The 55,098-nt window shown below is 62.2% G+C and carries 59 protein-coding genes and 1 tRNA gene (1 of these 60 only partly in view); 20 read left to right on the forward strand and 40 right to left on the reverse strand.

Going from position 1 to position 55,098, the window contains the following annotated elements; genetic code table 11:
• Positions 1-157 precede the first annotated feature (157 nt).
• On the reverse strand, positions 158-1,264 hold the full coding sequence (locus NKI38_RS21120; protein ID WP_352660198.1) for an aldo/keto reductase: 1,107 nt from the start codon (positions 1,262-1,264) through the stop codon (positions 158-160).
• 26 nt (positions 1,265-1,290) lie between these two features.
• Positions 1,291-1,827 (reverse strand): nuclear transport factor 2 family protein, encoded by a 537-nt coding sequence (locus NKI38_RS21125; RefSeq protein ID WP_352660200.1) that lies wholly within the window; start codon positions 1,825-1,827, stop codon positions 1,291-1,293.
• A 113-nt stretch (positions 1,828-1,940) separates the two neighbouring features.
• Between NKI38_RS21125 and NKI38_RS21130 the strand changes: the two genes are divergently transcribed.
• Complete coding sequence (locus tag NKI38_RS21130) at positions 1,941-2,867, forward strand: LysR family transcriptional regulator (protein ID WP_352660202.1); 927 nt, start codon at positions 1,941-1,943, stop codon at positions 2,865-2,867.
• A 20-nt stretch (positions 2,868-2,887) separates the two neighbouring features.
• Here NKI38_RS21130 and tsf read toward each other — a convergent pair whose 3' ends face one another.
• From tsf to NKI38_RS21155, 5 genes are all read right to left on the reverse strand, one after another.
• Entirely contained in the window at positions 2,888-3,808 is a 921-nt protein-coding gene (tsf, locus tag NKI38_RS21135; RefSeq protein ID WP_352660205.1) for a translation elongation factor Ts, read from the reverse strand.
• 109 nt (positions 3,809-3,917) lie between these two features.
• Positions 3,918-4,706: a 30S ribosomal protein S2 gene (gene rpsB, locus NKI38_RS21140; protein WP_292177508.1), complete on the reverse strand. Its 789-nt coding sequence runs from the start codon at positions 4,704-4,706 to the stop codon at positions 3,918-3,920.
• A 203-nt stretch (positions 4,707-4,909) separates the two neighbouring features.
• Positions 4,910-5,188 carry a DUF4031 domain-containing protein gene (locus tag NKI38_RS21145; RefSeq protein ID WP_352660348.1) on the reverse strand — a complete coding sequence of 93 codons (279 nt, stop codon included), beginning with the start codon at positions 5,186-5,188 and terminating at the stop codon, positions 4,910-4,912.
• 59 nt (positions 5,189-5,247) lie between these two features.
• A complete protein-coding gene (locus NKI38_RS21150) occupies positions 5,248-6,546 on the reverse strand; it encodes a lysophospholipid acyltransferase family protein (RefSeq protein WP_352660207.1) in 1,299 nt (432 codons plus the stop codon).
• Between the two features lie 116 nt (positions 6,547-6,662).
• Positions 6,663-7,490 (reverse strand): cell envelope integrity EipB family protein, encoded by an 828-nt coding sequence (locus tag NKI38_RS21155; RefSeq protein ID WP_352660209.1) that lies wholly within the window; start codon positions 7,488-7,490, stop codon positions 6,663-6,665.
• Positions 7,491-7,628: 138 nt separating this feature from the next.
• On the opposite strand from NKI38_RS21155, the gene NKI38_RS21160 reads away from it, so the two are divergent.
• The 4 genes from NKI38_RS21160 to NKI38_RS21175 all read left to right on the forward strand — a co-directional run bounded on the left by NKI38_RS21160 (position 7,629) and on the right by NKI38_RS21175 (position 10,621).
• Complete coding sequence (locus tag NKI38_RS21160; protein WP_352660211.1) at positions 7,629-8,093, forward strand: RidA family protein; 465 nt, start codon at positions 7,629-7,631, stop codon at positions 8,091-8,093.
• Between the two features lie 14 nt (positions 8,094-8,107).
• Complete coding sequence (locus tag NKI38_RS21165; protein ID WP_352660213.1) at positions 8,108-8,836, forward strand: glycerophosphodiester phosphodiesterase; 729 nt, start codon at positions 8,108-8,110, stop codon at positions 8,834-8,836.
• Between the two features lie 50 nt (positions 8,837-8,886).
• The gene (locus tag NKI38_RS21170) at positions 8,887-10,101 is read left to right on the forward strand and encodes a GNAT family N-acetyltransferase (RefSeq protein WP_352660215.1); all 1,215 of its coding nucleotides are present in this window, start codon (positions 8,887-8,889) and stop codon (positions 10,099-10,101) included.
• 91 nt (positions 10,102-10,192) lie between these two features.
• Entirely contained in the window at positions 10,193-10,621 is a 429-nt protein-coding gene (locus NKI38_RS21175; RefSeq protein WP_352660216.1) for an HIT family protein, read from the forward strand.
• Positions 10,622-10,652: 31 nt separating this feature from the next.
• Here the strand turns inward: NKI38_RS21175 and NKI38_RS21180 are convergent, their stop codons facing one another.
• The 4 genes from NKI38_RS21180 to NKI38_RS21195 form a co-directional block, all read right to left on the reverse strand.
• On the reverse strand, positions 10,653-11,279 hold the full coding sequence (locus tag NKI38_RS21180; protein ID WP_352660218.1) for a chloramphenicol phosphotransferase CPT family protein: 627 nt from the start codon (positions 11,277-11,279) through the stop codon (positions 10,653-10,655).
• Between the two features lie 61 nt (positions 11,280-11,340).
• Positions 11,341-13,809, reverse strand: coding sequence for an ATP-dependent Clp protease ATP-binding subunit ClpA (clpA, locus tag NKI38_RS21185; protein ID WP_352660220.1), 2,469 nt, complete (start codon positions 13,807-13,809; stop codon positions 11,341-11,343).
• 6 nt (positions 13,810-13,815) lie between these two features.
• The gene (gene clpS, locus NKI38_RS21190; protein WP_010909565.1) at positions 13,816-14,145 is read right to left on the reverse strand and encodes an ATP-dependent Clp protease adapter ClpS; all 330 of its coding nucleotides are present in this window, start codon (positions 14,143-14,145) and stop codon (positions 13,816-13,818) included.
• 278 nt (positions 14,146-14,423) lie between these two features.
• Positions 14,424-14,753, reverse strand: coding sequence for a phasin family protein (locus NKI38_RS21195; RefSeq protein WP_352627802.1), 330 nt, complete (start codon positions 14,751-14,753; stop codon positions 14,424-14,426).
• A gap of 285 nt (positions 14,754-15,038) precedes the next feature.
• Between NKI38_RS21195 and NKI38_RS21200 the strand changes: the two genes are divergently transcribed.
• The gene (locus NKI38_RS21200; RefSeq protein ID WP_352660222.1) at positions 15,039-16,448 is read left to right on the forward strand and encodes an SPOR domain-containing protein; all 1,410 of its coding nucleotides are present in this window, start codon (positions 15,039-15,041) and stop codon (positions 16,446-16,448) included.
• 46 nt (positions 16,449-16,494) lie between these two features.
• On the opposite strand, the gene NKI38_RS21205 is transcribed toward NKI38_RS21200, so the two are convergent.
• The 4 genes from NKI38_RS21205 to NKI38_RS21220 form a co-directional block, all read right to left on the reverse strand.
• Complete coding sequence (locus NKI38_RS21205) at positions 16,495-17,193, reverse strand: DnaJ domain-containing protein (protein ID WP_352660224.1); 699 nt, start codon at positions 17,191-17,193, stop codon at positions 16,495-16,497.
• Positions 17,193-17,924: a VWA domain-containing protein gene (locus NKI38_RS21210; RefSeq protein WP_352660226.1), complete on the reverse strand. Its 732-nt coding sequence runs from the start codon at positions 17,922-17,924 to the stop codon at positions 17,193-17,195. The genes NKI38_RS21205 and NKI38_RS21210 overlap by 1 nt, the downstream gene beginning before the upstream one ends.
• A gap of 83 nt (positions 17,925-18,007) precedes the next feature.
• The gene (locus NKI38_RS21215) at positions 18,008-18,445 is read right to left on the reverse strand and encodes a DUF1489 family protein (protein ID WP_352660228.1); all 438 of its coding nucleotides are present in this window, start codon (positions 18,443-18,445) and stop codon (positions 18,008-18,010) included.
• A 77-nt stretch (positions 18,446-18,522) separates the two neighbouring features.
• Positions 18,523-19,926 carry an L-serine ammonia-lyase gene (locus tag NKI38_RS21220; protein ID WP_352660230.1) on the reverse strand — a complete coding sequence of 468 codons (1,404 nt, stop codon included), beginning with the start codon at positions 19,924-19,926 and terminating at the stop codon, positions 18,523-18,525.
• 179 nt (positions 19,927-20,105) lie between these two features.
• On the opposite strand from NKI38_RS21220, the gene NKI38_RS21225 reads away from it, so the two are divergent.
• Positions 20,106-20,825, forward strand: coding sequence for a DUF599 domain-containing protein (locus NKI38_RS21225; protein WP_352660232.1), 720 nt, complete (start codon positions 20,106-20,108; stop codon positions 20,823-20,825).
• On the opposite strand, the gene NKI38_RS21230 is transcribed toward NKI38_RS21225, so the two are convergent.
• The 6 genes from NKI38_RS21230 to NKI38_RS21255 form a co-directional block, all read right to left on the reverse strand.
• Entirely contained in the window at positions 20,798-21,595 is a 798-nt protein-coding gene (locus NKI38_RS21230; protein ID WP_352660234.1) for a YdcF family protein, read from the reverse strand. The two genes, NKI38_RS21225 and NKI38_RS21230, sit on opposite strands and share 28 nt — an antisense overlap.
• A gap of 29 nt (positions 21,596-21,624) precedes the next feature.
• Positions 21,625-23,190 (reverse strand): amidase, encoded by a 1,566-nt coding sequence (locus NKI38_RS21235; RefSeq protein ID WP_352660236.1) that lies wholly within the window; start codon positions 23,188-23,190, stop codon positions 21,625-21,627.
• Entirely contained in the window at positions 23,190-23,645 is a 456-nt protein-coding gene (locus tag NKI38_RS21240; RefSeq protein ID WP_352660238.1) for a GNAT family N-acetyltransferase, read from the reverse strand. Before NKI38_RS21240 ends, NKI38_RS21235 begins: the two co-directional genes overlap by 1 nt.
• 7 nt (positions 23,646-23,652) lie before the next feature.
• A complete protein-coding gene (gatC, locus tag NKI38_RS21245; protein ID WP_352660240.1) occupies positions 23,653-23,940 on the reverse strand; it encodes an Asp-tRNA(Asn)/Glu-tRNA(Gln) amidotransferase subunit GatC in 288 nt (95 codons plus the stop codon).
• 129 nt (positions 23,941-24,069) lie between these two features.
• Positions 24,070-24,486, reverse strand: a complete 417-nt coding sequence (locus tag NKI38_RS21250) for a hypothetical protein (RefSeq protein WP_352627813.1) — start codon at positions 24,484-24,486, stop codon at positions 24,070-24,072.
• A 24-nt stretch (positions 24,487-24,510) separates the two neighbouring features.
• A complete protein-coding gene (locus NKI38_RS21255; protein WP_352660242.1) occupies positions 24,511-25,218 on the reverse strand; it encodes a metal-dependent hydrolase in 708 nt (235 codons plus the stop codon).
• A gap of 123 nt (positions 25,219-25,341) precedes the next feature.
• Here NKI38_RS21255 and ruvX point away from each other — a divergent pair, with 123 nt between their 5' ends.
• Positions 25,342-25,848, forward strand: coding sequence for a Holliday junction resolvase RuvX (gene ruvX, locus NKI38_RS21260; protein WP_352660244.1), 507 nt, complete (start codon positions 25,342-25,344; stop codon positions 25,846-25,848).
• Here ruvX and NKI38_RS21265 read toward each other — a convergent pair.
• The 3 genes from NKI38_RS21265 to NKI38_RS21275 form a co-directional block, all read right to left on the reverse strand.
• A complete protein-coding gene (locus tag NKI38_RS21265; protein WP_352660246.1) occupies positions 25,766-26,107 on the reverse strand; it encodes a DUF6105 family protein in 342 nt (113 codons plus the stop codon). The two genes, ruvX and NKI38_RS21265, sit on opposite strands and share 83 nt — an antisense overlap.
• Positions 26,107-26,664, reverse strand: coding sequence for a hypothetical protein (locus NKI38_RS21270; RefSeq protein WP_352660248.1), 558 nt, complete (start codon positions 26,662-26,664; stop codon positions 26,107-26,109). The genes NKI38_RS21265 and NKI38_RS21270 overlap by 1 nt, the downstream gene beginning before the upstream one ends.
• Before the next feature lie 193 nt (positions 26,665-26,857).
• Entirely contained in the window at positions 26,858-28,486 is a 1,629-nt protein-coding gene (locus tag NKI38_RS21275; RefSeq protein ID WP_352660250.1) for a DNA alkylation response protein, read from the reverse strand.
• 211 nt (positions 28,487-28,697) lie between these two features.
• Here NKI38_RS21275 and NKI38_RS21280 point away from each other — a divergent pair, with 211 nt between their 5' ends.
• From NKI38_RS21280 to NKI38_RS21330, 11 genes are all read left to right on the forward strand, one after another.
• Positions 28,698-29,678 (forward strand): aspartate carbamoyltransferase catalytic subunit, encoded by a 981-nt coding sequence (locus tag NKI38_RS21280; protein ID WP_352660252.1) that lies wholly within the window; start codon positions 28,698-28,700, stop codon positions 29,676-29,678.
• Positions 29,675-30,961 carry a dihydroorotase gene (locus tag NKI38_RS21285; protein WP_352660254.1) on the forward strand — a complete coding sequence of 429 codons (1,287 nt, stop codon included), beginning with the start codon at positions 29,675-29,677 and terminating at the stop codon, positions 30,959-30,961. The genes NKI38_RS21280 and NKI38_RS21285 overlap by 4 nt, the downstream gene beginning before the upstream one ends.
• A 53-nt stretch (positions 30,962-31,014) precedes the next feature.
• Positions 31,015-31,602 (forward strand): glycerol-3-phosphate 1-O-acyltransferase PlsY, encoded by a 588-nt coding sequence (plsY, locus tag NKI38_RS21290; protein ID WP_352660256.1) that lies wholly within the window; start codon positions 31,015-31,017, stop codon positions 31,600-31,602.
• Positions 31,599-32,738: a DNA-processing protein DprA gene (gene dprA / locus NKI38_RS21295; RefSeq protein ID WP_352660258.1), complete on the forward strand. Its 1,140-nt coding sequence runs from the start codon at positions 31,599-31,601 to the stop codon at positions 32,736-32,738. Before plsY ends, dprA begins: the two co-directional genes overlap by 4 nt.
• Before the next feature lie 151 nt (positions 32,739-32,889).
• The gene (locus NKI38_RS21300) at positions 32,890-33,774 is read left to right on the forward strand and encodes a dihydrodipicolinate synthase family protein (protein ID WP_352660260.1); all 885 of its coding nucleotides are present in this window, start codon (positions 32,890-32,892) and stop codon (positions 33,772-33,774) included.
• A 23-nt stretch (positions 33,775-33,797) separates the two neighbouring features.
• Complete coding sequence (locus tag NKI38_RS21305) at positions 33,798-34,457, forward strand: GntR family transcriptional regulator (protein WP_352660262.1); 660 nt, start codon at positions 33,798-33,800, stop codon at positions 34,455-34,457.
• Between the two features lie 62 nt (positions 34,458-34,519).
• Complete coding sequence (locus NKI38_RS21310) at positions 34,520-35,857, forward strand: ABC transporter substrate-binding protein (protein ID WP_352606190.1); 1,338 nt, start codon at positions 34,520-34,522, stop codon at positions 35,855-35,857.
• Positions 35,857-36,795, forward strand: a complete 939-nt coding sequence (locus NKI38_RS21315) for a carbohydrate ABC transporter permease (protein WP_352660264.1) — start codon at positions 35,857-35,859, stop codon at positions 36,793-36,795. The genes NKI38_RS21310 and NKI38_RS21315 overlap by 1 nt, the downstream gene beginning before the upstream one ends.
• Positions 36,796-37,617 (forward strand): carbohydrate ABC transporter permease, encoded by an 822-nt coding sequence (locus tag NKI38_RS21320; protein WP_056587473.1) that lies wholly within the window; start codon positions 36,796-36,798, stop codon positions 37,615-37,617.
• A 37-nt stretch (positions 37,618-37,654) separates the two neighbouring features.
• Positions 37,655-38,716 (forward strand): ABC transporter ATP-binding protein, encoded by a 1,062-nt coding sequence (locus tag NKI38_RS21325; protein ID WP_352660266.1) that lies wholly within the window; start codon positions 37,655-37,657, stop codon positions 38,714-38,716.
• 130 nt (positions 38,717-38,846) lie between these two features.
• Positions 38,847-39,317 (forward strand): nucleoside deaminase, encoded by a 471-nt coding sequence (locus NKI38_RS21330; RefSeq protein ID WP_352660268.1) that lies wholly within the window; start codon positions 38,847-38,849, stop codon positions 39,315-39,317.
• Positions 39,318-39,438: 121 nt separating this feature from the next.
• Here the strand turns inward: NKI38_RS21330 and NKI38_RS21335 are convergent.
• Positions 39,439-39,514 (reverse strand) — tRNA-Lys (locus NKI38_RS21335).
• 251 nt (positions 39,515-39,765) lie between these two features.
• Between NKI38_RS21335 and NKI38_RS21340 the strand changes: the two genes are divergently transcribed.
• Positions 39,766-40,233, forward strand: a complete 468-nt coding sequence (locus tag NKI38_RS21340; protein ID WP_352660270.1) for a BA14K family protein — start codon at positions 39,766-39,768, stop codon at positions 40,231-40,233.
• A gap of 73 nt (positions 40,234-40,306) precedes the next feature.
• Here NKI38_RS21340 and NKI38_RS21345 read toward each other — a convergent pair whose 3' ends face one another.
• The 15 genes from NKI38_RS21345 to NKI38_RS21415 form a co-directional block, all read right to left on the reverse strand.
• A complete protein-coding gene (locus NKI38_RS21345) occupies positions 40,307-40,783 on the reverse strand; it encodes a DUF6882 domain-containing protein (protein WP_352660272.1) in 477 nt (158 codons plus the stop codon).
• Positions 40,784-40,820: 37 nt separating this feature from the next.
• Positions 40,821-42,311 carry a glycerol kinase GlpK gene (gene glpK, locus NKI38_RS21350; protein ID WP_352660274.1) on the reverse strand — a complete coding sequence of 497 codons (1,491 nt, stop codon included), beginning with the start codon at positions 42,309-42,311 and terminating at the stop codon, positions 40,821-40,823.
• Between the two features lie 91 nt (positions 42,312-42,402).
• Complete coding sequence (locus tag NKI38_RS21355; protein ID WP_352627831.1) at positions 42,403-44,130, reverse strand: ABC transporter substrate-binding protein; 1,728 nt, start codon at positions 44,128-44,130, stop codon at positions 42,403-42,405.
• Positions 44,131-44,211: 81 nt separating this feature from the next.
• Positions 44,212-44,499: a DUF2160 domain-containing protein gene (locus tag NKI38_RS21360; protein WP_352660277.1), complete on the reverse strand. Its 288-nt coding sequence runs from the start codon at positions 44,497-44,499 to the stop codon at positions 44,212-44,214.
• Complete coding sequence (locus NKI38_RS21365; protein WP_352660280.1) at positions 44,499-44,825, reverse strand: hypothetical protein; 327 nt, start codon at positions 44,823-44,825, stop codon at positions 44,499-44,501. The genes NKI38_RS21360 and NKI38_RS21365 overlap by 1 nt, the downstream gene beginning before the upstream one ends.
• Positions 44,825-45,748, reverse strand: a complete 924-nt coding sequence (locus NKI38_RS21370; protein WP_352660283.1) for a carbohydrate ABC transporter permease — start codon at positions 45,746-45,748, stop codon at positions 44,825-44,827. The genes NKI38_RS21365 and NKI38_RS21370 overlap by 1 nt, the downstream gene beginning before the upstream one ends.
• Position 45,749: 1 nt before the next feature.
• The gene (locus tag NKI38_RS21375) at positions 45,750-46,616 is read right to left on the reverse strand and encodes a carbohydrate ABC transporter permease (RefSeq protein WP_023759298.1); all 867 of its coding nucleotides are present in this window, start codon (positions 46,614-46,616) and stop codon (positions 45,750-45,752) included.
• Complete coding sequence (locus NKI38_RS21380) at positions 46,617-47,699, reverse strand: ABC transporter ATP-binding protein (protein WP_352660286.1); 1,083 nt, start codon at positions 47,697-47,699, stop codon at positions 46,617-46,619.
• Between the two features lie 9 nt (positions 47,700-47,708).
• The gene (locus tag NKI38_RS21385) at positions 47,709-48,788 is read right to left on the reverse strand and encodes an ABC transporter ATP-binding protein (RefSeq protein ID WP_352660289.1); all 1,080 of its coding nucleotides are present in this window, start codon (positions 48,786-48,788) and stop codon (positions 47,709-47,711) included.
• 42 nt (positions 48,789-48,830) lie between these two features.
• Positions 48,831-50,357 carry a glycerol-3-phosphate dehydrogenase gene (gene glpD / locus NKI38_RS21390; RefSeq protein WP_352660292.1) on the reverse strand — a complete coding sequence of 509 codons (1,527 nt, stop codon included), beginning with the start codon at positions 50,355-50,357 and terminating at the stop codon, positions 48,831-48,833.
• A 138-nt stretch (positions 50,358-50,495) separates the two neighbouring features.
• On the reverse strand, positions 50,496-51,263 hold the full coding sequence (locus NKI38_RS21395) for a DeoR/GlpR family DNA-binding transcription regulator (RefSeq protein ID WP_352660295.1): 768 nt from the start codon (positions 51,261-51,263) through the stop codon (positions 50,496-50,498).
• Positions 51,264-51,391: 128 nt separating this feature from the next.
• Positions 51,392-52,804 carry a pyridoxal phosphate-dependent decarboxylase family protein gene (locus NKI38_RS21400; RefSeq protein ID WP_352660297.1) on the reverse strand — a complete coding sequence of 471 codons (1,413 nt, stop codon included), beginning with the start codon at positions 52,802-52,804 and terminating at the stop codon, positions 51,392-51,394.
• Positions 52,805-52,905: 101 nt separating this feature from the next.
• Positions 52,906-53,637, reverse strand: a complete 732-nt coding sequence (locus NKI38_RS21405; RefSeq protein ID WP_352660300.1) for a proteasome-type protease — start codon at positions 53,635-53,637, stop codon at positions 52,906-52,908.
• A gap of 133 nt (positions 53,638-53,770) precedes the next feature.
• Positions 53,771-54,565 (reverse strand): transglutaminase family protein, encoded by a 795-nt coding sequence (locus tag NKI38_RS21410; protein WP_352660303.1) that lies wholly within the window; start codon positions 54,563-54,565, stop codon positions 53,771-53,773.
• A 52-nt stretch (positions 54,566-54,617) separates the two neighbouring features.
• On the reverse strand, positions 54,618-55,098 hold the 3' portion of the coding sequence (locus NKI38_RS21415; RefSeq protein WP_352660306.1) for an alpha-E domain-containing protein. 461 nt of this gene lie beyond the right edge of the window; only the last 481 of its 942 coding nucleotides appear in the window; its start codon lies off the right edge, out of view — the gene reads right to left on this strand; it ends in the stop codon at positions 54,618-54,620.

The raw sequence follows: 55,098 nt of genomic DNA on the forward strand, positions 1-55,098 counted from the left end.
CCCCCCCCCCCCCCCCCCCCCCCCCCCCCCCCCCCCCCCCCCCCCCCCCCCCCCCCCCCCCCCCCCCCCCCCCCCCCCCCCCCACCCCCCCCCCCACCCCCCCCCCCCCCCCCCCCCCCCCCCCCCCCCCCCCGACCCGGAATTCTCTCGCCTTTTGTCAACTCACGCCGGCAAACGCGCCTTCCATGAGCAGGTCCGGGAAGTAGCCCGCCGGCTTGTCGCCGACCGCCTGACCCCCGGTGAGGCCGCCCTGGATTTCCGGGCCGAAGAACGAGTACGGGAACGGCGTGACCGGCTGGCTGACCGCGTCGAGCCTTGCCAGAAGCTCCTTTGGAATCTCGAAATCGAGCGCGCCGAGATTGTCCTTGAGCTGATCGAGCCTCGTCGCACCGATAATCACCGAAGCGACACCGGGCCGTGTTGCCGCCCAGTTCAAGGCGACCTGCGCCATGCCGCGGCCAAGCTCGCCGGCAACAGTCTCCAGTTCGGCAACGATTGCCCAGTTGCGGTCGGTAAATTTCTGGAAACCGGGATTGGTCGAACCGCGCATCGTCTCCAGCCTGCCGCCGGCCTTGCTGATTGTATCTGAGCGATATTTGCCGCTCAGCAGGCCGCTGGCCAGCGGGCTCCAGACCATGATGCCGGCGCCGTAGCGCGTGCCGAACGGCACGAATTCATGCTCGATGTTGCGCTCGGCCAGCGAATATTCGAGCTGCAGCGCCGAAACCGGCTCATAGCCGCGCTGCTCGGCGACGGACTGCGCCCGGCTTGCGTACCAGGCGGGGACGTCGGAGAGGCCGACATGGCGGATCTTTCCGGCGCGCACCAGATCGTCCAGGGTTCGCATCACCTCTTCCGGAGATGTCAGCCTGTCCCAGGCATGCAGGATGTAGAGGTCGATGTAGTCGGTCCCGAGCCGTTTCAGCGAGCCCTCGACGGCGCGGATGATGTTCTTGCGGCCATTGCCGCCTGCATTCGGATTACCCTGCTCCAGATTCATGCTGAACTTGGTGCTGATCACCGCTTTGTCGCGCAGGCCGCGCTCGGCGATGAATTCGCCAAGCCAGGTCTCTGAGGTGCCGCCGGTATAGGCGTCGGCCGTATCGAAGAAATTGCCGCCTGCCTCGACATAGGCATCGACCAGGGCACGTGCCGTCTCCTTATCGGCACCCCAGCCCCACTCGGTGCCGAAGGTCATGGTGCCGAGCGCCAGCCGGGTGACGCGTAGCCCGCTGTTGCCGAGGGTGTAGTAGGCCATAGTCATGATGTCGTCCGATCCTGTTCCAAAATTCAATGCCGGTCCTGTCCGGGGGTCGTCTTGACCCACGGGTTGCCGCGCTCATGCGTCATGCGGAAGGTGAAGCCATCCACCATCCAACCGGCTCCTGAACGGGTCAGGTGGTGCTCGTAGGTGCCCCAGACTTCCCAGAGCGGGTCGCCATTGCCTTCCATGCGATTCCAGGCATAGCCGTTGGACAAGACGGTCGCGGCGCCGGCGTCGATGGTGACCTGGTGATTGGTGCGCAGATGCAGGCTGGTCTTGCTGCCCCTCAGATTCGCTGCCCAGGTCCCGATCAGGTCGTCCGAAGCGATGGTGGCCGCAGGCTGTCCGCTCAGGCTGCTGAAGTCGACGGTGACGCGGTCGGCGAAGTAACTGCGGGCGAGCCGCCAATCCTGGGCATCGACGGCGCGATCGATGGCATCGGCGATGCGGATAACGGCGCGCTCATCAGCGAGCGTCATTTCGCGGGACGGCTCGGCTCCGCCGGCATCGATCGGCGCCAGCGCCATACCCGCCGCGAGAGTGGCATACCTCAATGCATTCATGTCTCTTCTCCTTTGCGTCGGCCCGCCGCCGATCTGTTGGCCGCAATGTGGGCCAGCCCGGTGATATCGATAAGATTGCATTATTCGCATGGACTGTGCGATATCATGCATGAATGGATCGCGACCTGCTCAGCCACCTTCCTGTTATCGTCGCCGTGGCGCGGCGCGGCGGCTTTGCGTCCGCGGCGGCAGAGCTTGGCATGAGCCCTTCGGCGGTCAGCCATGCGGTCAGGCTCGTGGAGCAGCGCATCGGTCAACCACTGTTTGCGCGCACAACGCGCAGCGTGTCGCTGACCGAGGCCGGTCAGGCGCTTGTCGCGACGGCCGAGCCCGCGCTGCAGGACATCGCGGAACGGATGGAGCGCATTCGCGGCATCAAGGGTCGCCCGGCCGGCCTGCTCAGGATCAATGTTTCGCACATAGCGGTCCCGATGGCGGTGACGCCTGTCGTGACGGCCATGGCGGAGCGCTATCCGGATGTGACGGTGGAAATCTTTGCCAACGAAGGATTGGTCGATATCGTCGGCGAAGGCTTTGACGCCGGCATCAGGCTTGGCGAAATGATCGCGCAGGATATGATCGCGATCCGGATGACGCCGCCATTCCGGGTGGTCATCGTCGCTTCGCCGGCCTATATCGGCCGGCGTGGCCGCCCGCGCAGCCTGGCCGATCTCGCCGCCCACAATTGCATCGGCTACCGCCTGGTGCGATCCGGCGCGATCTATCGCTGGGATTTGACGGAGGACGGCAAGGATGTGGCCGTGGAAACGCGCGGCACCGCGGTTGTTACCGATTCCCTTGCGGCGATCGACCTGGCGCTGTCGGGGATGGGACTGGCCTATGTGTTCGAGCCGCTGGTGCGCGCCGACCTGGCCGCTGGTCGCCTCGTTCAGGTTCTGCCGCAGTCGGCAATCGAGGAGCCGGGCCTGTTTCTCTACTTTCCGCGCCGGGCGGCAATGGCACCGAAGCTGCGCGCCTTTGTCGACGTCGCACAAGAAATCGGCCGGACACCCTCGCGAGCGCCCGGCCGAGTTACCTGAGCCGAAAAGCGGCTGGCGGCTTACTTCTTGACCGCAGCCGCGACTTCCGCCGCGAAATCGGTCTCTTCCTTCTCGATGCCCTCGCCCAGCGCAAAGCGCAGGTAAGCCGTGATCTTGGCCGGCGCGCCGATGTCCTTCTCGGCATCCTTGAGTGCCTTCTCGACGGTGATGTCGGGATTGAGCACGAAGGCCTGCTTCAGCAGCACGACTTCTTCGTAGAACTTGCGCAGACGGCCTTCGACCATCTTCTCGATGATCGCTTCCGGCTTGCCGGACTGGCGTGCCTGGTCGGAGAAGATCGCCTTCTCGCGTTCGACCGCGGCCGGATCGATCTGCTCTGCTGTCAGCGCCAGCGGATTGGTGGCGGCAACATGCATGGCGACCTGACGAGCGAAAGCATGCGCTGCATGCTCATTGCCAGTCGTCTCGATGGCAACCAGAACACCAAGCTTGCCAAGGCCGTCGGCAACCGCGTTATGGACGTAGGTTGCGACGGCGCCGTGCGGAACGGTCAGCTTGGCAGAGCGGCGGAAGCCCATGTTTTCGCCAATGGTGCCGACAGCGTCCTTGATGGTGTCGGCAACCGACTTGTCCGAACCCGGATACTTTGCGGCAGCCACAGCCTCTGTCGTGCCATAGGCCAGAGCAACCTTGGCAATTTTGGCGACGATCTCCTGGAACGCGGCATTGCGGGCAACGAAGTCGGTCTCGGAATTGACTTCTACGACGGCCGCTTCGCGAACGCCGGAATCAACGCCGATCAGGCCTTCAGCCGCGGTGCGCCCGGCCTTCTTGTCGGCTTTGGAAATGCCCTTCTTGCGCAGCCAGTCGACGGCCTCTTCCATGTTGCCGTTGGTCTCGGTCAACGCCGCCTTGCAATCCATCATGCCCGCGCCGGTCAAGTCGCGGAGTTCTTTGACCTGTGCAGCCGAAATGCTCATTGTCGCCTCTTTGGTTTAAATGCACCGACGCACCATCGGTATTCGATGGTGCGTCTGTTTAGCGTGCCAAAATATGAGAAAGATGAAGGCCGCAACCGGCCTTCGCTTATCAAGCTTCGGGGGCTTCCGACGCCGGAGCCGGGGCCGGCTCGAGCGCCGGCTCGACCGGGGCTTCGACCGAAGCGCCGATGTCGACGCCGAGCGCGCCCTGCTGGCGAGCGATGCCGTCGATGGCAGCCTTGGCGATCAGGTCGCAATAGAGCTGGATGGCGCGGGCCGCGTCGTCATTGCCGGGGATCGGGAAGTCGATCTTGTCCGGATCGCAGTTCGAATCGATGATGGCGACGACCGGGATGCCGAGACGCTTGGCCTCGAGGATGGCGATCGCCTCCTTATTGGTGTCGATGACGAACATCAGGTCGGGCGTCGAGCCCATGTCCTTGATGCCGCCCAGCGCCTTGTCGAGCTTCTCGCGCTCGCGGTCGAGGTTGAGGCGCTCCTTCTTGGTGAGGCCCTGGGCCTCGCCGGCCAGCATCTCGTCGAGCTTGCGCAGGCGCTGGATCGAGTTCGAGATGGTCTTCCAGTTGGTCAGCATGCCGCCGAGCCAACGCGAATTGACATAGTACTGGGCCGAACGCTGTGCCGCATCGGCGACGATGTCGGACGCCTGGCGCTTGGTGCCGACGAACAGCACGCGGCCGCCCTTGGCGACGGTATCGGAAACCTGCTTCAGCGCCTGGTGCAGCAAAGGCACCGTCTGCGAGAGGTCGATGATGTGGATGTTGTTGCGGGCGCCGTAGATGTAGGGCGCCATCTTCGGGTTCCAGCGGTGGGTCTGGTGGCCGAAGTGAATGCCAGCTTCCAAAAGCTGGCGCATGCTGAAATCAGGCAGTGCCATTCAAAGTTCCTTTCCGGTTAGCCTCCACGGACACAGGCATTTTTGGACTTTGTCCTCGAACGCCACCGGAGGTTTCAGCCGGATTTCTCCCGGGCAGACACCAAAGTCCGTGTGTGGAATGAGCGCGGATATAGAGGGGATACGCGACAAACGCAAGCGCCACCGGATATGTGGTGCGGCGTGCGACGATCCGCGCCCTGCCGTCAGCGCTTGACCTTGCCGTTCGGCACTCGCACCCGCCGGAAGACCGCGACGATCTCCTCACGGCTGCATTCGATGGCGCCGAGCCGCACCGCACGGTCGCGCTCGAAGCCGGTTATGTCATAATGCGGCGCCGATGTCTTGGGCGGCCCCTGGTAGGATGAACGCTTGATCGCCAGCTTTGCGGCGAAGCGATGCAATTCGTCGGTGTCGTCAGCCAACAGATGGCACCAGCGATGGCCGGCCCAGTTCCAGATCGCTGCGTCGACATAGACTGCCATGAAGCTCGCTGTCTGCCTTCCATCCTTCACGACAGTCGGCCACATGGCCCGTCCGTCCGTCAGTGACGATAGAATGGATTCGGATAGAAAATGAAGCTGCCTTTGGCCGCAAGCTCGGTCACGGTGCTGGTGACGGTTTCCTGCATACGACGGTGCAGCTCGGCAACCGCTTCGTCGATCGAGCCCGTATATTCATGCAAGCTCAGTGGATCGGGCACCCGGATGTGGGCGCAACGCGGCCCGGCCGGCTGCGGAATGAATCGGTTCATCGTGTCACGCAGACCGCCCCGGCAATAGTCGTTGCGGATCCGCTTCAGATGTTCGGCGATCTCCTCCTGGGTGATGCGCGGGTTGGCCGAAGCCCAGGATCCAACGCGTTGCAGCCGCTGAATCGTACCGGCGAGCGCGCGGACCTGCTTTTGCCCTTCCGCGTCGCCGGTGTTTTCGCGCTGCCAGCGACGCGCCCGCCGAAGAAGCTCGATGGTGTCGGTGATGGCAGCGTCGGGTGAGATGCTTTCGCCGAGCCGGCGGCCGAGTTCTGTGACCAACGCCTTCTGGCGTTCGGCATATGTCGCGCCTTCGTCGGACGGCATGCCGCAGGCGGCTTCATCGCGGGTCAGCAGCGTCGAATAGATATGATGGATGCGCTGCGGCAGCGTGTCGGTCGCCTGGCGTTCTATTTTCAGGCTTTTCTCGACATAGGCGCATTCCTTCGCCAGCGCCGCTTCGACATTCCTGGTGAAGGCAAGCTTCCAGACGACTGGCGCGATCCAGACCTTGAAATCGGGGTCCGTGGCCCGACCCAGCCTGAGAGCCTCAAGCCCCATCTCGACAGCACCCGGCAGCAACGGCGCAACGACATTGGCGTGCCAGCCGACGCCGCCTTCGGGATGCAGCAGCACGCCATGGCCTTTCAAGGCCCAGGCGACGGAGTGTTCCTTGGCTGCCCCGCTGTTGCCGGGAATCTGGGCGATCAGATTATTGGCCAACCAGAATTTCTGCATCATTCTGCCAAGACCGTTGACGACGCCGTTCGTCGCCCAGGAGGCAGCGAGCGGGCTGACCTGCGACACGATCTCCTTGTCGATCATCCAGTCGGTGAAGAATTCGGGATGATTGGGCGTGACGAAAGTCGCCTTCCCCGCCCCGCAACTGGCCCTCAGCCGCTCAAGGTCGGTGTCGGGAAAGTCGATATGGCGGACATTCGCGACGCCGCGTAAACCGGCCAGGCGGTTGAACGGCAAGGTATCGCGAAATCCGGGAATGCCGCGCAGCATGACGATCCGGTTGACGGATGTCATGGCCCTGATCAGTACCGGGTTAGGCCTCGGCGCAACGAAGACATCGATCTTGCTCAAGCTGCTCCCCCATTGCGCCTGGACGCTGGGGACAAGGTTGAGAGACGATTGCGGCACGTTCAAGTCGTTCGCCACGACCACGGCGTGTCGTGGTTAATCGACCGGCCGGATAAGCCTTATTTGGCCGGGCAGGCTTTCGTCTGGTCGAACAGCGACAGATTGACCAGCTTGCCGGTCATCGAGAAGTCGCCATAGTCCATGGTGAGGTCGCGAGTGATGCCGTTGTCATGCAGCTTGAAGCTGATGCGGTATTCCGGCACCTCTTCGCCTGTCTTGCCGGTGTCGTCGAAATAGGCGATGTCGACCGGCCAGTATTTGTCGGCGGCGAGCTTCGCCAGTGCCGGAGCCTCCGGATCGGCCTTGTCGGTGTCGGTTTTCTTGCCGACGACGACGGTGGTGGTCATCACCTTGTTGGCGTCTTCGGAACCGTCGAACAGATTGGTTTCGTAAAAGTTTTCGCCTTTTTCGGCCTTGCCGATCAGTTCGACCAGATGCTGAGTCGGGAACTGGGTCGAGGCCAGTTCGACGCTGTTCTTTTCCGGCTTGTCGATATCGACCTTCAGGCCCTTCGTTCCTTTCGTAGCGATGCCCTTGACCTCCTTGTCGAGGTTCTGGTCGACAAAGGACTTCGTCACGAATGAAAAGGTCTTGCCTTCCGCATCCTCGAACGTGGTGGTCTGCTGATCGGTCAGCCTGGTGTTTTCGGCGGTCACGATCTGAGTGACGAAGCGGAATTTCACCGTATAGCCCTCGCAGGCCGAGCCGTTGAACTCATAGACCATGCGGCCGGATATGCCTGTGATGCCGGACTGATCGGAAGCCTTTTTCAGGGTAAGGTCGTAAACGGCGCGGTGGGCCTGCAGCGCCGGCGCAGCAAAGGCTGGGCCGATCGAGAAGATCCCCGACAGCAGAACGGCATGGAATGCAAGGCGCGCTGCGCGCATGAGGTACTCCGATCGTCGCGGCTGATGGCAAGCCGCAGGGAAAGATGGTCCAGCTTAAAAAAAGTCATGGCGGAAGCGAGGCAAAAATAGCAATTTCGGCCCGGCCGGCACGGCGTCACCAAGCAATAGGGAAATACCATGAGTGAAACAATCGAAAAGCGGCTAAGCGACCTGGGCGTGACGCTTCCCGTCGCGGCCGCGCCCGCCGCCAATTACGTGCCCTATTGCAGGACCGGCAATTTGCTGTTCACCGCCGGGCAATTGCCGCTCAAGGACGGCAAGCTGCAGGCGAGCGGGCTGCTCGGCCGCGACGTCGACACGGCAGGCGGCAAAGAGGCGGCAAAATACTGCGCGATCAACATCCTGGCGCAGGCCAAGGCAGCGCTCGGCGACCTCGAGAAGATCCACCGCTTGGTGAAGATCACCGTTTTCGTGGCTTCGACGCCTGAGTTTGTCGAGCAGCATCTGGTTGCCAACGGCGCCTCCGATTTCCTGGTCGCGGCGCTTGGCGAGCGCGGCAAGCATGCCCGTTCCGCCGTCGGCACGGCCTGCCTGCCGCTTAATGCCGCAGTGGAAATCGAAGCCATCTTCGAAGTCGAATGAGCCAGGGGACAGATATGACCGACCTATCCTGGCTGACCGCCCGGCCCGTCGCCCATCGCGGCTTCCATGACATGAACAAGACGCGCTGGGAAAACACGCTTTCCGCTTTCGCGGCGGCGGCCGAGCGCGGCTATGCCATCGAATGCGACGTGCACCTCTCGTCCGACCGCGTTCCAGTCATCATCCATGATGGCGATCTCAAGCGCCTGACCGGCCAGGACGGCTTCGTCTGGCAGCGCACAGCGGCGGAACTGGCGGCGCTCAAGATCGGCGGCACGGCGGACCATGTGCCGACGCTTCAGGAAGCACTCGACCTGATCGACGGCCGCGTGCCACTAGTCGCCGAGCTGAAGGGCATGCCCGGCTATGACGAAGGCCTGGTGGCAAGCGTCGGCAAGATGCTCAAGCGTTACAAGGGCAAGGCGGCGATCATGTCGTTCGACCACTGGCTGGTCCGCGATTTCCCGAAACATGCGCCGGGCATTCCGGGCGGACTGACCGCCTACGGCAAGGACGTCAGGCTGATCGAGGCGCATTTCGCCATGCTGGCGCACGAGATCGTCTTCACCTCCTATGCTGCCGGCGACCTGCCGAACGAGTTCGTCAGCTTCGTGCGTGAAAAGCTGAAAATGCCTGTCATCACCTGGACCGTGCATGACCAGCCGGCTGTCGACCTGACCTTCAGATATGCCGACCAGATGACATTCGAGGGGTTCGAACCCGATCTTGTCAAAGTCGCCTGAGTGCCTGAAACGTGACTTGTACCAAGCCGGACGGAGCTTAAATAAGCCTCATGGATCAAGGCGACGAGGGCGATGGCCGGACTGCAAATGCGGACTATTCGATCCGCGTCGCCGCTGGCATCGGCGCTTTCACCCCAGAGGAATGGAATAGCTTTGCCGGAACTGCGCGCGGCGATGCAGAAACCAATTACAATCCTTTGGTTTCCTTCGCTTTCCTGAGCGCGCTTGAGGATTCCGGATGCGCCGTGCGGCGCACCGGTTGGCAGGGCCATCACCTCAGGCTGGAGGATGGGCAAGGCAGATTGCTGGGCGCGGTGCCCTGCTATCTCAAATCGCACAGCCAGGGCGAATATGTGTTCGACCATGGCTGGTCGGATGCGTTCGAGCGCGCCGGTGGCCGCTATTATCCCAAACTGCAAAGTGCTGTGCCGTTTTCCCCGGTCACCGGCCCTCGCCTGCTGGTCACCAAGGGTGAGGACAGCGCCACGGTGAAGGCTGGTCTCGCGGCCGGTCTGAAGGCGGTCACGCAAAAACTCGGTGTCTCTTCCGCGCATGTCACCTTCGCGCAAGAGAGCGACGTGGAGGTGCTGGAAGCGGCAGGTTTCCTGCACCGCACCGACCAGCAATTCCATTTCTTCAACGAGGGCTTTTCGACCTATGACGACTTCCTCGCCACCCTTGCCTCACGCAAGCGAAAGGCGATGAAGAAGGAAAGGCGCGAAGCGCTTGCCGATGGCATTTCGATCGACCGGCTGACCGGCAAGGACATCACCGAGAAGGCCTGGGACGATTTTTACGCCTTCTACATGGACACCGGCAGCCGCAAATGGGGCCGGCCCTATCTCAACCGCCAGTTCTTCTCGCTGATCGGCGAACGCATGGCCGACGATATCCTGCTGGTGATGGCGAGGCGCAACGGGCGCTACATTGCCGGGGCCATCAATTTCATCGGCTCCGACGCACTCTATGGCCGCAACTGGGGCTGCATCGAGGACCATCCCTTCCTGCATTTCGAGGTCTGCTACCATCAGGCGATCGACTTCGCCATCGAACGCAAGCTGAAGGTGGTCGAGGCGGGAGCGCAGGGCGAGCACAAGCTGGCGCGCGGCTACCGGCCAGTGACCATGCATTCCGCGCACTACATCGCTCATCCCGGCCTGCGCAACGCCGTTGCCGATTATCTCAGGCGCGAACGCCACGAGGTGGAGCGGATGAGCGAATATCTCGAAGGGCACACCCCGTTCCGTAAGGATCTGGAAGAATAGCAACAGGTTGCCCTGATGGGCAGGGTCGACGATCGTCTTGCCGACTTTCGACAGCTTCGCTACACGAAAGGCACAATCCGGAGCGTCCGCCATGACTGAATCCTATGACACCGACAACATCTTCGCGAGGATCCTGCGCGGCGAAATTCCCTCGCACCGCGTCTACGAGGACGATGCGTTCATAGCTTTCATGGATGTGATGCCGCAGGGGCCGGGCCATACGCTCGTGGTGCCGAAGGTGCCGTCGCGCAACCTGCTCGACGCCGATCCGTCAATTTTCGGCCCGCTTTTCACGGTCGTTCAGAAAGTGGCGCAGGCAGTGAAAAAGGCCTTCGGCGCCGACGGCGTCACCGTCATGCAGTTCAATGAGCCGGCCTCGGGCCAGACCGTTTATCATCTCCATGTGCATGTCATCCCGCGCTTCGACGGCATCCCGCTGAAGCCACACACGGGCGCGATGGAAAAGCCGGAGGTGTTGGCCGAAAACGCCGAAAAGATACGAGCGGCACTGCAAGGCTGACGCCGCAATCGCCGACAAACTGGAAACAGGTTTAACCGGCCGAGGGTTGAGCCCGTTGCTCGATGGCACTCGGCCGAGCGACGCCTTGCTCCAGCCGCAGGCGGATCGCATCCGCGCATTGCACAGGGCTCAGAAGCGAGGTGTCGACTTCCAGATCGTATATGCCTGGCCGGTGCACCTCTTCTTGCCATAGACGCACGGGCAATGGCACGGGATCGTCGGGCGAACCGGTCACATATCCCTTGTCGGCCGCGCTGGCGGCGCGCCTTTCCATGATGATTTCGATCGGGCAGCGAACGCCGACAAGCAGCACCGGCAGCCCGGCGAGACGGCGGGCGCAATCGGCCAGGATGTGGAGCGGTTTCGAATAGGCATCGTGATGGCCGACATCCGCAACGACATTCAGTTCCAACCGGCTGTGGGCGGCTATCGATTCGTAGAGCGCGGCGTACAATCCGGGCACGAAGGCCTCAAGGTCCGGACGCTCGCCGCCAGGCCGCAATCCTATCCCAGGCCGATAGCGTGGCGGCGTGGCCTGCTCGTAGACGTCGACACCGAGATTGAGCCAGACGCCGTCGAAGCTCTCCTGAATAGCCCTCGCGATGCTTGATTTTCCCGATCGCGGCGCGCCGTTCAGGATAATGATCTGCCCGGCCATGCGTCCTCCCGCTCCAATGAAAAAAGCCCCGTTTCCGGGGCTTTTTCGACTTTCGTCAAGGTCAGTTCTTTCGGGGCAGTTGCGGCACGAGGCTGCGCTTGCCGCCGTCCTTGCCCTTGGCTTCGGGCTTCTGCGCCACCAGCTTCTTGGCCGCGGGCTTCTTCGCCACGGCCTTTCTGGGCTTCGGCGTTTCTTCCGGCTCTTCCTTCTTCGGCTTGACCGGCGCCTCGTCGGCGAGCGATTCAAGCTTCAGGCCGGTCTCGCCGGTTTCCTTCTTCTCGACGGTGACACGCACCGTGCCGCCCTTCTTGAGCTTGCCGAACAGCACCTCGTCGGCCAGCGGTTTCTTGATGTGCTCCTGGATGACACGGCCGAGCGGCCGCGCTCCCATGCGCTCGTCATAGCCCTTGTCGGCGAGCCAGGCGATCGCATCCGACGACAGGTCGAAGGTGACGCCACGCTCGGAAAGCTGGGCCTCGAGCTGCATGACGAACTTCTGCACCACCTGATGGATGACCGGCACCGGCAGCGAGCCAAACGGGATGATCGCATCGAGACGGTTGCGGAATTCCGGCGTGAACAGCCGGTTGATCGCCTCGACATCGTCGCCTTCGCGCTTGGTCGAGCCGAAGCCGATCGCCGCGCGCTGCGCATCCGACGCACCCGCATTGGTGGTCATGATCAGGATCACATTGCGGAAGTCGATCTGCTTGCCGTTATGGTCGGTCAGCTTGCCGTGGTCCATCACCTGCAACAGGATGTTGAACAGGTCCGGATGCGCCTTCTCGACTTCGTCCAGCAACAGCACACAATGCGGATGCTGGTCGACGCCGTCGGTCAAAAGACCGCCCTGGTCGAAGCCGACATAGCCGGGAGGAGCGCCGATCAGCCGCGAAACGGTGTGGCGTTCCATGTATTCCGACATGTCGAAGCGGATCAGCTCGACACCGAGCGAGGCGGCCAACTGCTTGGCCACTTCGGTCTTGCCGACGCCGGTCGGACCGGAGAACAGGTAGGAACCGATCGGCTTTTCCGGTTCACGCAGCCCCGCACGCGCCAGCTTGATGGCCGAGGTCAACGCGGTGATCGCGGTGTCCTGGCCATAGACGACGCGCTTCAGCTCGATATCGAGGCCTTGCAGCACCTTCTCGTCGTCGGCCGAAACCGTCTTCGGCGGGATGCGGGCCATGGTGGCGATCGTCGCTTCGATCTCCTTGATGCCGATGGTCTTCTTGCGCTTGCCTTCCGGCACCAGCATTTGCGAGGCACCGGTCTCGTCGATCACGTCGATCGCCTTGTCCGGCAGCTTGCGGTCGTTGATGTAGCGCGCTGAAAGCTCCACCGAGGCCTTGATCGCCTCGTTGGTGAACTTCACCTTGTGGAATTCCTCATAATAGGGCTTCAGGCCCTTCATGATCTCGATAGCGTCCTGGATGGTCGGCTCGTTGACGTCGATCTTCTGGAAGCGCCGCACCAAGGCACGGTCCTTCTCGAAGAACTGGCGGAATTCCTTGTAGGTGGTCGAGCCGATGCAACGGATCGCACCCGACGACAGAGCCGGCTTCAACAGGTTCGACGCATCCATGGCGCCGCCCGATGTGGCCCCGGCCCCGATCACCGTGTGGATCTCGTCGATGAACAGCACAGCACCTGGATAGTCCTCGAGTTCCTTGACGACCTGCTTCAGCCGTTCCTCGAAATCACCGCGATAGCGCGTGCCGGCAAGCAGCGTGCCCATGTCGAGCGCGAAGATGGTGGCATTGTGCAGCACTTCGGGAACGTCGCCCTCGACGATGCGCTTGGCCAAGCCTTCGGCGATCGCCGTCTTGCCAACGCCGGGATCGCCGACATAGAGCGGGTTGTTCTTGGAGCGGCGGCACAGCACCTGGATGGTGCGGTTGATCTCGGACTCGCGGCCGATCAGCGGGTCGATCTTGCCGGCCTTGGCCTTGTTGTTGAGGTTGACGCAATAAGCGGTCAGCGCATCCTGCTGCTGCTTCTTCTTGCCGCCTTCCTCCTGCGGCTCGGCGCCGTTCTGGCCGCCCTGCTCGTCATCGGCGCCGCGCGGCGAGCGTGTCTCCGACGCGCCCGGACGCTTGGCGATGCCGTGCGAGATGTAGTTGACCGCGTCGTAGCGGGTCATCTGCTGTTCCTGCAGGAAATAGGCGGCATGGCTCTCGCGCTCGGCGAAGATGGCGACGAGCACGTTGGCGCCCGACACTTCCTCGCGGCCCGATGACTGCACATGGATCACCGCGCGCTGGATGACGCGCTGGAAACCGGCCGTCGGCTTGGAGTCCTCGTCGTAGCCTGTGACGAGGTTGTCGAGTTCGGTGTCGATATAGGTGAGAACCGTGTGCTTAAGCTCATCGAGATCGACATTGCAGGCGCGCATGACGGCGGCGGCCTCGGTGTCGTCGACGAGCGCGAGCAGCAAATGTTCAAGGGTTGCGTATTCATGGTGCCGCTCATTGGCGAGCGTCAGCGCCTGGTGAAGCGCCTTTTCCAGGCCTTGGGAGAAAGCCGGCATGTTACCTCACTTCTTCTCCATCACGCATTGCAGCGGATGCTGATTCTGTCGGGCGAAATCCATGACCTGGGACACTTTGGTCTCGGCCACCTCGAATGTATAGACCCCGCACTCGCCCACTCCATGATTGTGAACATGAAGCATGATGCGTGTGGCGGCTTCGCGGTCCTTCTGGAAAAAACGCTCCAGCACGTGAACCACGAACTCCATGGGCGTGTAGTCGTCGTTGAGGATGAGGACCCGATAAAGGCTGGGCTTCTTGGTCTTGGTTTTGGTGCGCGTGATGACGGCCGTCCCGCGGCCGGCCTCATTGCCGTCGCCGCCGCCGTTTTGCATCCGCGCCACGTGTCTCGTGGCAGTCAAACCGATCGTCACGTATTCCTGCCTTTTTCGAATCCCCATGCGAGTTCGACATGTAGGTGTTCGATGTACGATTTTAAGCCCTTCTGTTTAGCTGACAATATGGCTAGGTGACCAAACTTGGACGATTTTCGCAATCGTGAAGGGGCGAGAGGCCCTTGATCGGGAATTGACATGAAAAAACCCGGCCGCGTTTCCGCAGCCGGGTTTTGTCACGGCCCAAAGGGCCGAATCCGGGTCGTGCCGGGACGAAGTTACTTCGCCTTGGCAACGATCGATTCGAAAGGCTTGTAAGCTTCCTTGGCGAGCTCGGCATAAAGATCGCCGATCTTGGTGGCCTCGGCGACGAACGCCTCGTAGGACTGCTTGGCGTAATCCGACTGGATCTCGATCGCTTTTTCCAGCGACTTGGCCGAAAACAGCTTCTCCACAGTGGCGCTGCCGGACTCAAAACTCTTCTTGGTATATTCGCCAGCCTCGGTGGCGATCGCCTGGGCGCCCTTGGAGAGCGACGCGAAACTCTTCAATCCGGTGTCGGCAAATTCTTTGCCGTATTTGCTGAAGTCCTCATAGGTCTGGGTCATTTCACGATTCCCTTGACGGTTGAGGCGTCCTTCTTCGGGGCGCCCTTGTGCAATGCACTACAATATATTGTGCGCCGCACAAAAGTCAATGTTTCGCCAGTGTGCGAGCCCGCCTGCGCAGCCAATGGCTAAAAATCGAATAAAGAGAGCTTCAAGCCCGAAGAAAATGGTGAACGCGGCGGTTACCATAAACGGATTGGTAACGCTGCCCCGGTAGCTTGGCCGGAAGCGAGGCAGGACCCTTTGCCGCCTCCAGCGCAACGAAGAAATCCAAGGGAAGTACCAGTGCGTAAGGCGTTGTTGGGCATCGTTTCCAAATCCACCTCCCCTCTCAAAACGATCATGATCATCGCGATGGCGATGGCGTTCGTTTGCGGCGACGTTGCCTCGTCGCTGGCGGCGAGGTCGGCGGCCATCGTCATCGACGCCAAGACCGGCAAGGTGCTGTATTCGGCGGACGCAGACGGCAGGCGCTATCCGGCATCGCTGACCAAGATGATGACGCTCTATCTGACCTTCGAAGCACTGGCGAAGGGCAAGATCAGCAGGAATTCGCAGGTCGTGTTCTCGGCCAATGCCGCGGCGGAGCCGCCGACGAAGCTCGGCGTCAAGGCAGGCGGTTCGGTTACGGTCGAAACCGCGATCCTGTCGATGGTCACCAAATCCGCAAACGACTCGGCAACCGCGCTCGGCGAAATGCTCGGCGGCAACGAAGCCACCTTCGCCCGCATGATGACCGCCAAGGCGCGTGCCTTGGGCATGAACGGCACCGTGTTCCGCAACGCCAACGGCCTGCCCAATCCCGGCCAGTTCACCACCGCGCGCGACATGGCGACGCTCGGCATCGCGCTGAGGGAGCATTTCCCGCAGTACTACGGCTATTTCGCGCAGCGTTCCTTTCTCTACGGGCGCCAGCGCATCAACGGCCACAACCGTCTGCTCGGGCGCATCAAGGGCGTCGACGGCATCAAGACGGGCTACACCCGCGCCTCCGGCTTCAACCTCGTCTCGTCGGTTTCCGACGGCAATCGCCGCATCGTCGGCGTCGTCATGGGCGGCACCTCCGGCGGCAGCCGCGACAATCAGATGGCGACGTTGATCAACACCTATTTGCCGAGGGCATCGACCCGCGGCGGCGGCGATCTGGTCGCCAAGGCCGGCGACAACAACCCGATCACCGCGCTTGCCAAGGTGCTCCTGCCCAAGCACGACGCGCCGACACCGGACGACAAGCCTGTTGTGGCGCAGGACGATGCAACCGTCGCCGAGGACGCTACGGTCGCGGAAGACGACACCGCGCAGGACGAAGAGGCAGCCCCGGTCGTCAAGGCCAGGAAGGTCAAGACCGTCATTGTATCGGCCCCTCAAATTGCCACTGCCCAGGTCGTCGCCGCCTATGCCGAGCCGACGCCGGCGGCTGTCGATCCGGTCAACACCGCATCGGTGCCGTCGGGCTGGGCCATTCAGGTCGCCTCTTCGCCAAAACAGTCCGAAGCCCAGGCGTTCCTCGACAAGACCACTAAGCAGGCGCCCAAGGTGCTGGCCGACGCGTCCGGCTTCACCGTCGCCTTCGACAAGGACGGGGTCACTTATTACCGCGCCCGCTTCGGTGGCTTTGGTTCGAAGACCGCCGCCTGGAAGGCTTGCACCGCTTTGAAGAAGAAGAACATCGAGTGCTACGCCGTCCAGCAGTAGGACTGCGTGGAAGTCATCTCCCGGAAAAATTCTGCGTCGAAGGAGACTAGTTGTGATTGGAGAGCAAGACGTCCTTGGCTTCATTAATCCGCGCCGCCAGGAAAGACGTGCCGCCGATATCGGGGTGCAGGCGCTGCATCAGGCGGCGGTGCGCCTTGCGGACATCCGCCGCGGCGGCCCCCGCTTCAAGACCAAGGACCTTGTAGGCCTCCTCCTTAGTCATGGCGCCCGAACCTGGCGCAACACCCAACCCTTCGCCACCGTTCGTCTCAGTGTTTTTGCGCCAGACGGGAAATCTGCCGTCAAGATACGTCTCTAGCAACTGCCGGCTCTCCGGATCGCCGGAGAGTTCCCGGTAGAGATGCTGCAATTCGGCCAGCCCCATCGCACCCAGCATCTTGCCTTCATGGCGGCCGGCCAGGACCAGTCCTTCGAGGCGGCCGGTAGCGTGATCAAGCTCCATTTCCAATGCCGCGGTACGCACCGTCGAACGCTTGCCCTGCACCGGTCTGGCCGTCTGGTGTTTCATTCGCACCGAACCGTACCAGGCAATTGCAGTGGCCAATATGATGCCGGCGATTCCTTCGCGCCCGACCACAAGCACAGCGACGCCGATCAGTGCCAAGAGAACCGGCCCGAGTGTGCGCATCCCGCTTGCCAGTTTTCCCGGATCGGCGCGCAGAAAGATGGTCACCGCGCCTAGAAGCACCAGAAGCAATGCAACAAATAAGATAACTGCGCCCATCAGTTCCCGCCGCCCCGCAGATGCTCGATCATCAGCCGGTCTTCCGGCCTGCCCCTGGCCTCGAGCGCCTTCAGCCCGCCGGTTGCAAACACCGCAACCGCCGAAAGCAGTCCTGCCAGGGTCGCGGCAGCCCGCCGATCAAATCGGAACCAAGCCCCTTTGGACAACCGCGTGATTTCCTTAAACGCTTTTTCTGCGCCGGAATCGTGACCTTCCTGGAAAATGAAGACAGGAACGCCATGCAGGCCAAGGCTGCCCGCCTTCTCGGCCAGATCGTCGATGTTTTCTTCCATCGCATCGCCGATATAGACCAGCGCATTGACCTTGGCCGTAGCCGTCTGTTTCAACGCATGCGCCAGCACCTTGCCGATCTGGGTGTGGCCGCTGCGGCATTGGATTCGCGTCATCAGCTGCTTCAAGGCATTGGTATCGGTGACGAAAGCGGACGAACGGCACTCGCCCAGGCCGCGAAAATAGACCAGTTGGACGCTGAGGGTTCCGGCCTTGCCGACGGCATCGAACATCTGGCCCTGCAGCTCACAAGCCAGATCCCAGGTCGGCTGGCGGCTCATCGTCGCGTCGAGCGAAAGGATCAGCCTGCCCGAACCCGTCGCCGACGCAGCCAGCATCCTTGCCTGCCGAAGAAAGGCTTCGATCTCGCCGGCATCGGATTGAGGTTTGACCGGCGCAGGATTGGCCCTTGCGGGCACGGGCTGCTTCTTGTCGTTCATGAAAAGAAGATGTGGCGTTGTTCCACCGCTTGCAAGCCCTGCCCAAGGCAACAATGAGGGCCAGAGGCCTGGATTCTCAGGGGTCAGAGCAGACCGAGATCGGCAAGCTCGCGCCTGAGTTTCGGCGGCATCTCGATCAGCCCGGCCTTGCCTTTGCCAAGATCGAGTGGCGCGTCCGCCGGCTTCAGATAGCGCCAGCCCTGAAAGGCCCGGCGCGGCTGCCAGTCGGTTCGAACAACCTCAGGGTCGAGTATCAAGTGGCAACGGCCGATGCCCTCATCGTCGGTGAACGGCCGGATCTCGGTGATCAGCTGGCGGCATTGCACATTGCCCTTGATCACCCAGTAGAGCGAACCGCCATCGGTAACTTCGGCGCCGCGCGTCGGCATCATGCGGGTAGTGTGGTATTGCTCGACCGGCTGACCGGCGCGCCGCCGCTCGTCGAGACGGAGGGCAATCCACTCTTCGAGATCCTCGACGCTGTCGCAGCCTACGCACAGTTTTATCAGATTGAGAGACATCCCTTAAGGTTTAGTCCGCCGCGCGGACGCGTCAACGGCATGACCGACTTCTCCACAGTAGCAGTTTAGGCCAGCCCTCAGCACTCCACGACATTGACGGCTAGCCCGCCAAGGCTGGTTTCCTTGTACTTCTCGTTCATGTCGAGGCCGGTCTGGCGCATGGTTTCGATCGCCGCATCGAGCGGTACGAAATGGATGCCGTCGCCCTTGATGGCAAGCGACGCAGCCGTCACCGCCTTGACGGCGCCCAGCGCATTGCGCTCGATGCACGGCACTTGCACCAGCCCGCCGACCGGATCGCAGGTCATGCCGAGATGGTGTTCGAGCGCGATCTCGGCGGCGTTTTCGACCTGTTCGGGCGTGCCGCCCATGACGGCACACAAGCCGGCCGCCGCCATCGCCGACGCCGACCCGACCTCGCCTTGGCAGCCGACCTCGGCGCCCGAAATCGAGGCGTTGGTCTTGATAATGCCGCCGACGGCGGCTGCCGTCAGCAGGAAGTCACGGATGCTCGGCTGGTCGGCCTCGGGATGGAAATGCAGCCAGTAGCGCAACACTGCCGGCAGCGTGCCTGCCGCGCCATTGGTCGGCGCGGTGACGACCCGGCCGCCAGCGGCATTCTCCTCATTGACCGCCATGGCGTAGATCGACAGCCAGTCATTGGCGAGCAGCGGATTGGGCTTGTTCTGCTGCCACTGCTCCTGCAGCTTGTCATGCAGCATACGCGCGCGGCGGCGCACCTTCAGCCCACCCGGCATGATGCCGTCCTGCGACAGGCCACGGTCGATGCAGCCCTTCATGGCGCTCCAGATGCCATCGAGGCCGGCGTCGAGCTCCTCACGCGACATCTGCGTCTCCTCGTTGACGCGCTTCATGTCGGCGATGGAAAGGCCGCTTTTGCCGGCCATGGCCAGCATCTCGACCGCATTCTTGAAGGGATAAGGCACTTTCTTGCCTTCTGTGGTCACCGAGCCCTTGGCCTTCATCCGCTGCAGCTCTTCTTCCGAAACCACGAAGCCGCCGCCGATCGAATAGTAGATGCGCTTGAGCAGCAGGCGGCCGCCTGAATCATAAGCGTAGAACGCCATGCCGTTGGCGTGGCCGGTGAGCGGCGTCTTGCGGTCCAGCACCAGATCTGTAGCCGGATCGAAGCGATAGGAGGGATGGCCGGGCGGCGAAATGCGCTTTTCGGCCGCGATGCGGCTGGCTATGCCATCGGCCTGATCGGGATCGACCGTCTGCGGCGTCAGACCGGCAAGGCCGAGGATGACGGCGCGATCACTGCCGTGGCCGATGCCGGTGTAGGCGAGCGAACCATGCAGGCTGGCGCCAAGCCGGTCGACCTTCACACCCGCCGGGCGCGGCCAGTCACTTCCCGCGACCTCGTCGAGAAACCGCGCCGCGGCGGTCATCGGCCCCATCGTGTGCGAACTCGAGGGTCCTATGCCGATCTTGAACAGGTCGAAAACCGAAAGGAACACGCGGCGTTGTCTCCTGGAGTCAGGTCGAGGACTACATATAGGAACTCCCAGGATATTTCCGCTCTTTTGGAAATCGCGGCGCTGCACCCGCCGACCTTGTTTGCTCCGGCAGCGACATTGGTGCCGATCGCTGGTCGCGGACATCGAAGCGACCGCACTGAATGTGATAAATTCAGTCCATGGGCGATTCTATCGATCTTCCGACAGCCGATCTCGGGGCGCTGGCCTTCTTCCTCCTCGCGTGGCTGCTGCACACGTTCGCCTCCGACGGCAAGCTGGTCAGCCGCGTATCGCTGACCACGGCGATGAATGCGCAGCGGCAAACCTGGATGCGGACCATGGCCGAACGCGAGATCCGCATCGTCGACACCGCCATCATGAGCGGCCTGCAGCAAGGCACTGCCTTTTTCGCGTCCAGCTCACTGATCGCGATCGGCGGCTGCTTTGCCTTGCTTGGCGCGTCGGACCGGGTTCTTGAAGTGCTCAGCGACCTGCCCCTGGGCGGCGCGCCGTCGCGCGCGGCTTTCCAGATTAAGGTCTTCGGACTGGTGCTGATCCTGGCATTTTCGTTCTTCAAATTCGGCTGGGCTTATCGGCTGTTCAACTACTGCACGATCCTCATCGGCGCCGTGCCGATCCCGCATGGCGAAGCCTCGCGCAACCCGGTTACCGAAACGGCGGTGTGGCGTGCGGCGCAGATGAACATGCTCGCGGGAAAGCACTTCAACTCCGGCCTGCGCGGCGTGTTCTTCTCGATCGGCTATCTCGGCTGGTTCGTCGACCCCATGGTGTTCGTGTTGTCGACGCTGCTGCTGCTGGCCGTGCTGGTGCGGCGCCAGTTCTTCTCGGCGGCCAGACAGGCGGTGATCGGTCAGCCGCCAGGCCCTGGAAAAGGCTGATCGATCCGGCCTGACAGCCAATAGGCAAAAAGCCCGATCCATTCGCGGATGGCGGTGGTGGTGGCCTGCAGCGAATCGGCCGGGTTGTCGCGAAACAGGCCGACGCCTTCCCGTCCCGAAGTGCGATAGTCGACCGGCCACGGAACGGTCGCAAAGCCGGCCTTGTCGAACAGCGCCTTGGCGCGCGGCATATGGAAGGCCGAGGTCACCAGCAACCAGGTCTCGCCGCGCTTCGGCGTCACCAGTTCCTTGGTGAAGACCGCATTCTCATAGGTATTGCGGGATTTGTTCTCCAGGATCAGGCGATCGGCCGTCACACCAAGCGCGGTGAGCAGACGGGGTGCCGTGGCGGCATCGCCCTCGCCATCGAGAAACAACTCGCCTGTGCCGCCGGAGACGACGATTTTGGCGGTGGGAAAGCGCCGGGCGAGGACAGCGGCCTCCACCATCCGATCGCCGCTGCCGTTAAGCTCGTAGCCGCCGCGCACCAGATTGATGGCGCCTTCAAAACCGCCGCCGAGCACGACGATGCCGTCGATCTTTTCCGGCAGCTTCGGGCGCGCAAAGCGCTCTTCCAGCGGGTTGAGCATCATGGCGCCAAGCGACGTCCAGGCCGACAGCGCAAGGATCAGGAAGGCCAGCACGCTGCCGGTGACCGCCAGCCGCCGGCGACCGATCATGGCCGCGAGCAGTCCCGCCAGCAGCAGGAAGATCGCCAGGTTAAGCGGCTGGATGAAGAACCAGAAGATCTTGGAAAGATAGAAGAACATCGCTCACCGCTCTCGGACGAGCGGCATGCTTACCACCACTTTTCCGGCTGGAATGTGCCGGCCGCCTGCTCGATGACGGCAGCAGTCTGGAACAGGGTTTCCTCGTCGAACGGCCGGCCGATCAGCTGCAGCCCAAGCGGCAGGCCCTTGGCGTCGAGCCCGGCGGGCACGGCGATGCCCGGCAGGCCGGCCATGTTCACCGTGACCGTAAAAATGTCGTTGAGGTACATCTTGACCGGATCGGCGGCCATGTCCTCGTCGGCGATGCCGAAGGCGGCGGACGGCGTTGCCGGGGTCAGGATGACATCGACGCCGGCGGCGAAAACAGTCTCGAAGTCGCGCTTGATCAGATTGCGCACCTTCTGCGCCTGTAGGTAGTAGGCGTCGTAATAGCCGGCCGACAGCACATAGGTGCCGATCATGATGCGGCGCTTGACCTCGCGGCCGAAACCGGCAGCACGTGTCTTCTCGTACATGTCGACGATGTCCTTGCCCGGCACGCGCAATCCGTAGCGGACGCCGTCATAGCGGGCGAGGTTGGACGAAGCCTCGGCGGGGGCCACGATGTAGTAAGCCGGCAGCGCGTATTTGGTGTGCGGCAGGGAAATATCGACGATCTCGGCGCCGGCCTCCTTCAGCCAGGCAATGCCCTTTTGCCACAGCGCCTCGATCTCTTCGGGCATGCCATCGACACGGTATTCCCTGGGAATGCCGACCTTCATGCCCTTGATCGGCTTGCCGATCACCGCCTCATAGTCCGGCACAGGCCGGTCGACCGACGTGGTGTCCTTCGGGTCGACGGACGCCATCGACTTCAACAGGATCGCGGCATCGCGCACGTCACGGGCGATCGGGCCAGCCTGGTCGAGCGACGAGGCGAAGGCGACGATGCCCCAGCGCGAGCAACGGCCATAGGTCGGCTTGATGCCGACCGTGCCGGTGAAGGCGGCCGGCTGGCGGATCGAGCCGCCGGTATCCGTCGCCGTCGCGCCGGCGCACAGAAAAGCCGAGACCGCGGTCGCCGAACCGCCTGAAGAACCACCCGGCACCAATTGCGCATTGTCCAGGCTGCGCGCGGTCCTGGTGCCGCCGGCCGAGACGAAGCCGCCGTCACCCTGATGCGTCGTCGGCATCACCACCGTGTCGACACGCGAACGCCGCCATGGGTTGATGACGGGACCATAATAGGACGTCTCGTTGGACGAGCCCATGGCGAACTCGTCCATGTTGAGCTTGCCGAGCATCACCGCGCCGTCGGCCCACAGATTTGATGTAACGGTCGATTCGTAGCGCGGCTCGAAGCCGTCGAGCACATGGCTGCAGGCCTGCGTATGGACGCCTTCCGTGCCGAACAGGTCCTTGATACCGAGCGGGATGCCTTCCAGCGCACCGCCCTCGCCCTTCGCCAGTTTTGCGTCGGAGGCCTTGGCCATGTCGCGCGCCTTGTCACCCGTCACCGCGACATAGGCATTGAGCGCCGGATTGGCGCGATCGATGGCCGCGAGATAGGCCCCGGTGAGTTCGGTCGCGGTGATCTCCTTGCCGCGCAACTTGGCGCGCGCCTGCGAAATCGTCAGCTGGGTCAGGTCGCTCATCAAAGGCTCTTTTCGTAAAACACCGACCACTCGGAATCGGGATAATCCAGCACCGGGCCGCAGCGCGAAAACCCGGCGCGTTCGTAGACGGTCCAGGCGGCGGGATGGCGATCGCCCGTCTCCAGCACCAGGCGCTTCAGCCCCTCAGTACGCGCCAGCGCTTCGACCTGCGCGACGATGCTGGCGCCGATCTTGCGGCCGCGATGCGAAGGCCGCGTGTACATGCGCTTGATCTCGCCGATGGCGCCGTCATGGCGCTTCAGCGCACCGCAGCCAATGGCGAGACCATCCTCGCGGGCGATGAAAACGGTCGTATCTTCGCCGGCCATCTGCTCGACCGTCAAATGGTAGCAATGCTCAGGCGGCGTCAATTCGAGCAAGGTTTCGTTGAGTTCCGTGACCAGGCCGCGCACGTCGTCCTGCAGCGGCGTCTCGATGGCGATCTCGATTGCCATCGGCCCGCTACTCCACGACCTTCGGAACGAGGAAGAAATTCTCGTCGGTCGCCGGCGCATTGGCGACGATGTCGGCCACCTTGCTGCCGTCGGTGACAACGTCCTGGCGCTTCTTCATCTCCATCGGGGTCACCGAAGTCATCGGCTCGACGCCGGCAACATCGACCTCGTTCAACTGCTCGACGAAGCCTAGTATAGCGTTCAGCTCGCCGGTCATGCGTTCGGCATCTTCTTCACTCACCGCGATGCGGGCGAGATGCGCGACGCGCTTCACTGTTTGCAGATCAACAGACATGTTTTGCCTCGGGGAAAACCAGTTCGGGCTATAGCGGCGCCGCGCGCGGTGCGCAACATGCATCGTGCGGCAGATCAGACCGTGGTGGCGGCCCGGTTCTCGGCCATCGGTCCAAGGACAAGGCGCTGTCTATGGCAGGGCAACGCCCTCGCACAGATAGTAGCTGCCGCTATTGCCGCTTGCCTCGCTTTCGTCACCGGCCGGCCGGACCGATACGAGATCGACTTGCTTCGCGTTCATTTGCGTCACCGAGAGCACATCCGGAAAGACATAGCCCGGTTCCTGGCAGATGGCCGTCACCGCCCAGCTTGGCGAAGCCGTTGCCTTGCTGATCTGCAGAAACTCGCAATTGTACTCGACGCCTTGTAGGCCATGCGCCGAAAGAACGATGTTGCCGGCGTCGATCAACGTTTGCAGCGTGTCCCTTTTTGCCTGTTTGCAAAGCTCCTCGGACTGAAGGTAGACGCCTTCGATGAAATCATCCGCGGCGAGCGCGGGCGACGCCGCGACAAACATGGATACGCAAAGAGATCGCCCCAACGCCATGGATTCATTCCGCTTTAGCTGTTTCTAGACAGTAATCGTCTCACCGATTTTCGGCAATGCCACCGTCACACCGGATCCCTCCAGTCCCGCCTCGAACTTATCAGCGGTCTGATCGATCATCGGGAACGTGCCGAAATGACAAGGGATAACGGTTTCGAACTTGAAGAAGCGGCGGCAGGCAAGTGCCGCCACTGCGCCGCCCATGGTGAAACGGTCGCCGATCGGCACGATGCCGATCTTCGGTTCATGCAACTCATTGATCAGCGCCATGTCAGAAAAGATGTCGGTATCGCCCATGTGATAGAGCGTCTTGTCTTCCGGGAAATGCAGGACAAGGCCGCCCGGATTGCCAAGATAGGTGTTCTGGCCGCCATCGCCCGGGAACGAGGACGAGTGCAGCGCCTGGACGAACGTGGTGGTGAAGCTGCCGCAATCGACGGTGCCGCCGATGTTGCCGGGATTGATCTTCTTGTCGCTGGCGCCCTTGCCGACCAGATACATGCAGATCTCGAAATTCGCGACCAGTTGGGCGCCGCTTTTACCGAGCACTTCCAGGGCGCCGCTGATGTGATCGCTATGACCGTGCGTCAGCAGCACATGCGTGATGCCCTCAGCCGGTCCTTCCCAACCTCCCGTCCAGGACGGATTGCCGATCAAATAGGGATCGATGAGGATCTTGGCGTCAGCCGTTTCGATGCGGAAGGCCGAGTGGCCGTACCAGGTCAGTTTCATGAATGCATTCCTCGATTTTTGTCTTGCCAAAGGATAGAACGCCGATAGCCCGGAGATCAAAGGGTTACTGTGCCCGTTATGCGGTTGAGAGAACACATGACGGTGAAAGGCAAAGGACGGCCGTTGGGCATTATAACGATAGAGGAATTGCCGGCGCGGCTGGCCGGCGGCAAGACGCTGGCCGGGCTCGACCTCGGCGACAAGACGATCGGCGTCGCGGTCTCGGACCAGAGGTTTTCCTTCGCCCATCCGCGCCCGGTCATCATGCGAAGGAAATTCTCGCTCGATGCGGCGGCGCTGCTCGCCTTCCTGCGGAAGGAGAATGCCGGCGCGGTGGTGATTGGGCTGCCGATCAACATGGACGGTTCGGAAGGGCCGCGCGCGCAGAAATCGCGCGCCTTCGTCCGCAACATGGCGCAGATGAGCGACCTGCCCTTTGTGCTCTGGGATGAAAGGCTATCGACGGTCGCCGCCGAAAGGACGCTGATCGAGATGGATTTCTCGCGCCGCAAACGTGCCGGGAAGATCGATTCGGCGGCAGCCGCGTTTATTCTGCAGGGAGTTTTGGACCGGCTTCAGTCGCTCCACGCATCCGCCCGAACGGAACCGGTCCCGCCCAGCGCCGTCTGACCCAGCCTGTGATTTCGCGGCGGCGGCGAAACGCCCACAGCGCCATCAGCAGAAACCCGTCGAAGACGCAGGCCTTTGCCACCATGCCGGGGATGGTCGCCGGGTCGATGCCGAGCATCTGGCCATAGAGTTCGAAGACGAAATCGTGCAGCCGTCGGCTAAGCATGACATAGCCGAAATTCATGTCGTTGAGCGAAAGATAGAACCAGCCCCAAAACAGTGCCATCGGGCCCGCCCACAATGCGAAGATGTAACGCATCAGCGGCCTCCCCCGGCATTGGAGCCCGTGCGGCCCGATATGAGTGAAAGCAGCGAATTGTGGGCCGCGGCCTTTGCCATGCCATGCGCGACGGCTCGAACCTCGCCCTCGCCCGAAGCAGCTGCCGCAACCGCGGACCGCCGTTCGGCAAGCATGGCGACATAGGACGCCAGAAGTGCTGCCAACTGCACGGCGACGACCATAAACAGCCCATTAATGCCTTGCGCGGCGCCACCGATGACGATCAGCGACAACACGCCGGACGCGGAGATGAAGGCGATGCGGGCAACACTGTCGGCGCCCTCGCTGGTCGCGTCATTGATCAGGGTTTCGACGAAGGCCCAGAAGAACAGCACCGCCACGACAAGCAATGCGGTGGCGAGCGGCGCCACGACGACGAATTTGTCGAGGTCGATGAAGCGGGTGCCCTCGATTGTGGCTCCCAGCACGCCGAGCGCCGCCGCCACACCACGGTTTCCGTCGATGCAGATGAGCGCAAGCAGGGCGAAAACGATCGTCCAGTGCAAGGCCAGAAAAGAGGTCAATACGTGTCGCATCGGCGTCCCTGCTTCGCAAAGAAGGGACGGCCAATTTGAACCATTCCCTGCTTTCGCTGAGACAGTGGGCTTTGCCGCTCGTCACCGCAACGGAAACCATTTGTTAAGGTTAACGGCGATTAGCTATGTGCATGAGGATACCCGCCGATGCCTCAAAACCGTGCATGGCGCCGATTTTTACGATGCTCGTGGCTCAATTCACCGGCGGATAGAGCGTGTCGATGATCATGCGCGCATCGTGGCGCGAATCGAGCATGCCATAGGTGTTGCGCCATTGGCCGGCCAAGCGCGTCTCGACGAAAGCGTCGGCGATCCGCCCTGCCCCCAGCCGGCGCAACTCCGCCGCCGCCGCCGACAGTGCCAGCTGTTCGGTGAGCAGACGGGCGGAGCCCTCGTCGGTCGCCGCGACCTGCATCGCCGCCTTCAGCACGCCGATCGTGCCGCGTCCGCCGGCGCCGAGATCGCGGTCGATGCCGGCCAGCACATCCTCAAACAGGCCCGGCGCACGGCCAAGCACGCGCAGCACGTCGAGTGCCATGACATTGCCCGAGCCTTCCCAGATCGCGTTGACCGGAGCTTCGCGATAATAGCGGGCGAGTGGCGCCTCCTCGACATAGCCATTGCCGCCGAGACATTCCATCGCCTCGTAGAGCAGCGGCGGCGCGATCTTGCAGACCCAGTATTTGACCACCGGCGTCATGGCGCGGGCAAACGCTGCTTCACCGCGGTCGCCGGCCGCTTCATCGAAGGACCGCGCCAGCCGGAACGACAGCGCTGTGGCGGCGGCGACATCGAGCGCCATGTCTGCCAGCACGCGCTGCATCAACGGTTGCTCGATCAAGGTCGAGCCGAACACCTGTCGGTGGCGCGCGTGATGAACGGCCTCGGCCAGGCCCGCGCGCATGATCGCCGAAGATGCGATGGCACAATCGAGCCGGGTCAGGGTGACCATGTCCATGATCGTCTTCACGCCCGCACCGGGTTCGCCGACCATCTCGCCGATGGCGTTGACGAATTCCACTTCGGAGGACGCGTTCGAACGGTTGCCGAGCTTGTCTTTCAGCCGCTGGAAGCGGAAGCCGTTGCCCGAGCCGTCACCGAGAACGCGCGGCACGAGGAAGCACGACAATCCCTCCGGCGCCTGCGCCAGCACCAGGAACGCATCCGACATCGGCGCCGACATGAACCATTTGTGTCCGGTCAGGCGATAAAACCCGCTGCCGGCGCGCTCTGCTCTTGTCACATTGGCGCGAACGTCGGTGCCGCCCTGTTTCTCGGTCATGCCCATGCCGAGCGTCAGCCCGGTCTTCTCGACCGGCGGCTTCTGGCTCTGGTCGTATTTGCGCGTCGTCACACGCGGCGCCCATTCGCGAAACAGTTTTGGGCTGGCCATCAAGGCAGCCAGCGAAGCGTTGGTCATGGTGATGGGGCAGAGATGCCCGGTCTCGAGTTCCGCCGTCAGGTAAAACCGGGCGGCACGGACCTGATGGCGGCGGCCAATCTCGGCGTCGCCGTTTTCCCACACCGAGGAATGCAGCCCATTGACCACCGAGCGACGCATCAAGGCGTGATAGGCTGGGTGGAACTCGACCACATCGATGCGCCGTCCCTGGCGATCATGTGTCCTGAGCTTCGGCGTCTCGACATTGGCGAGGCGCGCCAGTTCCTGCGCCTCCTGCGTTAGCACGAAACGGCCAAGCCCATCGAGTTCCCGGCGCACGGGATCGGAAAAACGCTCCGCGAGCTGGATCAGCAACGGATCGCCCCGCCAGGCGTTGCCGCCCGTCAGCGGCGGCGGCTGGTTCGTCACGTCGTCGGTCACGCCCAATCCTTCTATCGGTAGAAAGGTGCTTATCGTCAGAAAGCCACGAATCCGAGGCCGTCGGCTAGATATAGCCAAGCCATGCAGCGTGCGCGATGAAAATACCGGCCGATTTAATCGGCCATCTACACGAAAAAATAGAGGAGAACGGCTTCAATCCAAAGCTGGCGCTTGCAGCCGCAAAATCTCCACCCTATAGCAGCGCCTTGAGATGACCGACGCTTCGTCCCTGACACTCTACCCTCACCGCCATCTTCTGGGCATCCGCGACCTTTCCCCCGCCGACATCGAGCTTTTGCTCGACAGGGCGGATCGCGCGGTCGCGATCTCGCGGCAGTCCGAGAAAAAAACCTCGACGCTGCGCGGCCGCACCCAGATCAACCTCTTCTATGAAGCGTCAACGCGGACGCAGTCGTCGTTCGAACTGGCCGGAAAGCGGCTTGGCGCCGATGTCATGAACATGTCGGTAGCGAGCTCCTCGGTGAAGAAGGGCGAAACGCTCATCGACACCGCGATGACGCTGAACGCCATGCGGCCCGACATCCTGATCATCCGCCATCAGTCGGCCGGTGCCGCCGCCCTCCTGGCGCAGAAGGTCGGCTGCTCCGTGGTCAATGCCGGCGACGGCGCGCATGAACATCCGACACAGGCCCTGCTCGACGCGCTGACCATTCGCCGCGCCAAGGGGCCGCTGTCGAAGCTGATCGTGGCAATCTGCGGCGACATCCTGCACTCGCGCGTGGCGCGCTCGAACATCATGCTGCTTAATGCTCTCGGCGCGCAGGTGCGCGTCGTCGCACCGTCGACGCTGCTGCCCACCGGCATCGAGAAAATGGGCGTCGTCGTCACCCGCTCGATGGCCGAAGGCCTCAAGGACGTCGACGTGGTGATGATGCTGCGCCTGCAGCGCGAGCGCATGGAAGGCGCCTTCGTGCCGTCTGTGCGCGAATATTTCCGCTATTTCGGTCTTGATGCCGAGAAGCTGAAGGCCGCCAAGGACGATGCGCTGGTGATGCATCCCGGGCCGATGAACCGTGGCGTCGAGATCGCCTCGGAAATCGCCGACGGTCCGCAAAGCGTCATCCAGGAACAGGTCGAGATGGGCGTCGCGGTGCGCATGGCGGTGATGGAAGCGCTTCTCGACCCCCGTCGCAATCAAGAAGGCCGCAACCACGAGGGCCGCGGCGCATGAGCACGACGGTTTTTGAGCGTGCCCGCATCGTCGACCCGTCGCGCGGCATCGACGAAGTCGGTGCCGTCATCGTCGAGGGCCACAAGATCGTTGCTGCCGGCAAGGCAGCGCTCAACCAGGGAGCGCCCGAGGGCGCTATCGTCGTCGACTGCGCAGGCAAGGCGATCATTCCAGGCCTGATCGACGGCCGCGTCTTCATCGGCGAACCGGGCGGCGAGCATCGCGAAACCATTGCGTCGGCGAGTGTCGCGGCGGCGGCCGGCGGCGTCACCTCTATCGTCATGATGCCCGACACCGACCCGGTGATCGACAATGTGGCGCTGGTCGAGTTCGTGCTGCGCACCGCCAAGGACACGGCAATCGTCAACGTCTTTCCGGCGGCGGCAATCACCAAGGGCCTCGACGGGCGCGAAATGACGGAATTTGGCCTGCTGCGCGAAGCCGGCGCCGTCGCCTTCACCGATGGCCGCCACACCATATCGAGCGCGCTGGTGATGCGCCGTGCGCTGACCTATGCACGCGACTTCGGCGCCACCATCGTGCATGAGACGCAGGATGCCGACCTCGGCTCGTCCGGCGTGATGAATGAAGGCCTCTACGCCAGTTGGCTCGGCCTCTCCGGCATTCCGCGTGAAGCCGAATCCATCCCGCTAGAGCGTGATCTCGCCCTTGCGCGGCTGACGCGCGGCTCCTATCACGCGGCAAAGATCTCGACGGTGATGGCGGCAAACGCCGTGACGCGTGCGAAAGCCGACGGTGCCGCCGTGACATCAGGTGTCGCGATCCACAATCTGTCGCTGAATGAAAACGATGTCGGCGAATACCGCACCTTCTTTCGCCTGACGCCGCCCTTGCGCGCCGAGGAAGACCGGCTGGCGATGATCGAGGCAGTCAGGGACGGCACGATCGACATCATCGTCTCCTCGCACGATCCGCAGGATGTCGACACCAAGCGCCTGCCCTTCGCGGATGCGGCGGCCGGCGCCATCGGGCTCGAAACCCTGCTGGGCGCGGCATTGCGGCTCTACCACAATGGCGACGTGCCGTTGCTCCGGCTGATCGAGACCTTGTCCACCGCTCCCGCAAAACTGTTCGGACTGCCCGGCGGCACGCTGAAACCGGGCGCCCTCGCCGATCTTGCGCTCGTCGATCTGGACGAGCCCTGGATCGTCAGTGAAAGCGGCATTCGTTCGCGCTCGAAAAACACCTGTTTCGAAGGCGCGCGGCTGCAAGGCAAGGTCTTGCAAACGCTGGTGGCGGGCCGCAGAGTGTTTTCCGTCTGAGCCGGCCACCGCGCGCCTGATCCGACCAGCCTGGGGAAAACGCGGGGGAAACAATGACTTACAGTCTCATCCTAGCTCTCGTGTTTGGCTATCTCCTGGGCTCGATTCCGTTCGGGCTCCTGCTGACGCGCGCGGCCGGTCTCGGCGATGTGCGCAAGATCGGCTCCGGCAACATCGGCGCCACCAATGTTCTGCGCACCGGCAACAAGGGCCTTGCCGCCGCGACGCTGCTGCTCGACGCGCTGAAGGGCACGGCCGCCGTGCTGATATCAGGCCACTTTGCGCCTGAACTCGCGATCTGGGCAGGCCTTGGCGCCTTTCTCGGCCATCTCTTCCCGGTATGGCTGGGTTTCAAGGGCGGCAAGGGCGTCGCGACTTATCTCGGCGTGCTGATCGGCCTTGCCTGGCAGGTAGCGCTGATCTTCGCCGTCGTCTGGCTGGTGATGGCATTCCTGTTCCGTTATTCCTCGCTGGCGGCGTTGACGGCAGCCGTCGTCGTGCCGATCGCCCTCTATCTGTTGAGCACGCCGCAGAATGCCGCCCTGTTCGTGGTGATGAGCATCATCGTTTTTATCAAGCACCGAGAAAACATTTCACGCCTGCGTGCCGGCACCGAGGGCAAGATCGGAGCTAGGGAGTGAGCGAGCCGGCTGCCGGGCCGCGCCTCAGCGACCGGCAGCGGCTGAGCTGGCTGCGGCTTATCCGCACCCAGAATGTCGGTCCCGCCTCTTTTCGCGACCTGATCAATCGCTTCGGTTCGGCCGAAGTGGCGCTCGAAATACTGCCGGAGCTGATGATTTCAGGCGGCGCCAAACGCATCGCCCGCATTCCTTCCATTGCCGAAGCCGAGGCCGAATTGGAAACGGCCAGAAAGGCTGGCGCGCGCTTTGTCGGCATCGGTGAGACAGACTACCCACCGCTGTTGCGCAACATGGATCATCCGCCGCCACTGTTGGCGGTCAAGGGCAATGCTGCCGTGTTCCGGCTGCCGGGGGTCGCCATCGTTGGCGCGCGTAACGCATCGCTGGCCGGCATCAAGATGGCGCGCATGCTGGCAGCGGATCTTGGCCGCGACGGTTATGCAATCGTCTCCGGCCTGGCGCGCGGCATCGACACGGCTGCGCATCAGGGCAGTCTTGCGACCGGCACGATCGGTGTGCTGGCTGGAGGCCTCGACCTGCCCTACCCGCCTGAAAATGCCGGTCTGTGCGAGGACATTGCCGAGCGCGGCGCCATCATTTCGGAAATGCCGTTCGGCTGGCAGCCGCGCGCCCAGGATTTTCCGCGTCGCAACCGCCTTGTCGCGGGTGCGGCCCTTGGGCTGGTGGTTGTCGAGGCAGCACAACGTTCGGGATCGTTGATCAGCGCAAGGCTTGCCGGCGAAATGGGCCGGCTGGTTTTCGCGGTACCCGGTTCGCCGCTCGACCCACGCGCCGCCGGCACCAATGGCCTGCTCAAGGACGGCGCCACCCTGGTCACCGAGGCGTCGGACATTTCCAGAGCGATCGTCCCGCTGACCGGCATGCGGGCGCCCGACGTGCCGCCGTTCGAAGACCCCCCCGACTTCTCGGTCACACCGCCGCCCGGCGAAAGCGACCGCGCCCGAGTCATCGAGGCGCTCGGCCCGACGCCAGTGCCGATCGACGAGATCATCCGCCACACTGGCCTGCACCCCGCCCAGGTCTTCATGGTGCTGCTGGAACTCGACCTCGCCGGCCGCCTCGAGCGCCACGCCGGCGGACATGTTTCGCTGGTATTTGGGGATCCTTCCGTCTGACCAGAGACACCTTCGGTGCGACGCTGTTCGCTTCCCGGAAAGAGAACTCGCTATCTCTATGCGGTGGGCCAGAAAAATGCACCAACCCAATTTACAACTAACATGTTAGTGAGCTATCACTGCCTTCGAACATCCTTTCGGAGACGTCCCGGTGACATCACGCTTTGGCCTTTCAGCCGCTCTCGCCACGCCTTTTGAAGCCTCCGGGCAGATCGCCATCGCGCCGATGATCGTCCAGGCCAGGCGTTGTCTGGCCGAGGGGTGCGGCAGCGTTACGCTTTTCGGCACCACCGGCGAAGGCGCATCGGTGGGCGCAGCGGAGCGGCGGTCGGTGACCGAAGCCATGCTGGCTGCCGGGATCTTGCCGCATCAACTTGTTGCCGGCGTGTTGGTCGATGCGGCCGAAGACGCCGCCGAACAGGCACGGCATGCCTTGCAACGCGGCGCCCGCAACATTCTGCTTGCGCCGCCGAGCTACTTCAAGAATGTCGGTGAGGACGGCCTTTTCGGCTGGTTTTCCGCCGTCTTTGCCGCGCTCGGGCCCCTCGCCCGCGGCGTGCTGCTCTACAACATCCCGTCGGTCACGATGGTGCAGCTCTCGCTTGGCCTGATCGGCCGTTTGCGCACCGCTTTTCCGGATGTCGTCGCGGGGGTCAAGGATTCCGGCGGAGACTGGAGCTACAGCGAGGAGCTGCTAAGCGCCCATGGCGATCTGGTGATCCTGATCGGTGACGAGCGGCATTTGGCGCGAGCGGTGCGAATTGGTGCTCAAGGCGCAATCTCCGGCATGGCCAATTTCGTCACCGGCGAAATCAGCGCCATGGCCGAGGACGGGCGCGATGATACCCGCGTCGAGCGTTTCGTGCTCGAGTTGCTCAAATACCCGGTCACTTCGGCGGTGAAGGTCATGGTGGCGCGCAAGACTGGCGACGATCGCTGGCTCGCGGTCCGCCCACCGCTGGAGCCGATCGCTTCGCAGGGGCGCCAACAGCTTGCCGCCGCCTATGACAGTCTGTTTGCCAGGGAATCGGCCTGACCGGTAAAGGGAAGCGCGCTGAAATGGAAGATGGCAGCGAACCGACCACCCTCAGGGAAAAAGCCTATGCCAGCTTCACGCGGCATTTGCTGGCCCGCGATCTGCTGCCGGGCCAGTTCGTGTCGCAGCGCGAACTGGTTGCCTTCACCGGATTGCCGCTCGGCGCCATTCGCGAAATCGTGCCGCGTCTCGAGGCCGAAGGGCTTTTGACGACGATCCCGCAACGCGGCATGCAGATCGCTCATATCGACATCAGCCTGATCCGCGAGGCTTTTCAGTTTCGCCTGTTCATGGAGCGCGAAGCGGTAGCGCTGTTCACCGCCAGCGCCTCCGATGGGGAACTTGCCCGCCTGAGGCGCGAACATGAGGAGATGCTGGCGCAAGCCCTTTCGCAGGCGCCGACGCCCGAAATGGAAGCCAAGGCCCAAAGCATCGACTGGGCGATGCACGACACTTTCATCGATGCGCTGGGCAACGAGATCATCGCCAAGGCGTATCTGGTCAACTCGGTGAAGATCCGGCTGATCCATCAGGAGCGCTTCCGCATCGACGGACGCGTCGTGCCGGTCATGCGCGAGCACCTTGCGGTCATCGAAGCCATGGAGAGCCGCGACCCGCAGAAGGCGGTCGAGGCGATCAGCCTGCACATCGACAAGGCGCGCCGGCTGGCGCTGCAAATCTGAGGAATCATGAGCCGCGCCGCGGTCGCGGCGCAATCGATAACGACAGCAACCGGGAGGAAGAAATGTCGTCCAATCTGTTCAACCCAACCAGGAGGCAACTCCTTCAAGGAACCGCGGCACTTGCCGCCGCCGGCATTGCGGGCGTCCGCCCGGGCTTTGCCGCCGGCGTCGACTGGAAGCGCTTCGCCGGCACGACGCTCGACGTCAATCTGGTCAAAAGCCCGCGCAGCGACACCCTCATAAAATATCTCGCCGAGTTCGAGGAACTGACCGGCATCAAGGTCAATGCCGAGGCGACGCCCGAGCAGCAGCAGCGCCAGAAGACGGTGATCGAGCTGAGCTCCGGCAAGCCGAGCTTCGACGTCGTGCATCTGAGCTATCATGTGCAGAAGCGGCAGTTCGAAAAGGGCGGCTGGCTGGCCGACATATCAGGCTATCTCACCGATCCTACCCTTACCGATCCCGGGCTGGTCGAAAGCGATTTCGCCGATGCCGGCATGCTGTTCGCCAAGGATGGTCAGGGCGTGCTGCGCTCGCTGCCCTTCTCGGTCGACTACTGGATCCTCTACTGGAACAAGGAACTGTTCGAGGCCAAGGGGCTCAAATACCCTGAAACCTTCGAACAGCTGGTGGCCGCAGCCGAGGCGCTGACCGACCCGTCGACCAACACCTACGGTTTCGTCGCCCGTGGCATCAAGAACGCCAACACGCCGGTGTGGACGTCGCTCATGCTCGGCTACGACATGACGCCACTCGATGGCCAGGGCAAGCTGCGCACGACCTCGCCCGAGGCGATCGAGGCCGCCGGCCTCTACCAGCGGCTGATGACCAAGTCCGCGCCTCCAGGCGTCACCGGCTTCAACTGGGCCGAAGCGCAGTCCGCCTTCCTGCAAGGCAAGATCGGCATGTGGTTCGACGGCGTCGGCTTTGCCCCGCCGATGGAAAATCCGGAAAAATCACGGGTGGTCGGCAAGGTCGGCTATGGCGTCATGCCCAAGGGTCCCAAGGCGCATGCCGCGGGCACCTTCGGCGACGGCATCGGCGTGACGGCCGCCAGCGAGAAGAAGGAGGCCGCCTATCTGTTCTGTCAGTGGGCAGTGTCGCCGGCCATGGGCGCGCGGCTGCTGCAGGCAGGCGCCGGCGTCCCGTTCCGCAAATCGGTGCTTGAAGATCCGAAGGTGCGCGAAGGCGTCACCATGCCGGCGAGCTGGCTCGATGCGGTGGTTGGCTCCGGCAATGTCAGCCGGCTGTCGCTGCCGGTCATCATCCCGGTCACCGAATTCCGCGACATCTATGGTGTCGCACTGACCAATTTGATCGCCGGCGCCGATCCGGCAGAGGAATTGAAGAAGGCCACCGAGCAGTTCCAGCCGGTCCTCGACAGGAGCGAGCAAGGCTGATGTCCGCCACCACCCCAGAACGCACCGGGGTGACGACGCAAGCCGTCGAAGGGAGCCAGACGATCCGGCTGGCTCCCAACTACTGGCCTTTCGTCGTTCCGGCGCTCGTCGTCGTCGGCGCAGTGATCGTCTTTCCCTGGGCCTTCACGCTGTGGATGAGCGTCAACCGCTGGACGCTCGGCCAGTCGCGAAGCTTTGCCGGGATGGAGAATTATCTGCGGCTGGCGGTCGACCAACGCTTCTGGGAATCGCTGCTCCATACCTTGAGTTACACCTTCCTCTCGGTTGCCGCGCCGATGCTGCTTGGCACCATCGCCGCCCTGATTTTCGACGCCAGGTTTCCGCTGCGCGGCCTGTTGCGTGGTGTCTTCGTGATGCCGATGATGGCAACGCCCGTCGCCGTGGCTCTGGTCTGGACCATGATGTTCCATCCTCAGCTCGGCGTCCTCAACTACCTTCTGTCGCTGGTCGGCATCCCGGCGCAGGAATGGATATTCAACGCCAACACGGTCATCCCGTCGCTGGTCGCGGTCGAGACCTGGCAGTGGACGCCGCTGGTGATGCTGATCGTGCTGGGCGGCCTGGCGTCCGTGCCGCGCGAGCCGTTCGAGAGCGCCGAAATCGACGGCGCCAATGCCTGGCAGCAGTTCCGCTATCTCACTTTGCCGATGATCGCGCCGTTCCTGATGATCGCGATGATCATCCGCACCATCGATGCGCTGAAGAGCTTCGACATCATCTATGCGATGACCCAGGGTGGGCCTGGCACGGCGTCGGAAACCATCAACATCTATCTCTACAACACCGCCTTCTCCTACTACGACATCGGCTATGGCTCGGCCATGGCCGTGGTGTTCTTCATCGTCATCGTCGCCCTGTCCTTCATCCTCTTGATGTTGCGCCAGCGCTCCCAGTGGATCGGCGTGGAGGGCAAATAGATGAGTTCACGGCTGCTCAACCAGATCGGGCTGTTTTTCGCGGCTCTGGTCTTCGTCTCGCCGGCGATCCTGTTCTTCCTCTGGATGATCTCGCTGTCGTTGAAATTCGAGATCGACAACGGCGCCTATCCGCCGATCCTGATCCCCGAACATCTCGCCTGGTCGAACTATGCAAAGGTGTTCGAGGAGAACAATTTCCTGCTCTATCTCTGGAACTCGGTTCTGGTGACCGGCACGGCGACACTTTTGGCGCTGCTGATCGGCGTGCCGGCCGGCTATGGCATCGCGCGGCTCAAGGCCGAACGGTCGGCGGTCGTCATCATGATCGCCCGCATGACGCCGGGGCTTTCATATCTCATCCCGCTTTTCCTGCTGTTCCAATGGGTCGGCATTCTCGGCACGCTGTGGCCGCAGATCATCATCCATCTGGTGGTGACCGTGCCGATCGTGGTCTGGGTGATGATCGGCTATTTCGAGACCACGCCGATGGAACTGGAAGAGGCGGCCAACATCGACGGCGCCAGCTCCTGGCAGGTGTTCCGGCTGGTTGCTTTGCCCATCGCCAAGCCGGGCATCGTGGTCGCCTTCATTTTGTCCGTCATCTTCTCATGGAACAATTTCGTCTTCGGCGTGGTGCTCGCCAGCCGCGAAACGCGCACGCTGCCGGTCGCCGTCTACAACATGCTCTCCTACGAGCAGGTGAGCTGGGGGCCGCTCGCCGCCGCGGCACTGGTGGTAACGCTGCCGGTGCTGGTTCTGACCATGTTCGCACAAAGGCAGATCGTCGCGGGACTGACCGCCGGCGCCGTCAAGGGCGGGTGAACGCTGCCTGACATCAAACTTTTTTCGAGGAAACCCAATGGCTTCGGTAACAATCAACAACGTGCAGAAGGCTTTCGGAACGGCCAAGATCATTCACGATGTCAGCGTCGACATCGCCGATGGCGAATTCGTCATCCTGGTCGGCCCGTCGGGCTGCGGAAAATCGACGCTGCTGCGCATGATTGCCGGACTTGAAACGATCTCGGGCGGCAGGATCACCATTGGCGATCGCATCGTCAACAATCTGCGGGCACGGGACAGGAACATCGCCATGGTGTTCCAGAATTACGCGCTTTATCCGCATATGACGGTGGCCGACAATATGGGCTTTGCCCTGAAGATCAAGAAAGCCGACCCGGCCGATACCGCCAGCCGCGTCGGCAGGGCCGCCAGCATTCTGGGCCTGGACAAGCTACTCGACCGCTACCCGCGCCAGCTCTCCGGCGGCCAGCGCCAGCGCGTCGCCATGGGCCGCGCGATCGTGCGCGACCCGCAAGTCTTCCTGTTCGACGAGCCGCTGTCCAATCTCGACGCCAAATTGCGCGTCCAGATGCGCGGCGAGATCAAGGCGCTGCACCAGCGGCTGGGCACCACCACCATCTATGTCACGCACGACCAGATCGAAGCCATGACCATGGCCGACAAGATCGTCGTGCTGCATGACGGCCTTGTCGAGCAGATCGGCGCACCGCTCGATCTCTATGACCGTCCGGCCAATCTCTTCGTTGCCGGCTTCATCGGCTCTCCGGCCATGAACTTCATTGCCGGCCGCATCGAGGAAGGCGTGTTCCGCACTACCGGTGGACTGACCTTGCCTCTACCGGAAGACATCAACCTGGCAAAAATTCCCGCGGGTGAACTCATCTACGGCATCCGTCCCGAACATATCCGAGCAACGACCTCCCGGGGTATTGCCGGCACGATCGTGCTCCTGGAAGCCACGGGTTCGGAAATCTTCGCACGGGTCGATTGCGCCGGCGAAGAAATCTCCTGCCTTTTCCGGGAACGGCTTGCGCTGAAGCAGGGCGAGCAGATGCGGATCGAGATCGATCGCGCCTGTGCTCACCTGTTCGATGTCAAGACCGGCCGGCGATTGTAGGGCAAAGGTCCGATATCCCCGCGCAAAGGTCTCAAGCGACGGGTTAGCTCTTGCCACTCGCGTCGCTTGGCAGCAGTCTCGGCTCAAGAGCCGCTCATCGGGGTGGATGCCGGTGCGACAGGATTTTGCCATGACCCGCGATCAGATGCTCGCCCACCTCCGCGCCGCCGGTGAAGTCGCAAGCGAGGCGGCGGCGCATGGGCACCATCCCTTCGGCGCCGTCCTGGTCGGGCCCGACGACCGCATCCTCATGCGCCAGGGCAATCTCGACACGGTGCGTCACGCCGAGACCGAACTCGCCCGGCGCGCCGCGGCGGCCTACGAGCCGGAGTTTCTCTGGACCTGCACGCTGGTCTCAACCGGTGAGCCCTGCGCGATGTGCACCGGAACGCTCTACTGGGCGAATATCGGCCGGCTGGTCTACGGCTACGAGGAGGTCAAACTCTTGGCGCTCACCGGGGATCACGCGGAGAATCCGACGATGAGCCTCTCTTCGCGCACCGTGCTCGACTCCGGCCAGAAAAAGATCGAGGTCTTTGGCCCCTTCCCCGAAATCGCGGACGAACTGCTCGCACCGCACCGTGATTTCTGGAAGCGCTGACGCTTCGTGCCAGTCGGCAAACCGATCAATGGCAACAGCCGTCGGATCGATCGGAGCCGTAATACTGCTGCCGTGCGCGTGGGAAAGTCTCCCCGCTGGCTATGGCGGATTTATAGCGATTTGGTGAGCGCGATGGGATTCGAACCCATGACCTACTGATTAAAAGTCAGTTGCTCTACCGGCTGAGCTACGCGCTCCCGCGGGCTCAAAAGCCGCCCTCGAAATTGCGCGGAACATAGGGAGAGTGCTTCGACCGGTCAACCGGAAAAAGAGGGTTCGTAAACACGGTGGCTTCGCCTCGTCGCGGCACTCTGTCGTCGCATCAGCGGAGAGAGCAACTAAGGAGCTCAGTCGTTTGCCCGCAGCGGCATCCTGTCCCGGGAACAATTGCATACGCCACTCGTTTTTCCAGCACGGGGACGTCCGCTAACCCTCGAGGAGAAGAGCAATGAACAGAATCACAGTGGGTATGCTGGCAGCCACGCTCTCGGCCACATTCGTTGCGGCGGAGGCGGCGCCCGTCAACGCCCAACCGAACTATGTGCCGCAATCCCAGGTCGCGGTGCCGGATGTGCAGACAGTCCAGTACCAGGAGTGGCGCAAGAACCGCTACAATCGCAGTTTTTCGCGTGACCGCAATTTTTCCCGCGATCGCGGCGCGTATTGGAACGGCCATCGCGGCTATCGCGAATATCGCCCGGGCTACCGTCGTCACGGCGATTATTGGTTCCCGCTCGCGGCCTTCGCTACCGGCGCGCTGATCACCGGCGCCATCACCAATAACGAACGCAATCGCGTCTATGAGGGCAATTCGCATGTGCAGTGGTGCTACGACCACTATCGCAGCTACCGCGCTTCGGACAACACGTTCCAGCCGAATTACGGCCCTCGCAAGGAGTGCCGTTCGCCCTATTGATTGAGTGAGAGGAAGTAGTGATAGTGCTGCATCGAAGACCCGTGCCAGAAGTGGCGCGGGTCTTTCTTTTAGGTCAGCCCGCCCAACTGATGCTCTTGATGATGTAATAACGCGCATCGCCTTCGGCGCTCGGTGATCGATATGCTCCAAGGGCGTCGCAAATTCGAACCGCTACTGCGCTCAGCTCCCACCCAAGCACTTCCAGGTCATCATCCACATCCGTAACGTAAGTCTGGGTCAGTTCGTCGATGCTGTTCGTCTCGCCGAAGGATCGAACCCGCTTTGCGTCGATCATGACATTGTCGGGCCAATTTGAATTTGCCCAAGCCCAAAGCCAACTCTGTGACTTAGCGCTCGTGGAACCGGCAATCTGGACCTCTGCGGTCACTTTGACATCCCCGTCTTTGGCAAACAAAAGCCTTCTGGTCGCTACGTCATAGTCATAGCGCGACCAACTGCCGAGGCGGAATTCCTTTTGCAACCGGTCATTCTTGGCATTCAGCTGTTCGATAGCCTCGTCGCGCCACGCAGGATACCAGTCTGGCTTCATCCCCTCGCCCCATCACTCATCACCTGATAGCCGCTTATTACACGCTCAGCGTCCTTCGCACAGCATCGCGCCAACCAGCGAGCTTGGCTGCGCGCACGGAGCCATCCATCTCCGGCTGGAATCGTCGCTCCAGCGCCCAGCTTCTCGCGAACTTCTTGGCATCCGGCCACACGCCGGCCTTCGAGCCGGCAAGCCATGCGGCACCCAGCGCCGTCGTCTCCAGAATGGTCGGGCGGTCGACCGGTGCATCGAGGATGTCGGCGAGGCGCTGCATGGTCCAGTCGGACGCTACCATCCCGCCGTCGACCCGAAGCACGGTCTTGGCTGAGGCGCCCTTCCAGTCCTTGCGCATGGCGTCGAGCAGGTCGAGCGTCTGGTAGGCGACGGCTTCCAGGGCGGCGCGGGCAAACTCCGCCGGACCGGAATTGCGGGTCAGGCCGAAAATGGCGCCGCGTGCTTCGGCATCCCAATGCGGCGCGCCCAGCCCGACGAAGGCGGGCACCAGATAGACATTTTGCGTCGCATCAGCCTCGGCCGCCAATTTGCCGCTCTGCTCGGCCTTGCCGATCACCTTGATGCCGTCGCGCAGCCACTGCACCGCGGCCCCTGCAATGAAGATAGAACCTTCCAGCGCGTAGGTCGTCTTGCCGTTCAGCCGGTAGGCGATGGTGGTCAAAAGCCGGTTTTTCGAGCGCACCAGGTCGCTGCCGGTGTTGAGCAGCGCAAAACAGCCGGTGCCATAGGTGGATTTCATCATCCCCGGCTCGAAACAGGCCTGGCCGATGGTCGCGGCGTGCTGGTCGCCGGCGACACCGAGGATTTTTATCTCGGCGCCAAAGAGGTTTTTTTCCGTGATTCCAAAATCATCGGCACAGTCTTTTACCTCGGGAAGCATTTTTGCCGGAATGTTGAGAATGGCCAGCAGCTCGTCGTCCCAGGCATTCTCAGCGATGTTGTAGACCAGCGTGCGCGAGGCGTTGGTTGCGTCGGTGGCGTGAACCTTGCCGCCGGTCAACCGCCAGATCAGGAAGCTGTCGATGGTGCCCGCCAGCAATTCGCCTTTCTCTGCGCGCCGCCTGGCGCCCTTCACTTTGTCGAGCATCCAGGCGATCTTGGTGCCGGAAAAATAGGGATCGAGCAGCAGGCCGGTCTTGCGGGTGAATTTCTTCTCCAGCCCCTGCTTTTTCAGTTTCTGGCACAGCGGCGCGGTGCGGCGGTCCTGCCAGACGATCGCATTATGGATCGGCTTGCCGGTTGCTCTGTCCCAGATGACGACGGTTTCGCGCTGGTTGGTGATGCCGAGCGCGGCCACCTCGGAAGCATTTCGGCCGGCCTTCTTCAGTGCCGCCTTCACGGTAGACACAACACTCGCCCAGATATCCTCGGGATCGTGCTCGACCCAGCCGGAGGCCGGATAATGCTGGGTGAATTCCTTCTGCCCGCTGCCGGCGACCTTCATCTGACCGTCGAACAGGATCGCCCGTGTCGAAGTCGTTCCCTGGTCGATTGCCAGCACAAAACCGCTCATTGCAGCGCCCTCCGTCTCGATACAAAGAGGGGAGACGGCAACGAGCCGCCTCCCCAATTTCACACGGGCGCGAACGCCCGCATAGACAATGCTACTTCTGCCAGCTTTTCACCAGTTCGTCGTAGTTGATGGTGATCGGCTTTTCCTTCTCGTTCTCGATCTTCAGCTGAGGAGCGAGATTGCCTTTCTTGACCGCGTCGGCGTTCCAGTAGGCGAGGTCATGCTCTTCGGCCATCTTCGGGCCGATATCGCCCTGGACGCCCGACTTCTCGATACGGCTCATCACCTTTTCCTGCTCACCGCAGAGCGAGTCCATCGCTTCCTGCGCCGTCTTGGCGCCCGACGAAGCATCGCCGATCGCCTGCCACCAGAGCTGTGCCAGCTTCGGATAGTCAGGCACGTTGGTGCCGGTCGGCGACCACTGGACGCGCGCCGGCGAGCGGTAGAACTCGATCAGGCCGCCGAGCTTCGGAGCGCGCTCGGTGAAGCTCTTGTCGTGGATCGTGCTCTCGCGGATGAAGGTCAAGCCGACATGGCTCTTCTTCACGTCGACGGTCTTCGAGGTGACGAACTGCGCGTAAAGCCAGGCGGCCTTGGCGCGGTCGGTCGGCGTCGACTTCATCAGCGTCCAGGAACCCACGTCCTGATAGCCGAGCTTCATGCCGTCCTTCCAGTAGACGCCATGCGGCGACGGTGCCATGCGCCATTTCGGCGTGCCGTCGTCGTTCAGCACCGCCTTTGCGCCGGCATCGACCATCGAGGCGGTGAAGGCGGTGTACCAGAAGATCTGCTGCGCGACCGCGCCCTGCGCCGGAACCGGGCCGGATTCGGAGAAGGTCATGCCCTGGGCTTCCGCCGGAGCGTAGGCCTTCAGCCAGTCGAGGTACTTCTGGATCGAATAGACGGCAGCCGGACCATTGGTATCGCCGCCGCGCGCCGTGCAGGAGCCGACCGGTCGCGAATTCTCGTCGACCTTGATGCCCCATTCGTCGACAGGCAGACCGTTCGGGAGGCCTTTATCGCCGTTGCCGGCCATGGACAACCAGGCGTCAGTGAACCGCCAGCCGAGCGACGGATCCTTCTTGCCGTAGTCCATGTGGCCATAGACCTTCTTGCCGTCGATCTCGCGGCCGGTGAAGAACTCGGCGATGTCCTCATAGGCAGACCAGTTGACGGGAACGCCGAGGTCGTAGCCGTACTTGGCCTTGAAGTCGGCCTTGTTCTTCTCGTCGTTGAACCAGTCGTACCGGAACCAGTAGAGGTTCGCGAACTGCTGGTCGGGAAGCTGGTAGAGCTTCTTGTCGGGCGCGGTCGTGAACGAGGTGCCGATGAAGTCCTTCAGGTCGAGGTTCGGATTGGTGACATCCTTGCCATCACCCGCCATCCAGTCGGTCAAATTGCGCACCTGCTGGTAGCGCCAGTGGGTGCCGATCAGGTCGGAATCGTTGACCCAGCCGTCATAAAGGTTCTGGCCGGTCTGCATCTGGGTCTGGATCTTCTCGACGACGTCGCCTTCCTGGATGACGTCATGCGTGATCTTGATGCCGGTGATGGCGGTAAAGGCCGGCGCCAGCACTTGCGATTCATACTGGTGCGTGGCGATGGTTTCCGAAACGACCTTGATGTCCATGCCGGCGAAAGGTTTCGCGGCGTCGATGAACCACTGCATTTCGGCTTCCTGGCCGGCGCGGTCGAGCGTCGAAAGCGGACCGATTTCCTTGTCCAGGAAGGCTTTCGCCTCGTCCATACCGGCATAGGCGTTGCCAACCCCGAGCAATAGGACAAGCGCAGTCGTTGATGTTAAAAATTGCCGTCGCATTGTGTTTCCTCCACTGTTTTAAGGTTTCAAGTGCGATCTGGAGCGGCCGCCAGCACGCGGTCGCTCCAACAGTTTCCCCCTCTATACGTAGCGGAACACGCCGACGGCGTAGACCACGGAGAGAGCGAGAGCCCACCACAGGTTGGGTCCGACAAGACCCAGCCAAGCGAGATGGATAAAGGCGCTGCCAAGCAGCGACAGGAAAAGACGGTCGCCGCGCGTCGTCTCGAAACGCAGCACGCCGACGCGCGGATTGCCGCCCGGCCAGGCATATTCCCACGCCGCCATACCGCACAGCAGCAGAAAGATGGTCCCGAAAAAGGCCGCCGTCGGCCAGGTCCATGCCATCCAGGTGAGGTCGAAATTCATCAGTGCTTCTCCATCACCGTACGCTTCACAAAGTCACCGCTTTCGGCAGAGTAAGCGACAAAATTCATCAAGCCGGAGAGATGCATAAATGCGTGCCATGCGATGGCATCGCTGTTTGAGCCTTTAACCTCTGCCCGCAAGTCGTTGAGATCGTCGTAGACGTCTCCCATGACGAGGTTCGGGGGGCTGAGGTTGAATGCGTCAGCGAAATAGACCTTCCAGTACTGACTTTGCTTGACGTCGATATGGTCGACGCCTTGAGCTTCGAGACGATCAAACAAGCTGCTCGCGAAATCGCGCAGTTCGGAGATTTTGATAACCGCCATCACACCCTCCCCAGGGCGAAGCCCTTGGCGATGTAGTTGCGCACAAACCAGATCACCAGCGCGCCGGGGATCAGCGTCAGCACACCGGCAGCGGCGAGCAGGCCCCAGTCCATGCCGGCGGCCGAGACCGTGCGGGTCATGGTGGCGGCGATCGGCTTGGCATCGGTGGTTGTCAGCGTGCGGGCGATCAGCAATTCCACCCACGAGAACATGAAGCAGAAGAAGCAGGCGACGCCAATGCCGCTCGCGATCAGCGGCATGAAGATCCTGACGAAGAAGCGCGGGAACGAATAGCCGTCGATATAGGCCGTCTCGTCGATTTCCTTCGGCACACCCGACATGAAGCCTTCGAGGATCCACACCGCCAGCGGCACGTTGAACAGGCAGTGCGCCAGCGCGACGGCGATGTGGGTGTCGATCAGGCCGAAGGCCGAATAGAGCTGGAAGAAGGGCAACGCGAACACCGCCGGTGGCGCCATGCGATTGGTCAACAGCCAGAAAAACAGGTGCTTGTCGCCGAGGAAGCGATAACGCGAGAAGGCATAGGCCGCCGGCAGCGCCGCTGCCACCGAGATCACCATGTTCATCACCACATAGGTGATCGAGTTGATGTAGCCCGAGTACCAGGATGCATCGGTGAAGATGGTGACGTAATTGGCGATCGTCGGTGCATGCGGATAGAGCGTCAGCGAGGAGACGATCTCGGCATTGGTCTTGAAGCTCATGTTGATGAGCCAGTAGATCGGCAGCAACAGCACGATAATGTAGACCGTCGGCACGATCCACCACCAGCGCGATTCCTCACCGCGACGGCGCATCAGCCGCGCGATCTGGTCCTGCGACATAGCACTGGCGAGCCCTTCCGAAGCCGTCGTTTCGCTCACTCTTTCCTGCCTCGTCGTTCTTTCGTTGGCGCCGCTCATCTCAGCGCTCCGCGTCGTAGTTGGTCATCACGGTGTAGAAGACCCATGACAGCAGAAGGACGATGAGGAAGTAGACCAGCGACATGGCCGCGGCCGGACCGAGGTCGAACTGGCCGAGCGCCGTCTTGACCAGGTCGATCGACAGGAATGTCGTCGAGTTACCCGGTCCGCCGCCCGTCACCACGAAAGGCTCGGTGTAGATCATGAAGCTGTCCATGAAGCGCAACAGCACGGCGATCAGCAGCACCCGGTTCATCTTCGGCAGCTGGATGTAGCGGAACACCGCCCAGCGCGAGGCACCGTCGATCTTGGCCGCCTGATAGAAGGCATCCGGAATGGAGACCAGGCCGGCATAGCAGAGCAGCACGACGAGGCTGGTCCAGTGCCAGACGTCCATGATGATGACGGTGACCCAGGCGTCGAACGAATCCTGCACGTAGTTGTAGTCGATGCCGAGCGCATTGACGTAATAGCCGAGCAGGCCGATATCGTTGCGCCCGAAAACCTGCCAGATAGTGCCGACGACGTTCCACGGGATCAGCAGCGGCAGCGCCATCAGCACCAGGCAGACCGGTACGCCCCAGCCCTTCTTGGGCATGTTGAGGGCTATGAAGATGCCGAGCGGCACTTCGATGGCAAGGATGATAAAGGAGAAGATGAGATTGCGGACCATCGCCTCCCAGAAGCGGCTGGAAGAGAGCAGTTCCTCGAACCACTCGGTGCCGGCCCAGAAGAAGACGTTGTTTCCGAACGTGTCCTGCACCGAATAGTTGACGACGGTCATCAGCGGGATCACCGCCGAGAATGCCACCAGCACCAGCACCGGCAGCACCAGGAACCAGGCCTTGTTGTTCCAGGTCTTTTCCATCTATGCCCCCATCTCGACGCGCGCCATCTCAACCAGCCAGGAATCGGCATAGATGTTGATGCCGGCCGGGTCGAACCGCATCTTTGGTTCAGCGGGTACGGTTTCGTCTTCACCGATCACGGCAGCGATGTCACGGCCTTCGAGCTTGGCGCGCACCACCTTGTGGCGGCCGAGATCCTCTATCTTGCTGACCTGCACGGCCATGCCGTCCCGGCCGAGCCGGACATATTCGGGACGAATGCCAAGCTCGATGGCGCCGCTGGCTGCCTTGGGTGCGCCTGGCAGTTCGATCCGCTGGGCCCCAAGCATCGCAGTCTTGCCGTCGATCGCCACCGGCATGACGTTCATGCCCGGCGAGCCGATGAAATAACCGACAAATGTATGGCGCGGTCGCTCGAACAGTTCCGCCGGGGTGCCGATCTGGACGATGCCGCCATCATACATGACCACGACCTGGTCGGCGAAGGTCAGCGCCTCGGTCTGGTCGTGCGTGACGTAGACCATGGTGTAGCCGAAGCGGCGGTGCAGCTGCTTCAGCTGCGAGCGCAGCACCCACTTCATATGCGGATCGATGACGGTCAGCGGCTCGTCGAACAGGATGGCGTTGACATCCGAGCGCACCAGTCCGCGGCCGAGCGAGATCTTCTGCTTCTGGTCGGCGGTCAGCCCCCTCGCCTTCTTCTTCGCCCACGACGCCAGGTCGATCATTTCCAGCGTCTCGCGCACCTTGCGGTCGACATCGGCTTCCGGCACGCCGCGATTGCGCAGCGGGAAGGCCAGATTGTCGTAGACGGTCATCGTGTCGTAGATGACCGGGAACTGGAACACCTGCGCGATGTTGCGCTCTTGCGTCGACAGACTGGTCACATCCTTGCCGTCAAACAGCAACCGGCCATGTGAGGGATGAAGGAGACCCGAAATGATGTTGAGCAGCGAGGTTTTGCCGCAACCGGAGGGCCCGAGCAGCGCATAGGCGCCGCCATCCTCGAAGACGTGATGCACTTCCTTGAGAGCAAAATCGGCATCTGTCCGCGGGTTCGGCAGGTAGGAGTGACGGATGTGATTGACGTCGATGCGCGCCATATCGCTCTCCTATGCCGCCAGCTTCGGTGCGCTTACGGCGCGGCCTTGCCCGTCGAAGACCATGATGTGACGCGGGTCGATAAACACGTCGATCGCGGCGTCAGTCTCGAAATCGAGGATACCGTGGGTCAGCATGACCCAGCGCGCATCGGCGAAGTCGAGATGAATGAAGCTCTCCGACCCGGTGATCTCGGTGATGGTGACCTTCGCACGCACCGGCACGGCCAACGCATTGGGCCGTTCGAGCGAAAGATGGTGCGGCTGGAAGCCGACCGTATAGTTCGCATCGGCAATGCCGACGAGTTCGGCCGGCACCGGCAGCTTGACGCCGCCTTCGAGCAAAAAGTCCGGACCCTTCTTGGCCAGCACGATGGTGTTGAGCGGCGGGTCGGCGAAAGTCCTGGCCGTCACCAGGTCGACCGGCTTGCGGAACACGTCGATTGTCGGGCCGAACTGGGTGATGCGTCCTTCGGAAAGTGTCGCCGTATTGCCGCCGAGCAGCAGCGCTTCGTGCGGCTCGGTCGTGGCATAGACGAAGATGGTGCCGGTGGCGGCAAAAATCCTCGGCAGTTCGGCGCGCAGCTCTTCGCGCAATTTGTAGTCGAGATTGGCAAGCGGCTCGTCAAGCAGAACCAGGCTGGCATTCTTGACGATGGCGCGCGCCAGTGCCGTGCGCTGCTGCTGCCCGCCGGACAGGCTGAGCGGCGTGCGGTCGAGGTAAGGTGTCAGCTTCAAAAGGGCGGCGGCTTCACGCACCTGGCTGTCGATCTTGGCCTGATCGACGCCGGCCACCCTGAGCGGCGAGGCGATATTCTCATAGACGGTCATCGCCGGATAGTTGATGAACTGCTGGTAGACCATGGCGATCTTGCGCTTCTGCACCGGCACACCGGTGACATCCTGGCCGTCGAACCAGATCGAACCGGAGGTCGGCACATCGAGGCCGGCCATCAGCCGCATCAGGCTGGTCTTGCCGGAGAGCGTGGGCCCGAGCAGGACGTTGAGCGAGCCATGCTTGAGCGTCAGCGACACGTCGCGGATATGCTCGACCGCACCAACCTTCTTGGTGACGTTCCTCAGTTCCAGCATGACGCCTCCTCCCAGGCCTTCCGCATCAGCTCAAACTCCTCTTCATTCGGCAGCCGCGACATGTCGCCGGCTTATGCCGCGCATGAATTCATCGAGCGCGGCCACCTGTTCGCGGCTGAGGTGCAAACCGCGCTTGGTCCGGCGCCACAATACATCTTCTGATGTGACCGCCCATTCGTTTTGAACGAGGTAGCGCACCTCGGCCTCAAAAAGATCGGCGCCGAAGTTACGGCCGAGATCAGCATTCGATTTGGCCAGCCCCAACAGCATCCTTGCGCGGGTGCCGTAGAGCCTGGTCAGCCGGCGGGCCAGGCGCGCGTCGAGGAACGGATAGGCGGTTTTTAGTTTCGCCACTTCGGCATCGAAACCAGTGGCCGGGAAATCGCCGCCCGGCAGTGGCGCGTTGGCCGTCCACGGCTTGCCGCGCTTGCCAAGAAAACCCTCGATCTTTTCCAGCATCGATTCCGACAGCCGGCGATAGGTGGTGATCTTGCCGCCGAAGGCGTTGACGATGGGGGCAGCGCCCTCGCCGCCATCGGCTTTGAGCACATAGTCGCGCGTCGCTTCCTGCGCCTTGGAGGCGCCGTCATCATAGAGCGGACGAACGGCCGAATAGGTCCAGACGATGTCCGAGCGCTTGACCGGTTGCGCGAAATATTCGCTTGCCGCGGCACAGAGGTAGTCGATCTCGGTGTCGGTTATCTTCACGTCATGCGGATCGCCGGGATAGTCCTGGTCGGTGGTGCCGATCAGTGTGAACTCTTCCTCATAGGGAATGGCGAAGATGATGCGGCCATCCCGGTTCTGGAAGAAATAGGCTCGCGGATCGTCGAACTTCTTGGCGATGACGATATGGCTGCCCTGCACGAGGCGGACATTGTGCACATCGTTGAGGCCGACGACGCCGGAAAGCACATGATCGACCCAGGGCCCGGCGGCGTTGACCAGCAGGCGCGCCTTGATCTCCTCGGTCTCGCCGCTCTGCAGGTCCTCGATCCGGATCGTCCACAAACCGTTTTCGCGGCGCGCACCTACCACTTTGGTGCGGGTGCGGACCGTTGCGCCGCGGTCGGCGGCATCACGCGCATTCAGTGCCACCAGCCGTGCATCGTTGACCCAGCCATCCGAATATTCGAAGGCCTTTTTAAACAATGGTTTCAGAGGCTTGCCGGCCGGATCCCTGGCCATGTCCAGCGTCCTCGTCGCCGGCAGCAATTTGCGCCCGCCAATGTGGTCGTAGAGGAAGAGACCGAGTCTGATCAGCCAGGCTGGGCGCAGGCCCTTGGCGTAGGGCAGCACGAAGCGCATCGGCCAGATGATGTGCGGCGCATTCTTCCACAGAACCTCGCGCTCCATTAGTGCCTCGCGCACCAGGCGGAATTCGTAGAATTCGAGGTAGCGCAGGCCGCCATGGATCAATTTGGTCGAGCCCGAGGAGGTCCCGCTGGCCAAGTCGTTCATCTCGGCGAGGAAGACGGAAAAGCCGCGCCCAACGGCATCGCGGGCGATACCGCACCCATTGATGCCGCCACCAATGACGAAAATGTCACGGATCGGAGATGCGTCCACAAATTCCTCCAACGATTTCGCATTGCACCATTTTTGGCCTTTTACGAAACCGTGTCGGAATTATTTCGAAATGATAACGAATGTCAAACGAAATATCACAAGCCTGTGAGAAGACTGCGAATGGAGCGTCGAAATCGCTTAACCGAGCGATGTTTCGATCAGTTGAACCTCGGCTTCCTGGCAGATTTTGCGCACTGACGGGATGTCGCAACGGTCGGTGATAAAGGTGTCGACCTGCGACAGGTGGCCGATGCGCACCGGGGCGGTTCGCTCGAATTTGGTCTGGTCGGAAACCAGGATGACATGCCTTGCGTTGGCGATGATCGCTTGCGCCACTTTGACCTCGCGGAAATCGAAGTCGAGCAAGGCGCCGTCATGATCGATGGCGGAGGCGCCGATCACCGCATAGTCGACCTTGAACTGCCTGATGAAGTCGACCGCCGCTTCGCCGACCACACCGCCGTCGGAACCGCGCACGACACCACCGGCGATCACCACCTCGATCGACGGATATATCCGCATCCTATTGGCAACATTGATGTTATTGGTGATGACCATGAGACCGCTGTGATCGAGCAGCGCCTTGCTGACGGACTCAGTCGTGGTGCCGATGTTGATGAACAGCGAGGCGTTGTCGGGGATCAGCCTGGCCGCCGCCCGGCCGATCGCCTCCTTCTCGTCGGCGGCGATCTTGCGCCTGGCCTCATATTCCATGTTCTCGATGCCGGACGGGAACAGCGCGCCGCCATGGATGCGCGAAAGCAGCCGCTGGTCGCACAAATCGTTGAGATCCTTGCGTATGGTCTGCGGCGTCACATTGAAATGTGTGGCCAGATCCTCGACCAGCACGCGGCCATGATCCTTGGCCATCTGGATGATTTCGGCATGGCGTGGCGACAGATACATAGGGCGACCTCCCGTTTTCGTTTTTCTTGTCTATAGTCGAAAACGAAACCGATGAAAAGGCATAAGCCGGCTAATGAAATGCATATGATTGCCAAGGCAAACGCCAGCGCAATCCCGGCTGGACCTGATCAGATCACACCGCGCGCGATTTCCGTGACGACGGTGAAAGCCATATCGACATCGGCGGCGGTCGCTTCGAACTGGCCTACCTGGAAACGGATGGCTGTCCTGCCATCCACCCGCGTCTGCGTCAGGTAGATGCGGCCATCGTCGTTGATCGCATTGACTAGCCGCAGATTGTGCTCGTTCGCCTCCGCGTCGGCTACTGCCTTGTGCCGGAACGAGAACAGCGACAGCATCGGCTCGCTGACGATCTCGAAATCCGGCTCCCTTGCCAGCCGAGCGGCAAGCCCTTCGCTCCATGCAACATGATTGCGGATCATCGTGCGCAGGTTTTCCAGCCCATGCGCACGCAGCAGGAACCACAATTTCAACGCGCGGAAGCGCCGGCCAAGCGGCACCGACCATTCGGAATAGTTGATGATGCCGTCATGACCGTGCGTCTTCAGATAATCCGGCTTGATTGCCAGCGTCCTCACATGGCTTTCCGGGTCGCGCAGGAACTGGATCGAGCAGTCGAACTGGGCTCCGAGCCATTTGTGCGGATTGAAAACGACCGAATCGGCACCTTCAACGCCCGTCCAGAAATGTCGATACTCTGGACAGATCATCGCAGATCCGGCCCAGGCGGCATCGACGTGGAGATAAAGGCCATACCGCCGCGCCACCTCGGCAACCGCCGCAATGTCGTCGGTGCCGCCCGTGCTGGTGCCGCCGACGCAAGCGATGATGCCGGCCGGCAGCATGCCCGCCTCCCGGTCGGCGATGATTGCCACCTCGAGCGCTGCCGTATCCATGGCGCGAAAGCGGCCACCGACAGGAATGCGCACGAGATTGTCCTCGCCGATGCCGGACACCCAGATCGCCCGGTCGATCGAAGTGTGCACCTGATCGGAGGAATAGATGCGCAGCCGCGCCTGCGCGGCCAGGCCTTGTTTGTTACCTTGCCAGTCGAGAGCCCGTTCGCGCATGGTCAGCACTGCGGCCAGTGTCGCCGACGAGGCCGAATCCTGGATCACCCCGGCGAACCCTTCCGGCAGGCCGAGCGCCTGGCGCATCCAGTCGACGGTGCGCGTTTCGAGTTCGGTCGCCGCCGGCGACGTCTGCCAAAGCATGCATTGCGCGGCCATCGCCGAAACCAGATATTCCGCCACCACCGAGACCGGCGCCGCATTGGCCGGGAAGTAAGCGAAGAAACGCGGATGCTGCCAATGCGTCATGGCAGGCAGAATCTTCTCTTCGAAGTCGGCGAAGATCCGGTCCATCGGTTCGGCGTCTTCGGGTGGAGACGCCTCTATGCTTCTAAAGATGTCGCCGGGCTCGACCAGCGGCCGCACCGGCCGCTCGCGCAGCGTGTTGCGGTAGTCGGCACCCCAGTCGGCGGCGCGCAGCGACCATTGCCGGAACTCATCGTTGTTCATCCTATCCTCCCGACATGATCCCTCGCCGCCATCCGTTGCGGCTGGCCTCTTTATTATTTAACGCGTGAAATAAATGCAACAACCGGCGAATGCGGCACGCCTCAGCCAGGGAAATCAGGCAGGCTGGCAAAAGCCGTCTTCAGCGCATTCGACCAGCCGTCCGAGATCGTGCGGTAATACTGGTCGTCCTGGCCGATCCGCTTTTTCAATCCGACCTTGAAAGCGTCCTTCTCCAGGAAGAGCAAGTCGAGCGGCAAGCCGACGGACAGGTTCGACTTCAACGTCGAATCGAACGACACCAGCAGCAGCTTCACCGTCTCGGCGAGGCTCATCGACTTTTCATAGGCGCGGATGATGATGGGCTTGCCGTATTTGGTCTCGCCGATCTGGAAAAACGGCGTGTCATCGGTCGATTCGATGAAATTGCCTTCGGGATAGATCATGAACAGGCGCGGTTCGCTGCCCTTGATCTGGCCGCCGAGGATGAAGGAAGCATTGAAGTAGGAATCCGCCTTCTCGCCGGCTGGTGACGAACTGGCGATGACTTCCTTGACCGTGTCGCCGACCAGCCGCACCGTCTGATACATTGACGGCGTCTCCAGCAGCGTGGCGTGACGATCGGCAACTGCCTTGGTGCGTTCATCAAGCAGGCTGACCACGGCCTGCGTCGTCGCCAGGTTGCCGGCCGACATCAAAACGATGACGCGCTCGCCCGGCTGTTCCCAGACATGCATCTTGCGGAAGGTGGAAATCGAATCCATGCCGGCATTGGTGCGCGTGTCCGACATGAACACGAGCCCGCGATCGATCTTCAGGCCGACGCAATAAGTCATGGAATCTCCTCTAGAGCAATTCCAGGAAAAATGTGAGGCGATTTTCTGCCCGGAATTGCTCCAAACAAAACAATGGAGCGGTTCATCGTTTTCGTGAAACGACGAACCGCTCCACCAGCAATCTTGCGAAGGATTACTGCTCCACCGTGACGGTGACCGCAAGCTGTTCTTCCGCCTGTCCCAGCCGAATTCCCGACACCGGCGTGGCGTCGCGATAGTCGCGGCCCGTAGCCACCTTTACATAGCGCTCGTCAGGCGAAATGCCATTGGCGGCGTCGAAGGCAACCCAGCCGAGGCCCGAAACATGCGCCTCGGCCCAGGCATGACTTGCGGCCTGCTCGACCGTCGCATCCAGCATCAGATAGCCGCTGACGTAACGGGCCGGAAAGCCCATGGCGCGGGCGGCGGCGGCAAAGACATGGGTGTGATCCTGGCAGACACCGGCTTTCAGCGCCAAGGCTTCCTCGGCCGGCGTCGTCGCATTGGTGGCGCCCGGCGTGTAGGCGACACGCTCGCCGATCACGGCCATCAGCCGGTGCAGCCTTTCGATGTCGGTGCCCTTGCCAACCGACGCGGCGAGTTCGCGAACACCGCTGCCGATCGTCGTCAACGGCGTTTCATGACTGTACAGCCAAAGCGGCGTAAAACCCTGGTGTGGTCCGGAAACACCAGCGGTGTCGCGCGTCACCACTTCGCCTGATGCTTCCACCGTGATGAAGTCGCGCTCGCCCTCGACGCTCAACAGCCTTGTGTCGTTGCCGAAATGGTCGACAAAGCGAACCTCTTCGCGCGCGCCTTCGATGGTCAGAGCCCAGGACAGAACGGTCTGCGTCGATCCGCTGACCGGAAGCAGCCGCAGCCGCTGCAACAGATAGTGCACCGGTGCATCGTAGCGGTATTCGGTTCGGTGGGTGATCTTCAGCCGCATGCGCTATGTCCCGCTTGTGAGCATCATCTTGTCCCACTCTTCGGAGCCATGCTCAATTGAACCGGTAGTCCTGCGCGATCTCGTCGCCGAGCTTGGTGTTGTCGCGAATGAAATTGGCCAGGAATTCATGTAGGCCGGCATCGAAAATGTCCTTGATCGACCCGGCTCTCAGCATCGTCTGCGTTTTCTCCGCCGTTGCGTGGCAGGCATGGCGTTCGCCGTAATCGTCGCCGAGGAACTTCAGATGCTCCGACAGGAAGCGATAGCAGAAGGTCAGCGAGCGCGGCATGCGGACATTGAGGATCAGATAGTCGGCGATGTTGGTCGGCTTGTAGTCGGCGTCATAGACCCAGCGATAGGAGCGATGCGCCGACACCGAACGCAGGATCGATTCCCACTGGTAGTTGTCGAGCGTCGAGCCGACCCAGGAGATCGACGGCAGAAGTACGTAGTATTTCACATCGAGGATGCGCGCCGTGTTGTCGGCGCGCTCGACATAGGTGCCGAGTTGGGAGAAATCGAAAATCTCGTTG

Origin of the sequence: Mesorhizobium sp. M0621 (assembly GCF_040320745.1) — a bacterium.
Classification (GTDB): domain Bacteria; phylum Pseudomonadota; class Alphaproteobacteria; order Rhizobiales; family Rhizobiaceae; genus Mesorhizobium.

Bases quoted from the DNA above. Each gene is read 5' to 3' on its own strand.
- NKI38_RS21120 (WP_352660198.1), bottom strand. From the start codon at position 1,264: ATGACTATGGCCTACTACACCCTCGGCAACAGCGGGCTACGCGTCACC.
- NKI38_RS21125 (WP_352660200.1), bottom strand. From the start codon at position 1,827: ATGAATGCATTGAGGTATGCCACTCTCGCGGCGGGTATGGCGCTGGCG.
- NKI38_RS21130 (WP_352660202.1), top strand. From the start codon at position 1,941: ATGGATCGCGACCTGCTCAGCCACCTTCCTGTTATCGTCGCCGTGGCG.
- tsf (WP_352660205.1), bottom strand. From the start codon at position 3,808: ATGAGCATTTCGGCTGCACAGGTCAAAGAACTCCGCGACTTGACCGGC.
- rpsB (WP_292177508.1), bottom strand. From the start codon at position 4,706: ATGGCACTGCCTGATTTCAGCATGCGCCAGCTTTTGGAAGCTGGCATT.
- NKI38_RS21145 (WP_352660348.1), bottom strand. From the start codon at position 5,188: ATGGCAGTCTATGTCGACGCAGCGATCTGGAACTGGGCCGGCCATCGC.
- NKI38_RS21155 (WP_352660209.1), bottom strand. From the start codon at position 7,490: ATGCGCGCAGCGCGCCTTGCATTCCATGCCGTTCTGCTGTCGGGGATC.
- NKI38_RS21160 (WP_352660211.1), top strand. From the start codon at position 7,629: ATGAGTGAAACAATCGAAAAGCGGCTAAGCGACCTGGGCGTGACGCTT.
- NKI38_RS21165 (WP_352660213.1), top strand. From the start codon at position 8,108: ATGACCGACCTATCCTGGCTGACCGCCCGGCCCGTCGCCCATCGCGGC.
- NKI38_RS21170 (WP_352660215.1), top strand. From the start codon at position 8,887: ATGGATCAAGGCGACGAGGGCGATGGCCGGACTGCAAATGCGGACTAT.
- NKI38_RS21175 (WP_352660216.1), top strand. From the start codon at position 10,193: ATGACTGAATCCTATGACACCGACAACATCTTCGCGAGGATCCTGCGC.
- NKI38_RS21180 (WP_352660218.1), bottom strand. From the start codon at position 11,279: ATGGCCGGGCAGATCATTATCCTGAACGGCGCGCCGCGATCGGGAAAA.
- clpA (WP_352660220.1), bottom strand. From the start codon at position 13,809: ATGCCGGCTTTCTCCCAAGGCCTGGAAAAGGCGCTTCACCAGGCGCTG.
- clpS (WP_010909565.1), bottom strand. From the start codon at position 14,145: ATGCAAAACGGCGGCGGCGACGGCAATGAGGCCGGCCGCGGGACGGCC.
- NKI38_RS21195 (WP_352627802.1), bottom strand. From the start codon at position 14,753: ATGACCCAGACCTATGAGGACTTCAGCAAATACGGCAAAGAATTTGCC.
- NKI38_RS21205 (WP_352660224.1), bottom strand. From the start codon at position 17,193: ATGGGCGCAGTTATCTTATTTGTTGCATTGCTTCTGGTGCTTCTAGGC.
- NKI38_RS21210 (WP_352660226.1), bottom strand. From the start codon at position 17,924: ATGAACGACAAGAAGCAGCCCGTGCCCGCAAGGGCCAATCCTGCGCCG.
- NKI38_RS21215 (WP_352660228.1), bottom strand. From the start codon at position 18,445: ATGTCTCTCAATCTGATAAAACTGTGCGTAGGCTGCGACAGCGTCGAG.
- NKI38_RS21225 (WP_352660232.1), top strand. From the start codon at position 20,106: ATGGGCGATTCTATCGATCTTCCGACAGCCGATCTCGGGGCGCTGGCC.
- NKI38_RS21230 (WP_352660234.1), bottom strand. From the start codon at position 21,595: ATGTTCTTCTATCTTTCCAAGATCTTCTGGTTCTTCATCCAGCCGCTT.
- NKI38_RS21235 (WP_352660236.1), bottom strand. From the start codon at position 23,190: ATGAGCGACCTGACCCAGCTGACGATTTCGCAGGCGCGCGCCAAGTTG.
- NKI38_RS21240 (WP_352660238.1), bottom strand. From the start codon at position 23,645: ATGGCAATCGAGATCGCCATCGAGACGCCGCTGCAGGACGACGTGCGC.
- gatC (WP_352660240.1), bottom strand. From the start codon at position 23,940: ATGTCTGTTGATCTGCAAACAGTGAAGCGCGTCGCGCATCTCGCCCGC.
- NKI38_RS21250 (WP_352627813.1), bottom strand. From the start codon at position 24,486: ATGGCGTTGGGGCGATCTCTTTGCGTATCCATGTTTGTCGCGGCGTCG.
- NKI38_RS21255 (WP_352660242.1), bottom strand. From the start codon at position 25,218: ATGAAACTGACCTGGTACGGCCACTCGGCCTTCCGCATCGAAACGGCT.
- NKI38_RS21265 (WP_352660246.1), bottom strand. From the start codon at position 26,107: ATGCGTTACATCTTCGCATTGTGGGCGGGCCCGATGGCACTGTTTTGG.
- NKI38_RS21270 (WP_352660248.1), bottom strand. From the start codon at position 26,664: ATGCGACACGTATTGACCTCTTTTCTGGCCTTGCACTGGACGATCGTT.
- NKI38_RS21280 (WP_352660252.1), top strand. From the start codon at position 28,698: ATGACCGACGCTTCGTCCCTGACACTCTACCCTCACCGCCATCTTCTG.
- NKI38_RS21285 (WP_352660254.1), top strand. From the start codon at position 29,675: ATGAGCACGACGGTTTTTGAGCGTGCCCGCATCGTCGACCCGTCGCGC.
- plsY (WP_352660256.1), top strand. From the start codon at position 31,015: ATGACTTACAGTCTCATCCTAGCTCTCGTGTTTGGCTATCTCCTGGGC.
- NKI38_RS21305 (WP_352660262.1), top strand. From the start codon at position 33,798: ATGGAAGATGGCAGCGAACCGACCACCCTCAGGGAAAAAGCCTATGCC.
- NKI38_RS21310 (WP_352606190.1), top strand. From the start codon at position 34,520: ATGTCGTCCAATCTGTTCAACCCAACCAGGAGGCAACTCCTTCAAGGA.
- NKI38_RS21315 (WP_352660264.1), top strand. From the start codon at position 35,857: ATGTCCGCCACCACCCCAGAACGCACCGGGGTGACGACGCAAGCCGTC.
- NKI38_RS21320 (WP_056587473.1), top strand. From the start codon at position 36,796: ATGAGTTCACGGCTGCTCAACCAGATCGGGCTGTTTTTCGCGGCTCTG.
- NKI38_RS21325 (WP_352660266.1), top strand. From the start codon at position 37,655: ATGGCTTCGGTAACAATCAACAACGTGCAGAAGGCTTTCGGAACGGCC.
- NKI38_RS21330 (WP_352660268.1), top strand. From the start codon at position 38,847: ATGACCCGCGATCAGATGCTCGCCCACCTCCGCGCCGCCGGTGAAGTC.
- NKI38_RS21340 (WP_352660270.1), top strand. From the start codon at position 39,766: ATGAACAGAATCACAGTGGGTATGCTGGCAGCCACGCTCTCGGCCACA.
- NKI38_RS21345 (WP_352660272.1), bottom strand. From the start codon at position 40,783: ATGAAGCCAGACTGGTATCCTGCGTGGCGCGACGAGGCTATCGAACAG.
- glpK (WP_352660274.1), bottom strand. From the start codon at position 42,311: ATGAGCGGTTTTGTGCTGGCAATCGACCAGGGAACGACTTCGACACGG.
- NKI38_RS21355 (WP_352627831.1), bottom strand. From the start codon at position 44,130: ATGCGACGGCAATTTTTAACATCAACGACTGCGCTTGTCCTATTGCTC.
- NKI38_RS21360 (WP_352660277.1), bottom strand. From the start codon at position 44,499: ATGAATTTCGACCTCACCTGGATGGCATGGACCTGGCCGACGGCGGCC.
- NKI38_RS21365 (WP_352660280.1), bottom strand. From the start codon at position 44,825: ATGGCGGTTATCAAAATCTCCGAACTGCGCGATTTCGCGAGCAGCTTG.
- NKI38_RS21370 (WP_352660283.1), bottom strand. From the start codon at position 45,748: ATGAGCGGCGCCAACGAAAGAACGACGAGGCAGGAAAGAGTGAGCGAA.
- NKI38_RS21375 (WP_023759298.1), bottom strand. From the start codon at position 46,616: ATGGAAAAGACCTGGAACAACAAGGCCTGGTTCCTGGTGCTGCCGGTG.
- NKI38_RS21380 (WP_352660286.1), bottom strand. From the start codon at position 47,699: ATGGCGCGCATCGACGTCAATCACATCCGTCACTCCTACCTGCCGAAC.
- NKI38_RS21385 (WP_352660289.1), bottom strand. From the start codon at position 48,788: ATGCTGGAACTGAGGAACGTCACCAAGAAGGTTGGTGCGGTCGAGCAT.
- NKI38_RS21395 (WP_352660295.1), bottom strand. From the start codon at position 51,263: ATGTATCTGTCGCCACGCCATGCCGAAATCATCCAGATGGCCAAGGAT.
- NKI38_RS21400 (WP_352660297.1), bottom strand. From the start codon at position 52,804: ATGAACAACGATGAGTTCCGGCAATGGTCGCTGCGCGCCGCCGACTGG.
- NKI38_RS21405 (WP_352660300.1), bottom strand. From the start codon at position 53,637: ATGACTTATTGCGTCGGCCTGAAGATCGATCGCGGGCTCGTGTTCATG.
- NKI38_RS21410 (WP_352660303.1), bottom strand. From the start codon at position 54,565: ATGCGGCTGAAGATCACCCACCGAACCGAATACCGCTACGATGCACCG.